34 protein-coding genes and 1 pseudogene are annotated in these 42,924 nt (G+C 63.3%); 22 read left to right on the top strand and 13 right to left on the bottom strand.

Annotated elements, in window-relative coordinates; translation table 11 throughout:
- Positions 1–380: 380 nt before the first annotated feature.
- From CCR95_RS03220 to CCR95_RS03170, 11 genes are all read left to right on the top strand, one after another.
- Positions 381–2,156, top strand: a complete 1,776-nt coding sequence (locus CCR95_RS03220) for a hypothetical protein (RefSeq protein ID WP_201091789.1) — start codon at positions 381–383, stop codon at positions 2,154–2,156.
- A gap of 100 nt (positions 2,157–2,256) precedes the next feature.
- Positions 2,257–3,051: a DUF2272 domain-containing protein gene (locus tag CCR95_RS03215; protein WP_201091788.1), complete on the top strand. Its 795-nt coding sequence runs from the start codon at positions 2,257–2,259 to the stop codon at positions 3,049–3,051.
- Positions 3,052–3,103: 52 nt separating this feature from the next.
- The gene (locus CCR95_RS03210; RefSeq protein ID WP_201091787.1) at positions 3,104–3,736 is read left to right on the top strand and encodes an SHOCT domain-containing protein; all 633 of its coding nucleotides are present in this window, start codon (positions 3,104–3,106) and stop codon (positions 3,734–3,736) included.
- Between the two features lie 181 nt (positions 3,737–3,917).
- The gene (gene aceE, locus CCR95_RS03205) at positions 3,918–6,572 is read left to right on the top strand and encodes a pyruvate dehydrogenase (acetyl-transferring), homodimeric type (RefSeq protein WP_201091786.1); all 2,655 of its coding nucleotides are present in this window, start codon (positions 3,918–3,920) and stop codon (positions 6,570–6,572) included.
- Between the two features lie 34 nt (positions 6,573–6,606).
- Complete coding sequence (gene aceF, locus CCR95_RS03200; RefSeq protein WP_201091781.1) at positions 6,607–8,346, top strand: dihydrolipoyllysine-residue acetyltransferase; 1,740 nt, start codon at positions 6,607–6,609, stop codon at positions 8,344–8,346.
- 167 nt (positions 8,347–8,513) lie between these two features.
- The gene (locus tag CCR95_RS03195) at positions 8,514–8,654 is read left to right on the top strand and encodes a hypothetical protein (protein WP_201091779.1); all 141 of its coding nucleotides are present in this window, start codon (positions 8,514–8,516) and stop codon (positions 8,652–8,654) included.
- 33 nt (positions 8,655–8,687) lie between these two features.
- Positions 8,688–9,668: an ATP-dependent 6-phosphofructokinase gene (locus tag CCR95_RS03190; protein WP_201091777.1), complete on the top strand. Its 981-nt coding sequence runs from the start codon at positions 8,688–8,690 to the stop codon at positions 9,666–9,668.
- A gap of 145 nt (positions 9,669–9,813) precedes the next feature.
- Positions 9,814–11,526 (top strand): dihydrolipoyl dehydrogenase, encoded by a 1,713-nt coding sequence (gene lpdA, locus CCR95_RS03185; RefSeq protein WP_201091775.1) that lies wholly within the window; start codon positions 9,814–9,816, stop codon positions 11,524–11,526.
- A 282-nt stretch (positions 11,527–11,808) separates the two neighbouring features.
- On the top strand, positions 11,809–11,973 hold the full coding sequence (locus CCR95_RS03180; protein WP_338115336.1) for a BsuBI/PstI family type II restriction endonuclease: 165 nt from the start codon (positions 11,809–11,811) through the stop codon (positions 11,971–11,973).
- Between the two features lie 331 nt (positions 11,974–12,304).
- Complete coding sequence (locus tag CCR95_RS03175; RefSeq protein ID WP_201091773.1) at positions 12,305–14,692, top strand: phosphoketolase family protein; 2,388 nt, start codon at positions 12,305–12,307, stop codon at positions 14,690–14,692.
- 107 nt (positions 14,693–14,799) lie between these two features.
- The gene (locus tag CCR95_RS03170; RefSeq protein ID WP_201091772.1) at positions 14,800–17,295 is read left to right on the top strand and encodes a glycogen/starch/alpha-glucan phosphorylase; all 2,496 of its coding nucleotides are present in this window, start codon (positions 14,800–14,802) and stop codon (positions 17,293–17,295) included.
- Between the two features lie 38 nt (positions 17,296–17,333).
- Here CCR95_RS03170 and vapC read toward each other — a convergent pair whose 3' ends face one another.
- The 3 genes from vapC to CCR95_RS03155 all read right to left on the bottom strand — a co-directional run bounded on the left by vapC (position 17,334) and on the right by CCR95_RS03155 (position 18,569).
- On the bottom strand, positions 17,334–17,732 hold the full coding sequence (gene vapC / locus CCR95_RS03165) for a type II toxin-antitoxin system tRNA(fMet)-specific endonuclease VapC (protein ID WP_201091770.1): 399 nt from the start codon (positions 17,730–17,732) through the stop codon (positions 17,334–17,336).
- A complete protein-coding gene (locus CCR95_RS03160) occupies positions 17,729–17,962 on the bottom strand; it encodes an antitoxin (protein WP_201091768.1) in 234 nt (77 codons plus the stop codon). Before CCR95_RS03160 ends, vapC begins: the two co-directional genes overlap by 4 nt.
- Before the next feature lie 304 nt (positions 17,963–18,266).
- Positions 18,267–18,569: an ATP-binding protein gene (locus tag CCR95_RS03155; protein ID WP_201091766.1), complete on the bottom strand. Its 303-nt coding sequence runs from the start codon at positions 18,567–18,569 to the stop codon at positions 18,267–18,269.
- Between the two features lie 224 nt (positions 18,570–18,793).
- On the opposite strand from CCR95_RS03155, the gene CCR95_RS03150 reads away from it, so the two are divergent.
- The 6 genes from CCR95_RS03150 to CCR95_RS03125 all read left to right on the top strand — a co-directional run bounded on the left by CCR95_RS03150 (position 18,794) and on the right by CCR95_RS03125 (position 24,897).
- Positions 18,794–18,994 carry a hypothetical protein gene (locus CCR95_RS03150; RefSeq protein ID WP_201091765.1) on the top strand — a complete coding sequence of 67 codons (201 nt, stop codon included), beginning with the start codon at positions 18,794–18,796 and terminating at the stop codon, positions 18,992–18,994.
- A gap of 10 nt (positions 18,995–19,004) precedes the next feature.
- Positions 19,005–21,788 carry an ATP-binding protein gene (locus CCR95_RS03145; protein ID WP_242523030.1) on the top strand — a complete coding sequence of 928 codons (2,784 nt, stop codon included), beginning with the start codon at positions 19,005–19,007 and terminating at the stop codon, positions 21,786–21,788.
- Positions 21,785–22,159 (top strand): response regulator transcription factor, encoded by a 375-nt coding sequence (locus CCR95_RS03140; RefSeq protein WP_201091761.1) that lies wholly within the window; start codon positions 21,785–21,787, stop codon positions 22,157–22,159. The genes CCR95_RS03145 and CCR95_RS03140 overlap by 4 nt, the downstream gene beginning before the upstream one ends.
- Positions 22,160–22,210: 51 nt before the next feature.
- Positions 22,211–23,665 (top strand): DUF294 nucleotidyltransferase-like domain-containing protein, encoded by a 1,455-nt coding sequence (locus tag CCR95_RS03135; RefSeq protein ID WP_201091759.1) that lies wholly within the window; start codon positions 22,211–22,213, stop codon positions 23,663–23,665.
- A gap of 72 nt (positions 23,666–23,737) precedes the next feature.
- Positions 23,738–24,346 (top strand): hypothetical protein, encoded by a 609-nt coding sequence (locus CCR95_RS03130; RefSeq protein ID WP_201091758.1) that lies wholly within the window; start codon positions 23,738–23,740, stop codon positions 24,344–24,346.
- A 35-nt stretch (positions 24,347–24,381) separates the two neighbouring features.
- Positions 24,382–24,897: a hypothetical protein gene (locus CCR95_RS03125; RefSeq protein ID WP_201091757.1), complete on the top strand. Its 516-nt coding sequence runs from the start codon at positions 24,382–24,384 to the stop codon at positions 24,895–24,897.
- 91 nt (positions 24,898–24,988) lie between these two features.
- Here the strand turns inward: CCR95_RS03125 and CCR95_RS03120 are convergent, their stop codons facing one another.
- Positions 24,989–25,579, bottom strand: coding sequence for a LamG-like jellyroll fold domain-containing protein (locus CCR95_RS03120; protein WP_201091756.1), 591 nt, complete (start codon positions 25,577–25,579; stop codon positions 24,989–24,991).
- 657 nt (positions 25,580–26,236) lie between these two features.
- Between CCR95_RS03120 and CCR95_RS03115 the strand changes: the two genes are divergently transcribed.
- Positions 26,237–26,815 (top strand): isochorismatase family protein, encoded by a 579-nt coding sequence (locus tag CCR95_RS03115; RefSeq protein ID WP_201091755.1) that lies wholly within the window; start codon positions 26,237–26,239, stop codon positions 26,813–26,815.
- On the opposite strand, the gene waaA is transcribed toward CCR95_RS03115, so the two are convergent.
- Complete coding sequence (gene waaA / locus CCR95_RS03110; protein ID WP_201091754.1) at positions 26,808–28,109, bottom strand: lipid IV(A) 3-deoxy-D-manno-octulosonic acid transferase; 1,302 nt, start codon at positions 28,107–28,109, stop codon at positions 26,808–26,810. The two genes, CCR95_RS03115 and waaA, sit on opposite strands and share 8 nt — an antisense overlap.
- Complete coding sequence (gene hldE, locus CCR95_RS03105) at positions 28,106–29,545, bottom strand: bifunctional D-glycero-beta-D-manno-heptose-7-phosphate kinase/D-glycero-beta-D-manno-heptose 1-phosphate adenylyltransferase HldE (RefSeq protein WP_201091753.1); 1,440 nt, start codon at positions 29,543–29,545, stop codon at positions 28,106–28,108. Before hldE ends, waaA begins: the two co-directional genes overlap by 4 nt.
- A 330-nt stretch (positions 29,546–29,875) precedes the next feature.
- On the opposite strand from hldE, the gene CCR95_RS03100 reads away from it, so the two are divergent.
- Positions 29,876–31,501, top strand: a complete 1,626-nt coding sequence (locus tag CCR95_RS03100; protein ID WP_201091752.1) for a methyl-accepting chemotaxis protein — start codon at positions 29,876–29,878, stop codon at positions 31,499–31,501.
- Here CCR95_RS03100 and CCR95_RS03095 read toward each other — a convergent pair.
- Positions 31,498–31,986: a peptidylprolyl isomerase gene (locus tag CCR95_RS03095; RefSeq protein WP_201091751.1), complete on the bottom strand. Its 489-nt coding sequence runs from the start codon at positions 31,984–31,986 to the stop codon at positions 31,498–31,500. The two genes, CCR95_RS03100 and CCR95_RS03095, sit on opposite strands and share 4 nt — an antisense overlap.
- 208 nt (positions 31,987–32,194) lie before the next feature.
- Complete coding sequence (locus CCR95_RS03090) at positions 32,195–36,505, bottom strand: PAS domain S-box protein (RefSeq protein WP_201091749.1); 4,311 nt, start codon at positions 36,503–36,505, stop codon at positions 32,195–32,197.
- 323 nt (positions 36,506–36,828) lie between these two features.
- On the opposite strand from CCR95_RS03090, the gene cysS reads away from it, so the two are divergent.
- Positions 36,829–38,217 (top strand): cysteine--tRNA ligase, encoded by a 1,389-nt coding sequence (gene cysS, locus CCR95_RS03085; protein ID WP_201091747.1) that lies wholly within the window; start codon positions 36,829–36,831, stop codon positions 38,215–38,217.
- Between the two features lie 4 nt (positions 38,218–38,221).
- On the opposite strand, the gene CCR95_RS03080 is transcribed toward cysS, so the two are convergent.
- Positions 38,222–38,620 (bottom strand): hypothetical protein, encoded by a 399-nt coding sequence (locus tag CCR95_RS03080; protein WP_201091746.1) that lies wholly within the window; start codon positions 38,618–38,620, stop codon positions 38,222–38,224.
- Positions 38,621–38,818: 198 nt separating this feature from the next.
- Here CCR95_RS03080 and CCR95_RS03075 point away from each other — a divergent pair, with 198 nt between their 5' ends.
- Both CCR95_RS03075 and CCR95_RS03070 read left to right on the top strand, forming a co-directional pair.
- The gene (locus CCR95_RS03075) at positions 38,819–39,358 is read left to right on the top strand and encodes a hypothetical protein (protein WP_201091745.1); all 540 of its coding nucleotides are present in this window, start codon (positions 38,819–38,821) and stop codon (positions 39,356–39,358) included.
- Between the two features lie 15 nt (positions 39,359–39,373).
- A complete protein-coding gene (locus CCR95_RS03070) occupies positions 39,374–39,754 on the top strand; it encodes a clan AA aspartic protease (RefSeq protein WP_201091744.1) in 381 nt (126 codons plus the stop codon).
- Positions 39,755–39,796: 42 nt separating this feature from the next.
- Here the strand turns inward: CCR95_RS03070 and CCR95_RS03065 are convergent, their stop codons facing one another.
- The 4 genes and pseudogenes from CCR95_RS03065 to CCR95_RS03050 form a co-directional block, all read right to left on the bottom strand.
- Positions 39,797–41,059, bottom strand: a complete 1,263-nt coding sequence (locus tag CCR95_RS03065) for a hypothetical protein (protein ID WP_201091743.1) — start codon at positions 41,057–41,059, stop codon at positions 39,797–39,799.
- Between the two features lie 214 nt (positions 41,060–41,273).
- Positions 41,274–41,711 carry a D-aminoacyl-tRNA deacylase gene (dtd, locus tag CCR95_RS03060; RefSeq protein WP_201091742.1) on the bottom strand — a complete coding sequence of 146 codons (438 nt, stop codon included), beginning with the start codon at positions 41,709–41,711 and terminating at the stop codon, positions 41,274–41,276.
- A gap of 31 nt (positions 41,712–41,742) precedes the next feature.
- A complete protein-coding gene (gene pip, locus CCR95_RS03055; protein ID WP_201091741.1) occupies positions 41,743–42,705 on the bottom strand; it encodes a prolyl aminopeptidase in 963 nt (320 codons plus the stop codon).
- Positions 42,706–42,712: 7 nt separating this feature from the next.
- Positions 42,713–42,924 (bottom strand): annotated as a pseudogene (locus CCR95_RS03050) (hypothetical protein); the annotation flags it as partial.

Raw genomic sequence — 42,924 nt, 5'->3', positions numbered from 1 at the left:
CCAGGGCGCCCAGGCCGCCCTGTTCCGACCGTCAAGGGTTCAATCCGCCCGCTTCGCCCGCGTCGGCCCCCCTCCTGGCGACTGAATCGCCTTTGAACCCCACCAAGATCGTCGGTTTCTGGACCTGCCCACAGGTCTATGAAATATCCGGGTTAAACCGCGCTCAGCGCAATCCGTTAAGTATAAGCCTTTCCAAAAATCGCCTGAAACCGCAGTTGAGCGCGCACACGCGACCCGGCATCGCGGCGCTTGCCCGCAAGCATCAACGACCGGGCAACCGGCATGAACGCCGACCGGAACCGTCATGGCCGCTGGCTCGCCCGCGGGCGGTCGGTCGGGGTACACTCGCACGCTACCGATTCCGATCACGGTGATAGACGATGCCATCGCGCCCCATCCTGCTGTCGTTGCTGACGGCGACCTTTTTGATCACCGGGTTCATCCTTCCTGTCTCCGCCGCAGCCGCGCCGGACTGCCAGCCGGGCGGGCAGGCCCGCGTCTGGACCGCGCCGCTGCGCCCCCGCCCCGGAGAACCGCTGGAGGTGCTGGCGGTCGCGACCGACGGCGCGCTGGATCGGCTGCTCGTCACCGATCCCGCGGGCGGTCAGACCGACCTGCGAAGCAGCCAGAACGGCGGGCCGCCCTGGTCGCTCTACGGCACGCTGTTTCGCCCCAGCGCGGGAACCTATCGCATCGAGGCGATCCGCAACGGTCGGGCGGTCGCCTGCGCCGAGGCCGAGGTCGGGGGTCCGGCGGGAGAGCGGAGCGGCGGCGAGTGGGATCTGGCGACCGAGGCGCTCTACTCGGCCTGGATCGAACATCTGTTCGACGCGCCGCCCGATCAATCCATGAGCTTCGATTCGCTGGCGCCCCTGCTGCGCGATCCCGAGCGAAATTTTTTGTTTAACTATCTCAGCGCGAGCGAGGACAACCGGCTCCCCGCCGAGCCGGACTGCGCCGACCTGCCCTATTTTCTGCGCGGCTATTTCGCCTGGAAGCTGGGCCTGCCCGTCGCCTACCGCGCCTGTAGCCGCGGCAGCCGCAACAGCCCGCCGCGCTGCGAACAGCCGATCGTCGAGGGACGTTTCGCCGCCGCCCCAGCGCCGCTCGCCACCTTCCGGGAGGCCAGTCGGCGGATCGTCGACACGGTCCACTCCGGCAGCGCCCGCACGGGCCTGGGGGACGAGGCCACGGACTTTTATCCGGTTCCGCTCACGCGCGCGAGCCTGTGGCCCGGCACGGTCTATGCCGACCCCTATGGTCACATTCTGGTGGTGGTCAAGTGGATCGCCCCGCGCGGCGGACAGAGCGGACTCCTGCTCGCGGTCGACGCCCAGCCGGACAACTCGGTGACCCGCAAGCGCTTCTGGGAGGGTACCTTCCTGTTCGCCCAGACCCCGAGCAGCGGTCCCGGTTTCAAGGCCTTCCGGCCGCTGGTGCGGAGCGCGTCGGGCGTGCGCGCACTGCCCAACGGCGCCTTGGATGGCGCATCCGGCCTGCCGCCCTACTCCACCGAACAGGCCGCGCTGGCGCCCGCGGACTTTTATGCGCGCCTGGAGCAACTCATCAACCCCGCCGGGCTCGCGCCCGAGAGCGCTTACGAGTCGACCCTGGCGGCGCTGATGGAGCAGCTTGAGACCCGCCTGACCTCGGTGGACAACGGCGAGACCTTCATGCGCGCCCATCCCGCCACCGTCCCCATGCCGAGCGGTCCGGCCATCTTCGAGACCACCGGCCCCTGGGAGGACTACGCGACCCCCTCGCGCGACATGCGTCTGCTGATCGCCATGAAGGTGCTGGAAGGTCTGCCCGAGCGCATCCGCCGCTATCCGCGACTCTACGTCCTGCGAGGCATGAGCCCGGAGAGCGCCGCCGCGCGGATCGAACAGATCCATGACCGGCGTCTCGACGAGCAGTTCATCACCTACAGGCGCAGCGACGGCAGCCCCTGGCGGCTCAGTCTCCGGGAGATTTATGCCCGCCGGTCGGGGCTGGAAGTGGGCTATAACCCCAACGATTGCATCGAGCGTCGTTGGGGCGCTTCAGCGGATTCCCCGGACGGCGCCACCTGCCGCCGGCGGGCGCCGGCGGATCAGCGGGCGCGCATGGAGGAATACCGCCCCTGGTTCCGCGACACCGTCAGACCGCCGCGATAGCGCGACGGTTCGCCGGAGTCCGATGATTGAAACCACCCGGATCGACGCCTCCCACACGGCGACCCCATCCCCCCGACAACCATCAGGAGTTCACCACGCCGTGCCGATCCAATCCACCGTTTGGAAATGGTCAAGACTGGCCCTGCTCATCCCGTTCTGTCTCGCGCTGGCGTCCTGCGGAACCACTCCCCAGACCCCCGAGGCCGACTCCAGGGACAAATCCGGAACCTGGGCGGGAGCCAGGATTGGATCGGCGCCCGCCTCCAACGCCAGACTCAAACAGGCGATGATTTCCCGTGCCACTCGCGAATGGGAGTTTTTCGACCGTCAGACCGTGGTGTTAAAAGGATCCGAGGAAAGCATCCCGCATGTCGGATCCTGGGAGGACGACGGCGGGCGCCACAGCGGCCGGGTCAATGCCTACTGGCGCGCGGTCGGCAAACCGCGATTGGACGGCATGGATTGTCAGCAGCCCTGGTCCGCCGCCTTCATGAGTTGGGTGATGCAGTCGGCCGGCGTCCCCGAGAGCCAGTTTCGCCGGTCGGATTCGCATTGGGTCTATCTCGCCAGCATGATCGACGAAGCCGGCTATCCGGGCCGCTGGTTCGTCCCCCGCCGGATCATGGATTACAGCCCCCAGCCAGGCGATCTGATCTGCGCCTCCCGCGGCACGTCCCGCCCGAGAACCATCAATGGCTATACCAGCGCCAGGGCACTCAATGGCGCCAGCACCCATTGCGACCTGGTGGTCGCCAAGACCCCCCGGACCCTGGAGGCGATCGGCGGCAACGTCCGCAACTCGGTGTCTCGCACGACCCTGGAGCTGGATAGCCAGGGACGCCTGCAGCCGGCGCCAAGGCGTCCCTGGTTCCTGATCATGGAAAATCGCTTGTAATCATCCGCGCGTGCTAGCCTGTATTCGACTCCAACCTCACCAGGCCATGCACATGCAGCAACTCACACCCGAAGGTCAAAATCTCGTCTCCGAGCTGGCCCAGCGTCACGGCTTCAGCACCGACGCCGTCACCCACATGCTGTTCGCCGTCCTGCACGGCAACGGCTCCATGGCCCAATTCGGCCATCCCGAATTCGGCGGCGGCGGCCAATGGATGCAGGGCGGCATGATCATGCTCGGCGACATGTTCAACCATGCGCTGAAGGGCCGTGTCGACTCGCTGTGCAACGATCTCGCGGGCGTCCTGGCGCGCCAGCCCGGATTGCTCCAGAGCGGCAGTTTTCAGTCTCAGAACCAGGGGGGCGCGGGCTACCAGAGCCAGACCGCGGGCGGTTTTCAGGGCCAGTCCAGCCTCTTCGTCCCGGACCCGTCAGTCAACTGGTGGCCCGCCGAACTCGGCTCGCCCAGCGCCACCGGCTCACAGAACAACGTCAAATATGCCTATTTCGCCAACGCCCGCCGCCTGGCCGTGGACACCGGCGGCAGTTGCTGGGTCTATGACACCCTCGACCATCAGATCGGCGGTTTCTCCCAGCAGCAGGGCGGCGGCTCGTCCATCACCTTCACCAGCCAGTACGGCACCGTGAATCTGGCGAGCCTGCCGGTGGTGATGCGCAATGGTTAGTCGGTGAGGTAAGCACCCTCCAGAAAAACCCGCGCACCCCCGTAGAGGCAGGGCAATGCCCTGTCTCTACAACCGTTCCCTCGGATTGTCCTACCGAATTCTTAGCATTGCAGAAAGACGGCTGCGATATAATCGCTGTATCGCTTGTACCGCCTGCTTTGAACGCTTTCCGGGAAATACCATGATCAACAAGCCCGACATCGATCCTCAAGAGACACAGGAATGGCTCGACTCGCTCGACGCCGTGCTGGAAAACGAAGGCGTCGAACGCGCCCATTTTCTGCTGGAGCGCCTGATCGACAAGGCGCGCCGTTCCGGGGCCTATCTGCCCTACAGCGCCAACACCGCCTATCTGAACACCATCCCCGTGCAGCGCCAGGAGCCCTTCCCCGGGGACCGGGCCATGGAGCGGCGCATCCGCTCCTTCGTGCGCTGGAACGCGATGGCGATGGTGGTCCAGGCCAATCGTCTGTCGACCGAACTGGGCGGACACATCTCCAGTTTCGCCTCCTCGGCGACCCTGTTCGATATCGCCTACACCCATTTTCTGCACGCCCGCGACAAGGATCACGGCGGCGATTTGGTGTTCTTCCAGGGTCATTCGGCGCCCGGCATCTATGCCCGCGCCTTCCTTGAGGGTCGTCTCAGCGAGGAGCAGCTCTACGGTTTCCGGCAGGAAGTGGATGGACAGGGGCTCTCCTCCTATCCGCATCCCTGGCTGATGCCCAATTTCTGGCAGTTCCCCACGGTTTCGATGGGGCTCGGCCCCCTGATGGCCATCTATCAGGCGCGCTTCATGCGCTATCTGCGCGACCGCGAAGTGGTCAATACCGCCGAGCGCAAGGTCTGGGCCTTCCTGGGGGACGGCGAGATGGACGAACCCGAGTCGCTCGGCGCCATCTCGCTGGCCGCCCGCGAGCGACTGGATAACCTGGTGTTCGTCGTCAACTGCAATCTCCAGCGGCTCGACGGTCCAGTACGCGGCAACGGCAAGATCATCCAGGAACTCGAAGCCGTCTTCCGCGGCGCCGGCTGGAACGTCATCAAGGTGATCTGGGGCAGCTATTGGGATCCGCTGCTGGCGCGCGACAAACAGGGCCTGCTGCTCAAGCGCATGGAAGAGTGCGTCGACGGCGACTATCAGACCTACAAGGCGCGGGGCGGCGCCTACACCCGCGAGCATTTCTTCGGCAAATACCCCGAACTCAAGGAAATGGTCGCCAACATGACCGACGAGGACATCTGGCGTCTCAATCGCGGCGGGCATGATCCGGTCAAGGTCTATGCCGCCTATGCTCAGGCGATGACGGCCAACGGCAAGCCCACCGTCATCCTGGCCAAGACGGTCAAGGGCTATGGCATGGGCGTGGCTGGCGAGGGGATGAACATCACCCATTCGCAGAAGAAGATGGGCGAGACCCACCTCAAGGCGTTCCGCGACCGCTTCAATATCCCGATCTCGGACGATCGGATCGGCGCGGCCCCTTTCTACAAGCCACCGGCCGATAGTGAAGAGATCCAGTATCTGCACAAGGTTCGCGAACGGCTCGGCGGTTTCCTGCCGGCCCGCCGCGACGAGGCCGCGCCGCTTGAGGTACCGGGGCTCGACGCCTTCGCGTCGCTGCTCGAAGGCAGCGGCGACAAGGAGATGTCGACCACCATGGCGCTGGTGCGCCTGATGACGATGATCATCCGCGATAAAGGGATCGGGAAGTATGTCGTCCCCATCGTGCCGGACGAGGCCCGCACCTTCGGCATGGAAGGCATGTTCCGCCAGCTCGGCATCTATGCCTCGCAGGGTCAGCTCTACGAGCCGGTGGACTCCGATCAGGTGATGTATTACCGCGAGGACAAGAAAGGACAGATTCTTCAGGAAGGGATCAACGAGGCCGGCGCCATGTCGTCCTGGATCGCGGCGGCCACGGCCTATGCCAATCATGGTCAGAGCATGATTCCCTTCTATATCTATTACTCCATGTTCGGTTTCCAGCGCATCGGCGATCTGGCGTGGGCGGCGGGCGACATGCGCGCGCGCGGTTTCCTGATTGGCGGCACCGCCGGGCGCACCACGCTCGCCGGCGAGGGTTTGCAACATCAGGACGGACACAGCCCGATCCTGGCCTCCACCATCCCCAACTGTGTCACTTACGATCCTGCCTACGCCTACGAGATGGCGGTCATCGTCCAGGACGGACTGCGACGGATGTACCAGGAGAAGGAAAACGTTTTCTATTACATCACGGCGATGAACGAGAACTATGTCCAGCCGGCCATGCCCGAGGGCAGCGAGGCGGACATTCTCAGGGGCATGTATCGCGTCCAGCGCGGCGAGGAGCGTAGCCATCGCGTCCAGTTGCTTGGCGCCGGCACCATTTTGCGCGAGGTGCTCGCCGCCGCCGACCTGCTGGAAAAGGATTTCGATGTCGGTTCGGCGGTTTGGAGCGTGACCAGCTTCAACGAGCTGCGGCGCGAGGGCATCGACGTGGAGCGCTGGAACATGCTGCATCCCGAGCAGGAACAGCGCACCACCTATGTCGAGGCCCAACTGGCCGGAACGCGCGGCCCCATCGTCGCGGCCACCGACTACATGCGCACCTATGCCGATCAGATCCGACCCTATGTTCCCCGCCGCTATCTGGTATTGGGAACCGACGGTTTCGGACGCAGCGACATGCGCAGTCAACTGCGCAAATTCTTCGAGGTCAATCGATATTACGTGGCGATCGCCGCGCTCAAGGCACTGGCGGACGAAGGGGAAATCCCCACGACGATGGTCTCAGAAGCCATCGCGAAGTACCGCATCGACCCGGATAAGCCCAACCCGGTCACGGTTTGAAGCACCCGGCAACACAGGCCCAGGAGGACACAGCGTGGCAACCGTCGAAGAAATTCTGCTGCCCGACATCGGGGATTTTTCCAATGTCGAGGTGATCGAGATCCTGGTCGCCCCCGGCGACCGGATTGAAGCCGAGCAATCCGTGCTCACACTGGAAAGCGAAAAGGCGACCATCGAGATTCCCTCGCCCAAGAGCGGCGTGGTGAAGGATGTTGCAACCAAGGTCGGAGACAAAATCAGCCAAGGCGCCCTGCTGATGACACTTGAGGTGTCGGAGACGGCGGAGGCAAGCGAGGCCACGACTCCGACAGCGGAGCCAACCGTCGCGACACCGGAAGTCCAACCGCATCGGCCATCGGCCGCCGCGCCCGCGACCCGGCCCGCACCCAAAGCGGCTGGAAAATCCGCCGACAGTGGCGAGACGGTTTCGGTCGTCCTGCCGGACGTGGGCGATTTCAGCGATGTCCCGGTGGTCGAGATTCTGATCGCCCCCGGCGACCGGATCGAGGTCAATCAATCCCTGCTGACGCTGGAGACCGACAAGGCGACCATGGAGATTCCCTCGCCCCAGGCGGGCGTGGTCGAGGAAGTGGTCGTGAAGCTGGGCGATACCCTGAACCCCGGCGATCTGATCCTGACCCTGCGCGCCGAACCCGGCGCCGAGACCAGTCCGCCAGCAGCCAGGGAAGCGGACACCGCCTCGCGGCCGTCGCCCCGACCGACGCCGAGTCAGACCGCTACATCGATCCCCGACACCGCCGCCGAACGCTCGACCGTCAGCGTGCGTGCACACGGCGAGGCCGAGCGCCGACAGGCGCCGGTGCTGCCGCGTCCGGAGGATATGACCGCCATCGCCAAAGGCCGTAAGCCACACGCCAGCCCCGGCGTGCGCCGCTTCGCGCGCCAGCTCGGCGTCGACCTGGCGCGAGTCAAGGGGTCAGGCCCCAAGGGTCGCGTGGTCAAGGACGACGTGCAGAACTTCGTCAAACAGGCGCTGACCCAGGGCGCGGGCGCCGCCTCCGCGACCGCCCTGCCCTTCCAGCTCACCTCGGCTCCCGAGATCGATTTCGCCCGTTTCGGCGAGGTCGAGCTGACCGAACTGCCGCGCATCAAGAAGATCAGCGGTCGACATTTGCATCGCAGTTGGATCACCGTCCCGCATGTCACCCAATTCGACGAGGCGGACATCACCGAACTGGAAGCCTTCCGCAAGGGCCAGCAGGAGGCGGCCGCCAAGGAAGGCGTCAAGCTCACCTTCCTGCCCTTCCTGCTCAAGGCCGTCGCCAGCGCGCTTCAACGAATGCCGATCCTCAAGGCATCCCTGAGCGGCGATGGCGAACACCTGATCCACAAACGTTTCACGCATATCGGCGTGGCGGTCGACACCCCCAAGGGACTGCTGGTGCCCGTGGTACGCGACGTGGACCGGAAAAGTCTTTACGCCCTGGCCCGCGAACTGGCCGACTTGAGCGCCAAGGCGCGCGATGGCAAATTGTTACCTGGCGACATGCAGGGCGGCTGCTTCTCCATCTCCAGTCTCGGCGGTATCGGCGGCACCGCCTTCACGCCCATCGTCAACGCTCCGGAGGTCGCCATCCTCGGCGTCTCCCGCTCCGCGATCAAACCGGTCTGGGACGGCGAGGCGTTCGCGCCGCGACTGCTGCTGCCGCTCTCGCTTTCCTACGATCACCGCGTCGTCGACGGGGCCGATGGGGCGCGTTTCACGGTCCTGCTGGGGCAGTTGCTGGGGGATATTCGCCGGTTATTGCTGTAAACCGCGTCCACGATGGCATGCGTCGTTTTGAGTGGACAGCTAATTTGGCACCCATCTGAGGCGTCGGCGTCGACGCGGTTTAGTAACGAGAAAAGCAAGTTAAACAACGACATCGAATACCATCGTTGTCGTTGTCGTTGTCGTTGTCGTTGTTTCGGATCGTTTCGATGCTGAAAAAGCTCGGACAGCAAATCCATGCGGGGCGGGAGAATCCGGGCCGCGATGATCACATCGATTACGACAACGACAACGACACAAAAGTATTCGCTAATGGACTTGTTGAGTTCATCAATGAACTGCTCCTTTAGCATTCCTATTCTGTGCCCAAAGAGGCCAACCACATGAGCACGCAGAGACCGCGACGCCTTGGCGTCCTGACCAGCGGGGGAGACGCTCCCGGCATGAACGCCTGCCTGCGCGCCATCGTGCGCACGGCCGTGTATCACAACCTGGAGGTCATCGGTTTCCAGCGCGGTTATTGCGGGGTGCTGCTTGGGGAATACCTGACCCTCGACGCACGCTCGGTCGCGAATATCATCCATCGCGGCGGAACCATCCTCGGCAGCGCGCGCTGTCCCGAGATGCATCATGTCGAGGGTCTGGAGCGCGCGGCGAGCACGCTGAAAGGACTCGGGATCGACGCACTGCTCGTGATCGGCGGCAATGGCTCCATGCAGGGCGCGCTATCGCTCTCCGAGCATTGGTCCGGGCAGATCATCGGACTGCCGGGCACCATCGACAACGACCTCGGCGGCACCGACTGGACCATCGGCTTCTTCACCGCGCTGGATACCGCGCTGGATGCCGCCGACCGTCTGCGCGACACCGCCGAGGCGTTCGACCGCATCTTTCTGCTGGAGGTCATGGGGCGGCATGCCGGCTGGATCGCCCTGTTCACCGGCATCGGGGGCGGCGCCGAGGAGATTCTGATTCCCGAACACGCCTACGACCCCGACACCATCGTCAAGCGCATCAAGGAATCCCGTTCCCGCGGCAAGCGCAGTCATATCGTGGTCGTGGCCGAGGGCGCCTGCGACGGTGGCGTGAGCCGGGTGGCGGCGGACATCGAGAGCCATGGCTTCGAGACGCGTACCTGCGTGCTGGGTCATGTCCAGCGCGGCGGATCGCCGGTGGCGCTGGACCGCTATCTGGCCACCGAGCTTGGCGTCTTCGCCGTCCAGGCGGCGCTCGACGGCCAGAGCCATGTCCTCGCGGGGAAGCAGGGGAAGACCAACCAACTGACCCCACTGAGCGAGGCCCTGGATGGAAACAACCAACCGCCCACGCATCTGTTGGAGATCAATCGCTTCCTGGTGACCTGAACCGCCCGCCCGGTTGTCTCTCGCGATCTCCCCTGCGCCGACCGTTGTTCGTTTCGCCTCGCGCGCCCGGATCGTTTAGCATTCCCTCCCAATCGAATTCATTGATCACCCAGCGCCGCTTCAGGCCATAGAGAAGTATTGCACCATGAGCGAAACGATCGAAATCAAGGTTCCGGACATCGGCGATTTCAAGGATGTGGAAGTCATCGAGATACTGGTGTCGCCCGGCGACCAGGTGACTGAAGAAGCCTCGCTGATCACCCTCGAAAGCGACAAGACGACCATGGAAATTCCCGCTCCCTGTGCCGGGATCGTCAAGTCCGTCAGCCTCAAGGTCGGCGACCGGGTTTCGCAAAACGATGCCATCCTCACGCTGGAGGTTGACAGCGAAGCCGCCGCGCGCGTCAGATCCGGCGCTGCGTCAATCGCCGCCGGCGATCAAGTCCCCGCCGACCTAGTCACCGAGGTCGTGGTGCTCGGCGCCGGTCCCGGCGGCTACACCGCCGCCTTCCGCGCCGCCGATCTGGGCAAGAAAGTGACCCTGATCGAGCGTTACGAGACGCTCGGCGGCGTCTGTCTCAACGTCGGCTGCATCCCCTCCAAGGCGCTGCTGCATACCGCCGTCATCATGGAAGAGGTCAAGACGCTGGGCGTCATGGGCGTGACCTACACCGCCCCCGAGGTCGATCTCGACCAGATGCGCGCGGGCAAGAATCAGGTGGTCGCCAAGCTCACCGGCGGTCTGGCCGCCATGGCCAAGCAGCGCAAGGTCCAGGTCATCCAGGGCAGCGGCCGCTTCGAGTCGCCCAATCGCATCGGCGTCGAGACCAAAGAGGGCCGGGTGCGCATCCAGTTCGACCAGGCCATCATCGCCTGCGGTTCGTCCTCGATCAAAATCCCCGGCTTTCCGCATGAAGACCCGCGCGTCATGGACTCCACCGACGCGCTCGCGCTGGCCGATGTGCCAGAACGGATGCTGATCGTTGGGGGCGGCATCATCGGCCTGGAAATGGCGAGCGTCTACAGCGCGTTGGGAACCAAGATCGACGTGGTGGAATTCAAGGACCAACTGATGCCCGGCTGCGACCCGGATCTGGTGCGCTGCGTCGAGAAGATCATCAAGAAACGCTACGACCGGATCATGCTGGACACCAAGGTCGCCAGCCTGAACGCGAGCGCCGAGGGCATCAAGGCCGTCTTCGAGGGCAAGCATCCTGGCGAGTCGACCTACGACAAGGTGCTGGTCGCCGTAGGCCGTCTGCCCAACGGCAAGCTGATCAATGCCGAGGCCGCCGGGGTCAAGGTCGATCAGCACGGCTTCATCAAGGTCGACCAGCACCTGCGTACCAACGTGCCCAACATTTTCGCCATCGGCGACGTGGTCGGCGGCCCGATGCTGGCACACAAGGCCACCCACGAGGCCAAGGTCGCCGCCGAGGTGATCGCCGGCCTGCCCGCGCTCTTCGATCCGCTCACTATCCCTTCAGTCGCCTACACCGACCCCGAGGTCGCCTGGATGGGTCTGACCGAAACCAAGGCCAAGGCCGACGGCATCCCCTACGAAAAGGGCGTCTTCCCCTGGGCCGCGAGCGGTCGCGCGCTCGGCATCCATCGCGACGAAGGCATGACCAAGCTGCTGTTCGACCCCGAGACCAAGCGCATCCTGGGCGCAGGAATCGCCGGTCCCAATGCCGGAGAACTCATCGGCGAGGCGGTGCTGGCCCTGGAGATGGGCGCGGACATGGAGGACATCGGGCTGACCATCCACCCGCATCCGACCCTGTGCGAGACCATCGGGCTGGCGGCGGAGATGGCGCATGGGTCGATTACGGATTTGATTGCGCCGAAGAAGCGTTAGGGTGCAAAGAAGAGGCGCGCCATTGCCTTCGACCATCGAATGCGACAGATTGCGGGTTTCCAGGGCGACCGATGCGAGGAGAAAGTCTCAGCTCGGTCAGTTTTTGACACCCGCCAGCACAGCAATCTTCATGGCGCGGCTCTTTCCGACGAGTCGCGGGGTCTGCCGCTTGCTCGACGCCGGTGCCGGTATCGGTTCACTGTCAAGTGCGTTTCTCGACCGATGCGCGGAGCAGGATTTCCATTTTGAGCGTATCCATGTGACGGCCGATGAGATGGACGAATCCAACTGGTCTACGTGACCGCGTTCCCGATCCGCGCCGTCATGGCCCGCTATCTGGGCGAGATCACCTGGGAAACCGAGGTGTGGGTCGCCGACGCGCCGTCGCACCTGATTCAATTCAACGGCGAACGTTTTCTTGGTCCATACAACAACCACTCGCACTGACGCGGTTCGTTCTGGACACGGTTTAATTCTACTTTGTTACCTTCAAAAAATCTTTAAGTGTTTAAATTTTATGATAATAAACAAAAATACACATAAACAATAGGGTTCTAGTGGCGCGTTGAGCGCCTATAATCACCCATAAACCGCCAACATCTATCTTCAATAGGGGCATAGTAAATGAAGATTTATTGCGCCTAATAAAAAATAACTTAAAATTCATTAATTTATGCGACAGTCAAAGTTAACAAAGTAGAATTAAGCATCACATGAACGTCACTTGACGGATTTACTATCCTTTTTCGATTGCACCGCCAACGACGAGGAGACCGCCATGACCGCCACTGCAACGCAACCGACCGCGACCCCGCTGTCCCCCGACCAGCTCGCCAAACTCGACGCCTACTGGCGCGCCTGCTGCTATCTGGCGGTGGGCATGATTTATCTGCGCGACAACCCGCTGCTCAAGGAGCCGTTGCAAGAGGCGCATCTGAAGAGCCGGCTGCTCGGTCATTGGGGCGCGAGCCCTGGGCTCTCCTTCATGTACGTGCATCTCAACCGGATCATCAACCAGCACCAACAGTCGGCGATCTTCCTCGCCGGCCCCGGTCACGGCGCACCCGGCGTGCTCGCCCCGGTCTATCTGGAAGGCACCTATTCCGAGATCTATCCCAACAAGAGCGAGGACGAGGAAGGCATGAAAGCCTTCTTCAAACAGTTCTCCTTCCCCGGCGGCATCGGCTCGCATTGCACGCCCGAAACCCCCGGCTCCATCCACGAGGGCGGCGAGCTGGGTTATTCCATCTCCCATGCCTTCGGTGCCGCCTTCGATAATCCGGATCTGCTGGTCGCGGTCGCGGTCGGCGATGGCGAGGCCGAAACCGGTCCGCTCGCCACCTCCTGGCATTCGAGCAAGTTCCTCAATCCCATCCGCGATGGCGCCGTGCTGCCGATCCTGCATCTCAATGGCTACAAAATCAACAACCCGACCCTGCTCTCGCGCATCCCCAACGCCGAGCTAGCCGATCTCCTGCGCGGCTACGGCTGGACACCGCACTTCGTCGAGGGCGACGACCCCATGGTCATGCACCAAACCATGGCCGCGACCCTGGATACCTGCTATGCCGAGATCCGCGCCTTCCAGCAACAGGCCCGCGCCAGCGGACAGGCGACCCGCTGTCATTGGCCGATGATCGTGCTGCGCACCCCCAAGGGCTGGACCGGACCGGCCGAGGTCGACGGCCACAAGGTCGAAGGCTTCTGGCGCGCCCATCAGGTGCCGCTCTCGGGGATGCACAACAACCCGACGCATCTCCAGCAGCTCGAAGACTGGATGCGGAGCTATCGACCGGAGGAACTCTTCGACGAGACGGGCCGGCTGATCCCGGAACTCAGGGAACTGGCTCCGCAAGGCACCCGGCGCATGAGCGCCAGTCCGCACGCCAACGGCGGACTGCTGCGCCGGGCGCTGCGCCTGCCGGACTTCCGCGACTATGCCCTGACGCTGGAGCAACCGGGCCGAATCCGCGCCTTCAACACCAAGCCGACCGGCGAGTTGCTGCGCGACATCATGGCGAAAAACATGGACAACTTCCGGGTCTTCGGTCCGGACGAGAACAGCTCGAACAAGCTGGACGCGGTCTATGAGGTCAGCAAGAAACTCTGGCTGTGCGATTACCTGCCCGAGGACGCTGACGGCGGCGAGTTGTCGCCGGACGGTCGCGTCCTGGAAATGCTTTCAGAGCACACGCTCGAAGGCTGGTACGAGGGCTATGTGCTGACCGGCCGTCACGGCTTCTTCGCCACTTATGAAGCCTTCGTGCATGTGATCGACAGCATGTACAACCAGCACGCCAAATGGCTGGCGATCTGCGAGGACATCCCCTGGCGGGCGCGCATCTCCTCGCTGAACCTGCTGATCACCTCCACCGTCTGGCGGCAGGACCATAACGGCTTTACCCATCAGGATCCCGGCTTTCTGGATGTCGTGGTCAACAAGAACCCCGAGGTCACGCGCATCTATCTGCCGCCGGACGTCAACACCCTGCTCTCGACCGTCAACCACTGTCTGAATAGCCGCGACGATATCAACGTCATCGTCTGCGACAAGCAGAATCATCTCCAGTACCTGGACATGGACGCCGCCATCAAGCACTGCACCAAGGGCATCGGCATCTGGGAGTGGGCGAGCAACGACCAGGGCGGCGAGCCGGACGCGGTGCTGGTCGGCTGCGGCGACATCCCGACCAAGGAGGCGCTGGCCGCCACTGCCCTGCTGCGCGAACATTTCGAGGACATCAAAATCCGCTTCATCAACGTGGTCGATCTGTTCAAGCTCCAGCCCGCCGGCGAGCATCCGCATGGACTGACCGATGCCGATTTCGACAGCCTCTTCACCAAGGACAAACCGGTCATCTTCAACTTCCACGGCTATCCCTGGCTGATCCATCGCCTCGCCTACCGCCGCACCAATCACAAGAATCTGCATGTGCGCGGTTATAAGGAAAAGGGCAATATCAACACCCCGCTGGAGTTGGCGATCAGCAACGAGATCGACCGCTTCAGCCTGGCGATCGACGTGATCAATCGCGTTCCACGCTTGCAGGTCGCCGGCGCACACGCCAAGGAGAAACTGCGCGATCGTCAGATCGAGTGCCGCCAGTACGCCTATGAGCACGGGATCGACAAGCCGGATGTCGATGACTGGATCTGGCCTTTCTAAATCGCGTCTAGCGTGACATGAGTCGTTTCGAGCGATCGGCCGGGTTGGTAAAATCCCCTGCCACTAGATGTAGACGCAATTCAAGCGATTCATTACGAGACGTCACCATGACCAAGGCGCAGCCCTCCGAACCCCTGTCTCCGGCCCGCGAACATACCCGCACAGGCATGTCCAAAACGGCCTTAAAACAGGCGTATATCGATAACCTCTTCTATATCCAGGGCCGTTTCCAGGAGGTGGCGACGCCGCACGACCTGTACATGGCCGCGGCCTTCACCGTGCGCGACCGCCTGCTGGCGCGCTGGGTCAAGTCCGCGCAGTTTTATAAGACCAGCCATGCGCGCACGGTTTGTTATCTGTCCGCCGAGTTTCTGTTGGGGCCGCATCTGGCCAACAATCTGGTCAATCTCGGAATCGCCCAGGTCTCGCGCGAGGCGGGCGAGGAGCTGGATCTGGACTTCGCCGCCATCCTGGAGGAAGAAGAGGAGCCGGGCCTGGGCAATGGCGGGCTCGGACGACTCGCGGCCTGTTTCATGGACTCGCTATCCACCCTTGGCATCCCCGCCATCGGCTATGGCATCCGGTACGAATTCGGCATCTTCGATCAGGTCATCGAGAACGGCTGGCAGGTGGAGAAGAGCGACACCTGGCTGCGCAACGGCAATCCCTGGGAGATCCCGCGTCCGAAGATCTGTTTCCCGGTACGGTACGGCGGTCATACCGAGCAATACCGCAATCACGATGGACAGACCCGCACGCGCTGGGTGCCGAACATTGAAATCAGTGGGATGGCCTATGACACGCCGATCCTCGGGTACGGGGTCGGCAACGTCAATCTGCTGCGGCTCTGGAAGGCCGAGGCATCGCAGTCCTTCGATTTCCAGGCGTTCAACGTCGGCGACTATTACGGCGCGGTGCATGCCAAGATCGAGGCGGAGACCATCTCCAAGGTGCTCTATCCGAACGACGAACCCGAGATCGGCAAGGAGTTGCGCCTAAAGCAGCAGTATTTTTTCGTCTCCTGCTCAATGCAGGACATGATCCGGCTGCATCTGAACACGGTTGGACCGCTGGAGACCTTTGCCGAGAAATTTGCCGCCCAGCTCAACGACACCCATCCGGCGCTCGCCGTGGCCGAACTCATGCGACTGTTCATGGACGACCATGACATGTCTTGGGAGCAGGCATGGGACATCACCCGTCGCACCTTCTGCTATACCAACCATACCCTGCTGCCCGAGGCGCTGGAGACCTGGTCGGTCAGTCTGTTCGAGCGGCTCCTGCCCCGTCACCTGGAGATCGTCTACGAGATCAATCGGCGCTTCCTCGACGAGGTGCGCGTGCATTTTCTCTGTGACGAGGAACGGGTCGCGCGCATGTCGCTGATCGCCGAAGGCGACCATCGCCGCATTCGCATGGCCAACCTGGCGGTGGTCGGCAGCCACGCGGTCAACGGCGTGGCGGCGCTGCATTCGGAGCTGCTCAAGACGACCGTCCTCAAGGATTTCCACGACCTCTGGCCGGAAAAATTTCACAATGTCACCAATGGGGTCACGCAGCGGCGCTTCGTGGTGGTCAGCAACCCGCGGCTGTCCGACCTGATCACCGAGATGTGCGGCAGCGATCGCTGGATCCGGGATCTGAGTTGCCTACGCGAACTCGAACACCATGCCGACGACCCCGACCTGCAGGCGCGCTGGCGCCGGGTCAAGACCGCCGCCAAGCAGGATCTGGTCGCCTGGCTGGAACGCAACGACGGGGGCGTGCTGGACCCCCAGGCCCTGTTCGACGTGCAGGCCAAGCGGCTGCACGAGTACAAACGTCAGCACCTCAATCTTCTGCACATCGTCCGCTTCTATCAGCGCATCAAACAGAATCCGAGCCAGGATTTTGTCCCGCGCGTCTTCATCTTTGGCGGCAAGGCCGCGCCAGGCTATTACCTGGCCAAGCTCATCATCAAGCTCATCAACTCGGTCGCCGAGGTCGTCAACTACGACCCCCAGGTCAACGGCTTCATCCGAGTCGCCTTCCTCGCCGATTTCAACGTCAAGAACGGGCAGCGTCTCTATCCGGCCGCCGACCTCTCCGAGCAGATCTCGCTCGCGGGCAAGGAGGCATCGGGCACCGGCAACATGAAATTCTCGATGAATGGCGCGCTCACCATCGGCACCCTGGACGGAGCCAATGTCGAGATTCGCGAGGAAGTCGGAGCAGAGAATTTTTTTCTCTTCGGCATGACCGCCGAGGAGGTTCGACAGAAGCAGAGCGAGGGTTATCGGCCATGGGACTACTACCACGGCGATCATGAACTCAAGTCGGATATCGACCTGATCAATTCCGGACTTTTCTCCCACGGCGACACCAATCTCTTTCGTCCGCTCACCGACCATCTGATCAACCATGACCCCTTCATGGTCCTGGCCGATTATCGTGCCTATCTGGAGTGTCAGGACCGAGTCAGCGAGGCTTGGCGCAATCCGTCGAATTGGGACCGGATGTCGATCCTGAATGTCGCGCGGATGGGTAAATTTTCATCGGATCGGGCCATCTCGGAATACGCCGACAACATCTGGAACATCAAGCCGGAACCGGTCGATCTTTGACCCCTGTTGAACGGCTCGGCACACGATCAGGTCGGTGGTCATCCATTCACCCAGTTTTCCAGCAAGAGTCCAGGAACCCTGGAAAACTCGCCGAGGTTGTTGGTGACCAGACATGCATTCAAACTGAGCGCATGCGCGGCAATCATCGTGTCCAGCGCGCCGATCGGCTGGCCACGGCGTTCGAGAGCGGCGCGTACCTCGCCATAAACCCACACAGCTTTGTCGTCGAACGGCAGGATCTCCAGAGGCGCCAGAAACATTTCCAGCGCCTGACGATTCCGCGCAGAACCGCTCTTGGCGACACCGTAGGCAAGTTCTGCGGCCGCGACACTGGACAGCCCGATTTCACCGAGGCGAAACCGCCGAAAGCGTGCCAGCACTTCCGGCGGCCGGGCGTTGATGAGATAGATGCAAATGTTGGTGTCCAGCAGGATCATGTCGCGATCTCGGCGCGCTCCTGACTTTCCGGCTGATCCCGCGTCAGGACAAATCCCGGCTCGAAGGACGACAACGCCGCTTCGAGCGTGTCCCATGGGTTCTCGAGCGGGAGTAGTAAAACGCCGCTGCCAAAATGTCTCACACCGACTTCAGTGCCGGTCAAGCGAAACTCCTTCGGGAGTCGAACGGCCTGACTGCGTCCGGATTGGAAAATGCGTGCGGTATCCATTTCGATGTTCCTCGGGCGACGATAATCATCAATGGTAGTTATCATTTGGAAGAAAGCAACCTTCCCATGTCGCGAGCGAGTACAACCGCGCCGACGCTTCGGTCACTCGCGCTTCGCTGCACAAGTTCCGAGACCGGAGCCTCCTCGTTGTCGTTGTCGTTGTCGTTGTCGTTGTCGAATATTCGCTATGTCGAGACCGCGATCACGACTAACGACGTTCCAAACCGCCGTGCATTGGTTTGATTCGCGCTCCCTTGCTGGTCGTTATTGGAAGACATTGACTGGTTATTTGCGGGGAGTTGCCTTAATTGTACGGATCCTCCACGCACGCGGGGAGGCTGACGGTGAAACGGCTCCCCTGGCCGGGGGCGGATTCCAAACCGATCTCGCCGCCCATCCGATGCGCCGCCTTGGCCACGATCGCCAGCCCGATGCCCGTGCCGGGATCATCCTCCTGACTATGTGGACGCTGAAAAACCTGAAAGATTTTTTCGGCATCGTCCGGATCGATGCCGATCCCATTATCGCTTACGCCGATCACTACCCGGGCGCCCGGGCGCCGAGCTTCCAGAACGATGTGGGGAACGCCATCCCGACACCGGTACAAGAGCGCGTTGTCGACGAGATTGTTCAGGATCAGCCCTGGCGCACCAGCAACTCGAACATCAGCACCATGGATAGCAGGAGTGCCGCGTTATGGATCAGCGCCAGCAGGTCCAGATCAGTCACGACGGTCTTCCGCCGGTGTCTCGCCAATCAAATAGCATCCTCAAGTCGCTCCTGCTACATTCTGAAAATCGCTCACAAACCGCTCGCCTGTCGCGCACCGCCATGACCCGCGCCACCCTGGTTCGACAACGTCTGCTGACCCTGTTTCTCGCCGGGCTGCTGCTGTTCTTTTCGCCACTGGTTCCGCGGTTCGAGACGCTGGGCCGGTGGCAGGGCCTGCCGCTGCTGCTGATCTATCTCTTCGCGGCCTGGGCCGCGATCATCGCCCTGGCCGCCTGGATCCTAGCGCGGCATCGGGACTGATCGACACGCCATGATCATGACCGGTCCGTTCATCGTCAGCGTCTCTTTCGTCTACCTCGGACTGCTGTTCGCGATCGCCTATTGGGCGGATCGCCGCGCCGATCAGGGGCACCCCGTCACTGGACACCCGACCGTCTACGCCCTCTCGCTCGCCGTCTATTGTACCGCCTGGACCTTCTACGGAAGCGTCGGACGCGCCGCCGACAGCGGCCTCGGCTTCCTGCCGATCTATCTTGGCCCGACCCTGATCGCCCTGCTCTGGGGTTCTTTGCTGCTGAAGATGGTCCGGGTCAGCAAGTCCGAGCGTATCACCTCGATCGCGGACTTCATCGCCTCGCGCTATGGCAAGAGCCAGGCGCTGGCCGGGTTGGTCACCGTCATCGCGGTGATCGGCGTGGTGCCCTATATCGCGTTGCAACTCAAGGCCATCGCCTGGAGTTTTACCATCCTGCAGCACTATCCCGAGGTGCGGATGCCGGATCATACCGCCTTGCCGCTCTGGCGCGACACCGCCTTCGTCGTCGCCCTGCTGCTCGCGGCCTTCACCATCCTCTTCGGCACCCGCCAACTGGACGCGAGCGAGCGGCACGAGGGAATGGTCGCCGCGATCGCCTTCGAGTCCATCGTCAAGCTCGTCGCCTTCCTGGCGGTCGGGCTGTTCGTGACCCTCGGCTTCCTGGGTCTGGGTGGCCCCGAACCGCCGAATCCCGTCGAGAACGCACGCCTTGCCACACTGCTCAAACCGCTTCTGGAGCCCAGTCTCGCACCTTTCCAGGACTGGTTCGCAATCTCGCTGCTGGCTGGTCTGGCGGTCATCTTGTTGCCCCGGCAATTTCAGGTCGCGGTGGTGGAAATCAGCGACGAGCGCCATCTGCGCCGCGCCATCTGGCTGTTTCCGCTCTATCTGCTGCTGATCAACCTGTTCGTGATCCCGATCGCCATCGCCGGTCTGACGACCTTCCCGGATGGCCGGGTCGACGCCGATACCTTCATGCTCACCCTGCCGATCGCCTTCGCCCAACCCTGGCTGGCCCTGCTGGTCTTTCTCGGCGGTCTGTCGGCCGCGACCGGGATGGTGATCGTGGAGACCATCGCGCTCTCGACCATGGTCAGCAACGACCTGATCCTGCCCGCCCTCATGCGCCACTGGCGCCGGCAGCCGCCCGCCGCCGACCTGGGCCGGTTGTTGCTCGACATCCGCCGCGGCGCCATCGTCCTGGTTCTGGTGCTCGGCTATCTCTACTATCGCTTTGCTGGCGAAGCCTACGCGCTGGTCAGCATCGGGCTGATCAGCTTCGTCGCCGTCGCCCAATTCGCGCCCGCCGTGATCGGCGGACTCTACTGGCGCGGCGGCACCCGCGAGGGCGCGCTGGCCGGACTCCTGGCCGGCTTCCTGGTCTGGATCTATACCCTGCTGCTGCCCTCGTTCGCCCGCTCCGGCTGGCTCCCGCCGGCCTTCATGGACTCCGGACCGGGCGGCATGGATCTGCTGGCACCGCTCGCCCTGTTCGGACTGGTCGGCTGGAACGAGATCACCCACGGCCTGTTCTGGAGTCTGACCGCCAATCTCGGCGCCTTCCTGCTGGTCTCCTCGCTGCGCGAACCGAACGCCGTCGAGGCCACCCAGGCGCGCCTCTTCGTCGACGCCCTGCGTCAACGCCATCCCACCAGCTTGCCGCTCTGGCGCGGCCGCGCCGAGATCGCCGAGTTGATGGCGCTAACCGAACGCTTCCTCGGGGTCGCGCGCACCCGCGAGGCCTTCGCCCGCCATGCCCGCGCGCGCGGGATCGCCGACCCCGCTCGACTGCCGGCGGACGCCGAAACGGTCGCGTTCGCCGAGACCCTGCTGTCCGGCGCCATCGGCGGCGCCTCCGCGCGGGTGATGGTCGCCTCGGTCACCGAGGAGGAGGCCCTGGGTCTGGACGAGGTGCTCGATATCCTCGACGAAGCCTCTCAGGTCCGCGCCTACAGCCACGAGCTGGAACAGAAGTCGCAGGCTCTGGAAGCGGCCACTGCCGATCTGCGGGCGGCCAATCTGAGTCTGACGGAACTGGACCGGATGAAGGACGATTTCATCTCGTCGGTCACCCATGAGCTGCGCACCCCGCTGGCCTCCATCCGCGCCTTTTCGGAGATCCTGTTCGACGATCCGAGGCTCGATCTCGCGCAGCGCAAGCGGTTTCTCGGCATCCTGGTCAGCGAGACCGAGCGTCTGTCGCGCCTGGTCAATCAGGTGCTGGATCTGGCCAAGATCGAATCCGGTCATGCCGACTGGCGCACCGAGGCGGTCACGCTCCAGGAGGTCATCGAACAGGCGGTCACGGCCACCGGGCAACTCGTCGAGGATCGCGGCATTCAGGTGCGACTCGACCTGCCCGCGCAACCGGCGCTCGTCTGGGGCGATCGCGACCGCCTGATCCAGGTGCTGGTGAACCTGCTGTCGAATGCCGCCAAATTTGCCCCTGCGGGAAGCGGGGAGCTGGGAGTCAAGCTGTCCCAGTCTATGGCGCGCGGCACCGATCCGGGCGATCCGCCGTGGCGGGTCTGCGTGAGCGACAATGGACCGGGGATCCCGCCGGCCGAACTGGAGCTGGTCTTCGAGAAATTCCGCCAGGCGACGATCGATGGCGCCAAACCCGCGGGCACCGGGCTGGGATTGCCCATCAGCCGCCAGATCGTCGAGAATCTGGGCGGACACATCTGGGCTGAAAACGCGCCCCAAAAAGGTGCTAACCTCTGTTTCGAGCTTCCCGCCCATCCCGTGGACCCTTTCGACCATAAGGCACCCTTATGAGCAAGCGCATTCTGATCGTCGACGACGAACCCAACATCGTCATTTCACTCGAATTCCTGATGATGCGCGAGGGCCACGAGGTGCGCGTGGCGCGCGATGGCGAGGCCGGTCTGGCGGCGGTGCGCACCCATCGACCGGACCTGGTCGTGCTCGATGTCATGATGCCCAAGCTCGACGGTTTCGCGGTGCTGGAGGCGGTACGGGCGGACCCGACCCTCGCCGGCACCCGCATCCTGATGCTGACCGCCAAGGGACGCGAGGCCGAGCAGAACAAGGGCCTCGCGCTGGGCGCCGATGCCTACATGCCGAAACCCTTTTCGACCAAGGCGCTGGTGGAGAAGGTCAAGGAACTGCTCGCGAGTACCGATTAACCCCCCGTTTTCATGTCGATTCGCGGCAAGCAAGTGACGAGCGGAGTGCCCATGATGACCGAGAGCGAGAGCCAACCCAACGTCAGCGGACCCGATGACGCCTCCCTGCGTTCGCTGGCGCACGGACAACCGCTGGTGGTCACGCCCGCGACCACCCTGCGCGAGACCCTCTATCGCATCAGTCAGGGCCGGGAGGACGCGGCTGTCATCGCCGATGAGGCGACCGGACTGCCGCTGGGGCTCGTCACCCTGCGCGAAATGCTGCATGTCATCAGCTTCGAGGGCGGCGGCCTGGAGGATCCCGTCGCGGTGCACATGGTCGGCGCGCCGCTGACCCTGGCCGCCGATGCGCCCAGCCATCGCGCCAAGGTCATGATGGCGAAGCAGGGCGTCGGTCATCTGCTGCTGACCGAGCCGGATGGCCGTCTGTTCGGCCTGATCAGCCCGGCGGACCTGCTGGGTCTGCGTGCCGGCGGCGCGGAGGCGTTGATCGCCGACATCGGCGCCGCCCGCGATCTGGACGCCATGACGGTCGCGGCGGATCGGGTGCGCCGGCGCGGCGCCGAACTCTTCCACGCGGGGATGGGTGTCGAGTCGCTCTGTCAGTGGATGTCGGGGCTCAACGATCTGATCGGTATGCGAATCGTCGAACTCATCGAGGATGAGTTCGAGCTGCCGCCCGTCCCCTGGTGCTGGCTGATCTTCGGCTCCGAAGGGCGTCTGGAGCAGACCTTCGCCACCGATCAGGACAACGGTCTGCTGTTCGTCCCGCCGGATCCGGAGAGCACGGAAGCGCTGCGCGAAGCCTTCCTGCCCTTTGCTCAGGCGGTCAATCGGGCCTTGCATCATTGCGGTTTCGAGCGCTGTCGGGGCGACATCATGGCCGGCAACCCCAACTGGTGCCTGAGCGCGGCACAATGGCAGCAACGCTTCACCGACTGGCTGTGGACGCCGGACCCCGAGGCATTGCTGCACAGCACCATCTTCTTCGATTTTCGCCCGCTCTACGGCAGCAGCGAGCCCGTGGACCGGTTGCGCGCCTGGCTGATCGCCGAGGCACCGAGTCACGGCCGCTTCTTTCACGCGCTCGCCGAGCTGGCGCTCGGCGCCGCGCCGCCGCTCGGCTGGGCCGGTCAGTTCACCTTCGACCGCAATCGCGACTTCCCGCACACCATCGACCTCAAACTTCAGGGCGCCCGTTATTTCATGGATGCCGCCCGACTCTGGTCGCTCAAGCAAGGCATCTGGGCCACCAGCACCGCCGAGCGGCTGCGCGCGTCGGGCGACACGCGCGGGCGCCGCCGCGAAGACACCGCGGCCGAGGTCGAGGCCTTCCACCTGATCCAGCGCTTTCGCATCAACCAGCAGCTCCAGAGCAAGGATCCCGACGCGGTCAATCGCGTCGATCCGGACGATCTCAACGAACTGCATCGGCTGATGCTCAAGGAAGCCTTCCGGCAGGCGCGCAAGCTCCAGATCCGGTTGCGTCAGGAGTTCGGACTCTAATCATGATGGCCGGCTCCATTGGCCGATCACCGAATTCACGTTTTTTTTCAAATAACCCAAGGTAGCAAAACCATGATGACACGCAGATACACCATTCTCGCCCTGGCCACCGCGCTGAGTCTGAGCGGCGCGGTCAATGCCGATGACGTCACCGACCAGTTGGAGAGCGCGAAAAAGGCCTATGAATCCGGCGAACTGCGCACGGCGGTGGAGACGCTCAATTTCGCGATCGCCAAGATTCAGGAACAGATGACGGCCGGTCTTCTGAAGCTGCTGCCCGAGCCGCTGGCCGGCTGGCAGGCCGATACCGGCGAATCCCAGTCCGGCGGGATGGCGGCGATGATTACCGGAACCACCCTGAGCCGGCGCTATTTCCGGGAGGATGGCGCGGAGGTCACCCTGAGTCTGATGGCGGACTCGCCCATGATGCCGATGCTGACCATGGCGATGTCCATGCCCTTCGTGATGCAGTCGAATCAGGACATGAAAACCTATTCGCTCAAGGGCAATCGCGGCATGCTCGAACATGCCGCCGACAGCGACGCCTACGAGATCACCCTCATGGTCGGCAACCGTCTCGTGATTCAGGGCAAGGGCAGCAAGCTTCAGGATTCCAAGGCGGTCGAGCAATATCTGGAGGCGCTGGATCTGGACGCTATCCAGAAGGCGCTCACCAACTAAAGGCATCGTTTCGACTCCCCGGTCGAAACCTGAGCTTGCCTCACGAAGCGATCTTTCTTGCATCAAGACCGTATAGCCAACTCGAAAAGGTGCTCTTTGCAATGAAAAAATGGCTTGGATACATCTTCGTGCTTATCGCCGCGCTGGGACTTCCATCCTCTTTAGTCGCGCAAACTCAAGGCTCTTCGACGCCCGAACTCTTGCTGGTGTATTGGAGTGCCATGGATTGTCCCTATTGCAAGCACTGGGAAAGCGAAGCGTCCGGAATGGAGAGCAGCCTAAAAAATTCGGAAGAATTCAAAAAGTTGACCTACCGCGTCGTCAAGAACAAATCGTTAACCGATCCCTATGTCGAGGAAGATTTTCCGCCGGATATACGGTGGATCAAGGAGCGGATTGACCGTGGCGAGGAAAAACCGCTTGGCAAGCCGGGATGGGGCTTCTATGTGGATCGGGTTCGGATCGCCAAATTCTATGGCACCAAGAAATGGTACGAAAAAAATCTCCCTGAAATCAAACGGCTCGTTGCAAAATACTCAGGCGGTCACTAAGGCCTCCGCCTGAGGGGATGGACAGGGACCACATCGCGCGTCCCTCCATCTCAACGTCAGCATCGAAGGCCAAGCGCCACTGCGCCGGTCGTCACTGCTTGGCCAGCGCCTTGATCTCCGCTCCCGTCAACGCGCGTCGATAAAGACGAAAGTCATCCATCGCACCAGTCATCCAGTTGTGAAATGGATCCTCGGGGAACTCGAAGGGCTTGTTGTTGGCCCCGACCGCCAGAGGATAATCGTTTTTGGTCACTTGGCCAGCCACGGCTAAGGAGCCGCGTCGAGCGCCGTTGATATAAACGCGCAGAAAAGACCCGTTGAATGTCCCGGCGACATGCACCCAGGTTCCGTCGTGGGGTACTTGAAGATCGCTATCGACCGAACGCTGCACGCCATTGATGATCGCCCCACAACGAAGTCGATATGCGGTGCGTGGCGAATCATGACCGTTGCGGACATTGAGCCAGTAGGCGTAGTCCTTCTCCGCGATCTCCCAGTTTCTTTCCTCTGTATCGGATTCGGTAATCCTGATCCAGGCGGCAATGGTGAAACGGGTCAAGTCGAGAGAGGGCTGGGCGCCAGTGCCGACATCGATCCGCTGTTGTCGTGCGCGATCGAAGATCAATGCGAGACCAGTCCCATTGTGGCCCACTTCCAGCACGGGAGGCACATCGAAATACACCAGGGTTCCGTGATTCCGTTGTCCCGAGAGATCCAGCACAATCCGATTGAATCGATACGAGTCGAAAGAGTAATGCACAACGCGGCCGGCATTCAGATCGATGGCGACAGCCGGCCCAGGACACGCTGCAAAAGCCGCCAAACAAAGAAACAATGCCGAGCAAACATGACGCCAGACGGAATTTGCCTGAGCCGCGATTCCAGCGGATCGGCCGCCCCGGAAGTCAGTTCGCCGATACCGCAGAGAGGTCAGGGAAAAGGTATTGCGCGGATCTGTTGACCGAATCATGGAACACACTCCTCATTGCGTCCGCCTCAAGGGGGCATTCGATTCAGGGCAGCCAGGCCGGTCACTCGCAATGACGCCATTCATGATGAACGCGGCTCACTTGCTTATAACCTCAGCTTACTCGCGAGTTTAGACGATCAGAAAGCATAGCGTTCCGGAGCATGCGCAAAACGCCAGCGGGGCAAATGTTCGACCGGCTTAATCCTTGATCCAAGCGGGGCGAATAGCGCAAACTCCAACCGCCCTTCTATCCGCTGCCGGCTCCGACGGTCCTGTTCGAGCGAACCCAGTCGATCAGGAGCCACGACGATTTCCATGGCCGATGCGGGTTGGGCGACATCTAAAAATAATCGATCCGAGGACTTTCCAATGAGCACCCATCAGGCTCCGATGCCGCTTTGCCAGCGGGCATTCTCGCAACTCCTGATCATCGACGCCCAGGAGCGTCTCGCCGCCGCCATGCCCCAGGATGAGCTGGATCTGGTCGTCGGCAATATCAACCGGCTGATGACCGCGGCCAAGACCCTTGGGATCCCGGTCATCGCCACCCAGCACAACTCGAAGGGGCTCGGTCCCATCATCGAGGCGATTGGCGCCAACATGCCAGAGGCGGCCATACCGACCGAGAAAACCGCCTTCTCCTGCTGCACCGCGCCCGGTTTCGAGCGCAACATCTCCGCACATCCGGAGCGCCGGCAGTTAATTGTCGTCGGCATGGAGGCCCATATCTGCATCGCGCAGACCGTCTCCGGACTGCAGCGCTGGGGCTATCAGGTCTTCGTGCCCGCCGATGGCATCATCTCGCGCAAGCCTTCTTATAAGGCAAACGTGCTCGAACGCATGCGCGCTTGCGGCATTCAGGTCGTTTGCACCGAGTCGGTCGGGTTCGAGTGGATCGGCGATTCGACCGACGCACAGTTCCGCGAGGTCTGGTCGCTCTTCAAATAATCTTTCGAGGGGAATCGCCAGCGTCTTGCGATTCCCCGATCAGCCCCTCGATCAGGTCGATCAGTCGCTCCAGCGCACCCCGGTTGCGCGCCACCACCCGCCGGCCCCGCGCGCCGATACCCGCCCGCCGTTCCGCGTCCGTCAGCCAGTCGATCATGAGCTCGGCCAGGGCATCGGCGCCCTCAATCCGCGCGGCCGCACCCTCGCTCACCAGCATGTCCATGATCGCCGCGAAGTTAAAGGTGTGTGGCCCAGTCGCCACCGGCACGCCCGCGGCGGCGGCTTCCAGCGGATTGTGACCGCCGGTCGGCACCAGACTGCCGCCAATAAAGGCCGCATCCCCGGCGGCCAGAAAGACCGGCAACTCGCCCATGGTGTCGCCGAGAAAGACCGCCGTCTCATCCCGACAGGCGTCATGACGGCTGCGACGTGCCAGGGACAGTCCATACCGCTCGACCAGCGCGGCAACGCGCTCGAAACGCTCGGGGTGACGCGGCACCAGCACCAGCAGCGCGCGCGGAATCCGCTCCAGCACGCGCCGATGCGCTTCCAGCAACGGCCCTTCCTCGCCGTCGTGGGTGCTGGCCGCGACCCAGATCGGACGGCGTTCGCCCCACCGCCGACGCATCTCCCGCGCCCGCGCGGGCAGGTCGTCAGGCGGGCGCAGATCGAACTTGAGACTGCCCGTGACGCGCACCCGTCGCGGATCGGCTCCGAGTGCGATGAAGCGTTGCGCGTCCGCGTCCGCCTGGGCGGCGATCAGCGCGAAGCGCTCCAGGGTCGCACGGGTCAGACCGGCGATCCGGGCGTAGCCGCGCGCCGAACGCTCCGACAGACGGGCGTTCGCCAGAACCACCGGAATCCCCCGGTGCGCGCAGAGGTTCAGGGTGTTGGGCCAGATTTCGGTCTCCATGACGATCGCCAGTCGTGGCCGTGTCCGATCGAGAAAGCGCTCCAGAATCGCGGGCAGATCGAAGGGCGTATAGCGATGCGAGACGGCGTCCCCGAACAGCGCGCGCAGACGTGCCGCACCGGTCGGGGTGGTGGTGGTGACCAGAATCCGGCGGGAGGGGGTGCGTTCAAGCAGCGACCGGATCAGCGGTTCGGCGGCCTGGACCTCGCCGACCGACACGGCATGAATCCAGATCCCGACGCGCGGCGCGGGCGCGCCCCAGGCCAGTCGCTCGCCGATGCGATGCCGATAGGCCGGGATTGTCAGACCGCGCCAGTAGAGCCGCGCCAGCGCGAGCGGCAGCGCCAACCGCAGCAACAGGGTATAGACGGCGAGCGTCATCGGGTCTGGCGCAGCGCGTCAAGGATCAGGCTAGTGGAGCGCCCCGGCAGAAAATCGAGAACCCGCACCTCGCCCCCGTTGGCGCGCACGCAATCCGCGCCAGCGATGTCGTCGGGCCGATAATCGCCGCCCTTGACCAACAGATCCGGCTTGACGCGGCAGATAAGATCTTCCGGAGTCGCCCCGCAGAAGGCGCAGACCCAATCCACCGAGGCCAACCCGGCCAGCACCGCCATGCGCTGTTCGACGCCATTGATGGGTCGACCGTCACCCTTGAGTCGACGCACCGAGTCATCGTCGTTCACGGCGACGACGAGCCGGTCGCCGAGCCGCCGAGCCTGCTGAAGATAGGCGACATGGCCCTCGTGCAGGATGTCGAAACAGCCGTTGGTCATCACCACCCGTTCGCCGCGTGCGCGGGCGGTCTCGACCGCCGCGACCAGCGCGTCCTGGAGCAGGACGGTCTGCCATTCGGTCCCGCGATAGGCCCGCTCCAGTTCCGGGGCGCTCACGGTGGCGGTCCCTAGCTTGCCGACCGCGAGACCCGCCGCGCAATTGGCCAGGGCGCAAGCCTCGGCGAGTTCCACCCCGGCGCCCAGCGCGGCGGCCAGGGTCGCGATCACGGTATCGCCGGCGCCGGTCACGTCGAAGACCTCGCGCGCCTGGGTCGGCAGATGCAGCGCCTCCGCCGACGGACGCAGCAACAGCATGCCGCGTTCGCCCAGCGTCACCAGCAGGGCATCCAGATCGAGTTCGACACGCAGCCGCTGACCTTTTTCGATCAGCGCCACGTCGTCTCCACAGACCCCGACGATCTCCTCCAGTTCGCCCCGGTTGGGGGTCAGGAGTGTCGCGCCCCGATACCGGGCGAAATCCCGCCCCTTGGGGTCGACCAGGACCGGGATCCCCGCGGTCCGGGCCAGCGCGATCAGGGCTTGCGGATTCGCCAGCGTCCCCTTGGCATAGTCCGAGAGCAGCAGCAGATCGACGTCGGCGAGCCGTTCCGCGAGCAGCGCCGGCAGCGGATCCGCGTCCCCGTCGCGGGGCGCGAGCGATTGCTCGAAGTCGAGCCGGATCAACTGCTGATGGTGGCTCAGAACCCGCAGCTTGGTGACGGTCGGCACATCGGCGCGCCGGTGCAGCCGGGTCGCAATCCCCACGCCGGCGAGCCGCTCGGCCAGGAGATCCGCCGCCTCGTCCGCGCCCGTGATGCCGACGAGCGCGGTACGCACCCCGAGCGCGGCCAGATTGAGCGCGACATTGGCCGCGCCGCCCGGTCGCTCCTCAACCCGCTCCACCTGCACCACGGGCACCGGCGCCTCGGGCGAAATGCGCCGGGTCGCGCCGCTCCAGTAGCGGTCGAGCATGAGGTCGCCCGCCACCAGAACGCGCGCGCGGGTAAAGTCGGGAAAGGCTGGCGATTGGATGAGGCTCAAGGTCGGCTCCAGGGACGGCAAGAACCCGAGTCTAGCCGGAACCGCCGCCGCCTGGCGACCTTTGCGGTCAGGACGACCAGCGGTCCACGGGGATGGGCTTCCGGCATGACACGCGTGAAGCCCGTCCCCGGCGTTTCGCTGGCGTGCGCGGCCACGGCCGATTCAGGCAAACCCAAGTCGGACTCGAAAACAGCGCATGTCATACCGGGAGGCGGTTTAGAATGCACGCATTGCTGTCAATCCTGTTCGCGCAATCCGTTTTTTCTCTACACCCATCTCTGTTGCTGGATGCAGTTACTCCTGCTTTCATTGTAAAACCCTGGAGAAGCCATGTTTTTTAAGCAGTTAAAAGTTGCAACCCGCATCAGGCTGCTGGCCGCCCTGATGCTGCTGGGCATGCTTGCGATCAGTCTCGTCTCCCTGTTTCAATTGAAGGAAAACATGCTGGAAGACCGCAAGGACAAGACCCACAACCTGGTCGAGGTCGGCATGGGCATCCTCGCCCACCATCATCGACTCGCACAGGAAGGCAAGCTGTCCGAGCCGGAGGCGCAACAGGCCGCGCGGGAGAGCCTGCGCGAGATTCGCTATGCCGAGAACGACTATTATTTTATTTTCGATACCAATCACGTCTATGTGCTGTATCCGTCCAAACCTGAATTCGAAGGACAGAACAAGAAAGACCTGCAAGACTCCGACGGCAAATACCTGATCCAGGAACTGGTCACGACCGCCCGCCAGGGCGGCGGCTTCGTCGACTACCGGTTTCCCCGCGCCGGACAACAGCAGGCCGAGCCCAAGCTGTCTTATAGCGCACTCTTCGCTCCCTGGAACTGGGTGATCGGCACCGGCATCTATATCGACGACATCGACAGACAGTATCGCGCCATCGCCATCCTCCTCGGCGGTCTCTCGGGCGTGCTGCTGATCGGGCTGGGTCTGTTGGGATGGCTGATCGGCAACAGCGTGCTGGCTCAGCTCGGCGGGGAACCGACCGCGGCGCAATCGACCATGCGGCAGGTCGCGCAGGGCGATCTCGCCGTCTCGGTGGGCGACCCTCCGCCGGACAGCCTGCTGGACTCCCTGGGCACCATGATTGCCTCGCTGCGCGGCTTGGTTATCGAGATCGACGGCGAAGCCGATTCGCTCGTCAAAGATGCCGCCGAAATCAAACGGGCCTCCAACGAAGTGTCCACCGCCGCCAGCCAGCAGTCGGAGGCAACCTCGTCGATGGCCGCCGCCATCGAACAGCTCACCGTCAGTTCCTCGCATATCTCCGCGAATGCCCGCGAAACCGAGAGCGATTCAAGCGACGCCATGGAACTGGCCAGCCAGGGACGCGAACGCGCCGACCAGGCGAGCCATGCCATTCAGACCATCGCGATGACCATGACGGACACTTCGGATCGGATCCGCGCTTTGGAAGAACGCGCCAACCAGATCTCCTCCATCGCGGGCGTCATCAAGGGGATCGCGGGCCAGACCAATCTGCTCGCGCTCAACGCTGCCATCGAGGCGGCACGCGCGGGAGAACAGGGACGCGGCTTCGCGGTGGTGGCCGACGAAGTCCGAAAACTGGCCGAACGCACCTCCACGGCGACCATGGAGATCGAGCAAATGATCGTGGGCATTCAAAGCGACACCACAGGCGCGGTCGAGGCGATGAACAAAGCCCTGCCGGAACTGGATGTCGGCGTGACACTGGCCAATTCCGCGTCCGAATCGCTGCGGATGATCGAGGACGGCGCCAGCCACACCCTGAAGCGGATCCACGAGGTGGCCGACACCACCCGCGAGCAGGCCGCCGCGTCGAACTCCATTGCCCGGCATGTGGATCAGATCGCGCGGATGGTCGAGGATACGACGGTCACGATCCGAGGCACGGCGGACACCGCGAATCGGCTCGAAGCCATAGCCATGAATCTCAAGCGGCAGATTTCCCGCTTCCGGGTTTAATCGACGATCTCGGCCTTTTCGATGACGACATCCGCGACCGGCACGTCCTGATGGCCATTGCGGGTGCCGGTGCTCACGCCCTTGATGGCCTCGACATGCTCCATCCCTTCGACCACGCGCCCGAAGACGCAGTAGCCCCAGCCGTCCTGACCGGGATAGTCCAGAAAACCATTGTCGGCCACATTGATGAAAAACTGCGAGGTGGCCGAATGGGGATCCATGGTGCGCGCCATCGCGAGCGTTCCGATCAGGTTCTTGAGACCGTTTTTCGCCTCGTTCTCGACCGGCACGCGGGTCGGCTTGGGGCTGAAATCCGGGGTCATGCCCCCGCCCTGAACCATGAAGCCATCGATGACGCGGTGGAAAATGGTTCCGTCATAATGACCGTCGCGGACATACTGCTCGAAGTTGGCACAGGTCTTGGGCGCTTTTTCGGCGTCCAGTTCGACGAGGATGTCGCCATGGCTGGTGGTGAATTTGATCATGGTGTGTCGGATTCTCTGTGAAGTGGAACTGAATGAATGATGCGTCACATGGTAAGGGCTTTATGGCATCCGGGAAAGCCACAAGGAAGCCACCGGCGGCTCGTCGCAACCCGCCAGTCAATCCCGCAGACGCGCCCGCCCACCCGGCAAGCCAGTCCGGCAGATCCTCGTCTTGAGCTGAAGCGGATCGTCGTCGATCAATAGAATATTAGGCACGGGGCTCCCCCTTGTTCTCGATCTCGGCCAGCACGGCGGCCAGGCGCTCTTCAAATGGACGCATTCCTTCGACGATGGCGGCACCATCGCCAGCCTTGCCCGCCTGCTCGAGGCGCTGGCAACAGTCGCCCAGGGGCAGTGCGCCGATGGAACGGGCGGCGGATTTGAGCCCATGCGCCACCGCGCGGACCGTCTCCCAGTCGGCGACGGCCACCGCGTCCCGCATCCGGGTCGCGCCCTGCTCCGCCGAACTCCAAAAATCCGAAAACAGTTCGACCATCAAGGCGGGGTCGTCGCCGATCAACCGAATCAAAACCCTCTCGTCCAGCGTGAGCGCATCCACTGGAAGCCCTGGCGATTTGCGTTGGATCACGGCCTGGACCGCGGCCAAACGCTGATCGAACCTGCCCATCCAGTCCGCGATGGCGTCGCGGTCGCCGTCCCTGACCGCCTGCCCGATGCACCGGCAACAGCCGCCCAGGGGCAAGGCGCCGACGGTGAAGGACGCGGATTCGAGTTCATAGGCCACCGCGCCAACCCTTTCCCAGTCGGCGGCGGACGCCGCGGCCCGCATCCGGTCCGCGCACTGCTCAGCCGTCCGGCTGAAGTCCGACCACAACTCGGCGATCAGGTCGGGATCCTCGCCGACCAGTTGCGCCAGCACGCGCTCGTCCAGGGGCGGCGCCTCCGCGAGGACGCCCGGCGACGCGGGGATAGCCGGCGCGGGCGCGGGCGCGGACAGTGGCGGCAGCCATTTTTCCAGCGTGGCCATGAGTTGCTCAAGGACGACCGGCTTGGTGAGGAAGTCATCCATGCCGATGTCGCGGCAGAGTTTAGCGGTCTCACTGAAGGCGTTCGCTGTCAGTGCGACGATTGGCAGATGGCGACTGTCGCCTTCTTCCGCTCGGATCGTGCGTGCCAGTTCGTAGCCATCCATTTCCGGCATGTGCAGATCGGTCAGCAGCGCGCCATAGTCGTTTTGTCGCCACTCCAGCAACGCCTTCTGTCCATTGTCGGCCAGGTCGCAGACAAACCCCAACAAGTTCAATTGGCGGCGGATCACCTTCTGATTGACCTCGTTGTCCTCGGCCACCAGGATCAGACGCCCCTGCGCGATGGCGTCCGCGCGATCCGGCGGAGAACAGGCCATGTTCATGGCGTCGACGTTCGGCGCCGGCAGCTCCGCGGTAAGGCGTCCGGCCGCGATGCCAACCGCGGTCAAGAGGGCCTCCTGGGTCAAAGCCGTGAGATCCACCTGCACCACGCCGGGTCCGAGCAGGCACCGCCCGCGATCGACGATCACGAGCGCCGGCAAGGGAGTGACGGGCAGCTCCGAGCGCCAGTGTTCGGCCACCTTCGGCTCGGCTTCCAACACCAGAACCTGGCGCCCGGCGGCGTCCGGGGTCAGCCTCCGCGCGGCGGCTTCCCAATCCTGGAACGACTCCGCGCACGCGCCGGCATGCTCCAGATAGCGGCACCAGTCGTCCGCCTGGCCCGCCTCGCGCGCGATCGCCAGACACTCCAGGCCGGCGAGATCGGGGCGGCATTGTGGCATGGGGTCGGGGGCCGGCTCAAACGGCAGGATGACTCGAAAGGTCGTCCCCTGCCCCGACGCGCTCTCGACCTCGATGCGTCCTCCCAGCAGTTCGAGCAGGCTCTGCACGATCGAGAGTCCCAAGCCTGTGCCGCCAAAGCGGCGCGTGGTCGAGGTCTCGGCCTGCACGAAGGGGCTGAAGAGTTTGGCCTGAACCTCGGGTGTCATGCCGATGCCGTCGTCGCTCACCGTGAACCGCAACCAGGCTCCACCGACCGGCTCGACGCGGATCGCCACCTCTCCCCGCCGACCCTCCGCGCTCGAGAATTTGATGGCGTTGGAAAGCAGGTTATTGAGGATCTGGCGCAGCCGCAGGCTGTCGCCGAGAATGCCCGCGGGCAACCGGGGATCGGTGAACATCCGCAGCCTCACCCCGCGCCGCGCCGCCAGTGCCTGAAGCGCGCCACAGACCGTTTCCACCACCTGCCGCGGCGAGATGGGCTCGCGCTCCAGTGCCATCCGGCCCGCCTCAATCTTGGAGAAATCGAGGATGTCGTTGATCACCCCGAGCAGGCCGATTGCCGACTCGCGGATCGTGTCCGTCAGTTCCCGCTGCGCCGGATCGAGGTTCGACCTGGCGAGCAGATCCACGCTCCCGATGATGCCGTTGAGCGGCGTGCGGATCTCGTGACTCATGATCGCGAGAAAGGCCGATTTGGCGAGGCTTGCCTGTTCCGCCACCAGACGCGCCGCGCGGTCGGCCTCCTGTTCCTGACGCGCGGTGAGATCGCGCACCGCCGCCGCCACCATCGGACCCTCCTCGGTCTCCATGGGGTTGAGGCTGATCTCGGCCGGAAACTCGCTGCCATCCTTGCGCAGCCCCCGCAGGCTGTCGCGGTGCGTCCCGGCGAGGGGTCGCAGGGCGGGCGATTCCTGAAAGCGTTTGCGCAGGGCAGGATGGCGCGTGCGGGCGCTGTCCGGGATGAGAACCTCGATAGGCTGACCGACCAACTCCGTGCGTGACCAGCCAAAGAGGCACTCCGCCTGGCGGTTCGCCAACCGGATTGTCCCCTCTCGATCAGTCATGACGATGGCGTCGGGGGCAAAGTCGAACAAATCGTGGAAGAGGTGTTGCGCGCGTTCGGCGGCCTGCTGCGCCGTCTTCAAGGCGGAGACATCGGTGATCGCGATCAGCAGGTACAGCGAGGCGTTGACATGGAAAGATCTGATGCGAGCATGAAACCAGCATTCCCCCCGCGCGGTTTGACAGCGATATTCCTGAAACCAGTCCACGCGCGTCCCCCCGGCGACGGCGCGCACCGCGTCTGCCATCCAGGCCGCGGGCTGGCGACCCGCCGCCGCGCTCCGTTCGCAGGCCGCCAGGTAATTCATGCCTTCGCTCGCATGCCCGCACTCCGGGCCATGCTCGGTCATGAACAGGCGCCAGGCGCGATTCGCGGCGATGACATCGCCATCCATATTGAGGACCGCGACGTGAGTCTCCAGCGCATCGAGCGTCACCCGCTTGAAATGCTCGCTGGCGGTCAGCGCCTTGCTGACCCGCTTGCGTGCCGTGATGTCCTGGATCTGTCCGATAAAGTAGTCGGGATTGCCTGCCGCGTCCCGCACCAGCGAGGCGCTAAGGAGCCCCCACACGATGTGTCCATTTTTGTGTAGATAGCGCTTCTCCAGTTCCTGGCGCTCGACGCCATCCTCAAGCGTCGCGCGGAACAACTCCGCCGAGGTTTCCCGGTCTTCCGGATGGGTCACCGATTGAGACGTCATCGCCAGCAATGCGTCCCGGTCATAGCCGAGGAAGCGGCAGAACGCCGGATTGATATCGAGCCAGCCGCCATCGAGCGTCATCAGGGTCATGCCGACCGGCGAATGCTCGAGGGTAGCGCGCAGCCGTTCCCGACTCTCCCGCAGTTCCGCCGTGCGCGCGGCGACCCGCCGTTCCAACTCCTCCTCGGTTTGCTTGCGCGCCGTAATATCCCGATGGGTGCCCACCATCGTCAGCGGCTGGCCATCCGCGGTCCAGACGATGACCTTGCCGGTATCCTGCACCCACACCCAATGCCCATCGCGGTGGCGCATCCGGATCTCGCATTCGTAATTGTCCGTGGCGCCGGCAAAATGGCGTTGCAACCGTACCTGGGCTTCCGCCACATCCTCCGGATGCGTCAGTTGCATCCAGGTTTCGATGGAGATCGGTGCCAGTTCGTCGAGCCGATAGCCGAGCATCCCGGCCCAGCGAGGATTGAAGACGGTGGCCCCGGTCTGGACACACCATTCCCAGGTGCCGAGTCGCGTGCCGTCGATGATGCTGGTCAGGGTCGTCTGCGTCGTCCGCAGGGCGTCTTCCGCGTTTCGGCGATCCGTGACATCGTGCGCAGTGGCGTAGACCAGATCCCCCGCGGCAATGAGCTGGGCACGCCAGCACAACCATTTCCAGGCGCCATCCCGGCAACGGTAGCGGTTCTCGAAGTGTACGGTCGGGTGTCCCCGGCGCAGTTGCTCCAGCTCGGCGCGCGTGCGCTCATGGTCATCGGGATGGAGTAAATCGAAGTAGGAGTGCGCCAGCAGTTCTTCGGTGGAGTAACCGAGCGTCTCGCTGAAGGCGGAATTGAGTCGCCTGAACCGCCCGTCGAGATCCGCGATGCAGAGCATGTCGAGCGAGAGCGAGAACAGCGTATCGCCGTCGATCGGTGGGTAAGGTTCGTCCTGATCCGAGAGTTCCTGGAGGGGCGCGGTGGGTGGCTGCGACATAAGCTGAGCGCCTATGGCGCGCGTTTCTTGGCTTTATGATCATAATATGCACGAACGGCTAGCGGATGACCATCTCCGGGAGAGTGTTCAACGCCGCCTGGCGGAGCGCCGGTCGCGAGCAGGCCGGGCGCGACCAACAGTGATGCGTCATTGCCAATCTGCTGGGGTAGTAGAGACAAGGCAATGCCTTGTCTCCACTCTTGTTTAGCCCAGCCAGACATCCGTTGCGGTCGCACCCGAGCAGACCAATTTCGCCAAACAATCCTGACGTCTTTGCTACCATTAGAGCTTCGTTTCGGTCACCATCGAACCAGATCCTCCCAATGCTACAGATCTACAACAGCCTGACCCGTCAGAAAGAGACTTTCCAACCCATCGCGCCCGGTCGGGTCAGCATGTATGTCTGCGGCATGACGGTCTACGACTACTGTCACCTCGGCCACGCGCGGGTGCTGGTGGCATTCGATGTCGTGTACCGCTACCTCAAGACGCTGGGCTATGCGGTCACCTACATTCGCAACATCACGGATATCGACGACAAGATCATCCGCCGCGCGGCCGAGAACGGCGAGCCCTTCCCGGCGCTGACCGAGCGTTTCATCCAGGCCATGCACGAGGATGCGGAGGCGCTTGGGATCCTTCCGCCCACCGACGAGCCGCGGGCGACCGGGCACATGGATCAGATCCTGTCGATGGTTCAGACCCTGATCGAAAAAGAACTCGCCTATGTCGCCGACAATGGCGATGTCTATTATGCGGTCAGCCGCTTTCCGGACTATGGCAAGCTCTCGGGCAAGGATCCGCAGGATCTGCGTTCAGGCGCGCGGGTCGAGATTGGCGAGGCCAAGCGCGACCCGCTCGATTTCGCACTCTGGAAGGCCGCGAAACCGGACGAGCCGGCGTGGGATTCGCCGTGGGGAGCGGGACGGCCGGGCTGGCATATCGAGTGCTCGGCGATGAGCACTTGTGCCCTGGGCAACCATTTCGACATCCATGGCGGCGGCGCCGATCTCCAGTTCCCGCACCATGAAAACGAGATCGCGCAGTCCGAGGGCGCGACCGGCGAGCCTTTCGTGAATGTCTGGATGCACAACGGGTTCGTGCGCGTGAACGAGGAAAAAATGTCCAAATCGCTGGGCAACTTTTTCACCGTGCGCGAGATTCTGCAACGCTATCGGCCCGAGGAAATCCGCTATTTCATCCTGACCAGCCAATATCGCAGCCCGCTGAATTACGATGACGAGCATCTCCAGAATGCCCGCGCCGCACTGACCCGGTTCTACACGGCGCTGCGCGGTCTGCCCACGACCGAGCCGGCCGGTGGCGAGACCTTCCGCGAACGCTTCAACGCGGCCATGGACGATGATTTCAATACCCCGGAAGCCCTGGCCGTCCTGTTCGATCTGGCGCGGGAGATCAATCGGGTACGCGCCGACGAGCTTGATCGCGCCGCCGCCCTCGGCGCCGAATTGCGGCGAATGGGCGAAGTACTTGGCCTGCTCCAGGACGACGCGGAGCGCTATCTGCGCGGCGATGCGACGGCTGGCGGGCTTGCGGCTCGCGACATCGACGACTTGATCGCACAGCGCATCGCCGCCCGCGCCGCGAAGAATTGGGCCGAGGCCGACCGGATCCGCGCCGTTCTGACCGAGGCCGGGATCGTGCTGGAGGACAATCCACAGGGCACGATCTGGCGCCGGGCGTCCATGTAGCCCGTCAGAAGCGGCTCGGAGGCCGACAGGCGCTCTCGCATTCGCGATAACGATTCGTGCAGTAACCAAAGCGATTCTCGGCGCAGGACCACCAGGGGTAACCGCACTCGCCCTGTTCGCTCGCGGATGCGAGACACCAGCGGTACACGCGAAACGACGAGCCGTAGCCTGCCTGGCATTGGCGGTACTCGTCACGGGCATCCGCATTGCACGCTTCCCGCGTCGCGCGACACTCGCCGATACAACCGAGTTCGGCGATCTGCTGGGGCAAGGTCGCGTCGAGCACCAGCGGCCTGGCGCAGGAGACCAGCAGCAACAGGGACAGCAGACCGATACCCGCGCGAATGCCGGTCTTCTGGACGGATCGGCGGCGAGAGAGTAAAAAGCGGAAATCGAACCTCATCTGGATCACTCCGTGTCATGAAAGACATAAGGGTCGCGTCCCATGACGCGCCACCCTGAACTGTAGCCGGAAATCGTTGTATTGTGCGTGATCCAGCGTCACGCCCAAAGCCGCGATCAGGCTAAACTTTAACCCTGGTCATGCTTGATACACCAACAACACTTGCCACGCCGGGCGCGGTTTCAGCGGAGAAAGTCGATGTTTCGATCGGTCGCCATCGTCGGTTTATCCATTCTGTGCGGGGGCTGCGGGCTCTTTCCGCCCAGCCATTTGGGCGGTATCGCCACCACGGTCACGCCCGAGGATTATGGTCAGCGACTGTGCGGGCATCTGGATCTGGAGGACTATCCGTCCTGTCTGAGTCAGGTGCTCGACTCTTTCGAGCAACCGCGGGCCAATACGCTGCCGCCGGGCCACTCCACCTCCGGCCCCTTCGCGGTCATGATGGAGAAGGATGTCTATCTGGGCCATTACCAGTCCGATATTTCTCAGGCAAGTTTCCGCGTATCCAATGGTCGCAATGGTTGCCGCGGCAGCTATAACGCCTTCGCGGGATCGCCGGACGCGATCTACGATGTCTATTGCGACGATGGCCGCAGCGGCTGGGCCGACATCATTCGCGACAGCGACGGTCGCAACGGGATCGGCAAGCTCGCGCTCGACGATGGCACCCAGGGCGAGATCGTCTTCGGGTATGTCCCGCTGGGGCAGGCCGATCCTTATCCGTATGCGCCATAAGTCGGAGCAAATGTTATGGGGCACTTGTTCGCTGATATCACGTTGAGCAATCCACGCAAGCCGGAGTTGAATCCCATCACGCTTCAGGCGCTCGTGGATACAGGGGCGCTCATGCTCTGTATCCCCGAGCACGTTGCCTTGCAGCTCGATTTGCCAACCGAATCCTTGCGGGAGGTGACGGTCGCCGATGGCCGCTCCATGCGCGTGCCTTATGTTGGCCCATTGAAAGTCGCTTTTGAAAATCGCCTGTGCTTCGTGGGGGCGCTAGTGATGGGAGATGAAGTGCTGCTGGGCGCCGTTCCCATGGAGGACATGGATCTCGTTTTGTCTCCGAGTCGACAAACGATCATGGTCAATCCGGACAGTCCGAATATTCCTCATGCGCGCGTCAAGTAACGGCAATGAACCTTTCATGACCGCCTTACAAAAGCGGGGATTCTAACGCCCTTCTTCTCCGCGCAACTGCTGGGTCAACTTCTGAAACTCGCGCTGCATTTCCAGATTCTCGAAGGGACGCAGCGTCGGGATCTGGCGATTCATCAAGCTCTCCAGCAACTGTTGACTGGATTTGACCAGACCGACCAACTCCCCGGAGACCCGAACCGTCTCGTAGGTGTTCCAGGCGGCGTCGATGTCCCGATCCAGTTCCTGCCGCGCCTTGCGCACCTGTCGGGCCTGCTCGTCGAGATATTGACGATAGACGCCGGCGGCCTCGATAGTGAGTTGCTGCGCCTCCAGATTGGAGGTCAGCAGCGCCTGCTTGTCGGGCGAGACATGCAGCAGACGCCGAGTCTCGCCGGAGAGTGCCTGCGCCTGGGCGACGATGCCGTCGATCTGGGGCAGATATTGCTCGCCGATCGCCTCCTCGATCTGAAGATGCATGCGCTGGAGCGCCCGCAGCAGCACAACGTAAAGACCGTAATAGCGCCGCGCGCTCTGGAGATCCTCGCCGCTCTCGGCCACCAGCCGTTCGAGCTGCTGCGTGATGGACTTGACGTTGTCGAACAGGATGCCGAGGTCGACCAGATTGTCGCCGACCACGGTGGAGAGCAGGAATTCGACCTGCTCGTCGCCCAGTTCGAGCCCCATGGCGCGAAGCTCTTGCGCGAACTCCCGCTTGACGCTGTCCGCCTCTCGACTCAAGCGTTCGATGTCGTCCTCGCGGATCTCGATCAGGCGGTCGTAATCCGCGACCGTCTTGCCGATCGTCGACTCGCTCGGCGCCGACACCCGTTTCTGGCGGTACTCGGCAATCTCCGCGCGCGCCTTTTCGATCTCGGTCTGCACCGCCTGGATGCGGTCGCGATGGCGGAGCGCGGGCGACACCGAGAGGATGTCCACCGCCTGATCGAGCAGTTTGTCGATCTCGGCGCGATTGGACGCCTGATCGGCGCCGAACCAGGCCGATTCGGGCAGTTCCGATTGACGCTCCTCCAGGGTCAGCGCACCTTCCAGCTTCGGGATGGCCGCATCCCAGACACGCCCGAAATCCCGGTCGTCGGAGAGCAGACGGCGGGCATCCTCAAGCGCCTGCCCCGCGTAGTCGCGGGACTGCTCCCACCATCCAGTCGCCGTCTCGCGGGTCAGGCTCCAGACATCCCCAGTCGGCGGGGCCGCCGCGTCTTCCGCCCACAGCGGACCGATGCCACCAATCAGCAGGGAAGCGATGAAGATCGGAACCAGGAAGGAATGTAGGCGCATGAGAGACCGCTTCAGGATGAACGTTTAAACCGCGCCCAGAGCGAGAAACGTCGTTTCGTGGCTCTTCAACTCGCTTTGCGTCACCATGGACGGTCGGCGGGGCGCGGTTTAAATATTTAAAAATTAATGAATTAAACCGCGTCGACTCGGATTTCACAGGTGAGCGCAAACACGGCGGACGACTCAAAACGACGCAGACCGTCATGGACGCGGTTTAAGCCTCCAGCCAGAACGTCACCGGCCCCTCGTTGACCAGCGTCACCCGCATCTCCGCGCCGAACCGCCCGGTCGCAAGGAGCGGATGGGCGATCCGCGCCTGTCCGACCAGATACGCGAAGAGTCGTTCCCCTTCGGCGGGCGGAGCGGCCGAGGTAAAACTCGCGCGCGTCCCCTTGCGGGTGTCGGCGGCGAGGGTGAATTGCGGCACCAGCAGCAGCCCGCCGCCAATGTCGCGAAGACTCAGATTCATGCGGTCATCGGCATCGGGAAAGACGCGATAGCCTAACAGACGCTCCAGCAGGCGGTCGGCACGCGCCTCGGTATCGCCTGGCTGTACGCCAACGAGCACCAGCAGACCGCGCTCGATGGCACCGATCAACTCGCCCGCCACCTCGACTTGCGCCTGACTCACCCGTTGCAGAAGACCGATCACCGCCCGCTCCCCGTGCCTTTGCGATGCCGGCTCATCCGAGTTCGCGCGCGAAACGGTCGGTCGCCGCAACCAATGCCTGACGGATGCCCGGCTCGAAGGCCGAATGCCCCGCGTCCGCGATCACCTGAAAATCGGCCGTCGGCCAGGCCTGGTGAAGATCCCAGGCCGAGCGCATGGGACAAATGGCATCGTAGCGGCCCTGCACGATGACGCCGGGAATCGGCGCCAGGCGGTGGGCGTTGCGCAGCAACTGATCGGGTTCGAGAAAGGCACGATGGACGAAGTAGTGGCACTCGATCCGCGCCAGACTGAGCGCGACATGCGGATCGGCGAAATGCGCCTGAATGCCGGGGTTGCCCAACAGGGTCGCGGTGCGCCCCTCCCAGACCGACCACGCCTTGGCCGCCGCCATCCGCGCCACCTCGTCCGCGCCGGCGAGCCGCCGGTGATAGGCCGCCAGCAGATCGCCCCGTTCGTCCGCCGGAATGGGCGCCAGATAATCCTCCCAGTCATCGGGAAAGATCCAGTTCGCGCCATCCTGATAAAACCAGCGAATCTCCACGTCCCGGCAGAGAAAGATCCCCCGCACCACCAGCGCGGCGACCCGCTCGGGATGGGTTTCGGCATAGGCCAGAGCCAGGGTCGAGCCCCAGGAACCGCCGAAGACCAGCCAGCGCTCGATGCCGAGTCGCTCGCGGATGCGTTCGAGATCGGCGACCAGATCCCAGGTGGTATTGGCCGTCAGCGACGCATGGGGCGTGGAGCGTCCGCAGCCGCGCTGATCGAACAGCACCGCCCGATAGCGCTCGGGATCGAAGAAACCGCGATGCGCCGCCTCGCATCCGGCACCGGGACCGCCATGTAGGAAGATGGCCGGGATACCGTCGGGGCGACCGCATTCCTCGACATAAAGACGGTGACCGTTGTCCACGACCAGTTCATGGGTCGCGAAGGGTTCGGCGATCGGATAAAGGTCTTGTCTGTTGGTGTCCATTCGGTTGTCAGTCGTCAGATGCGCGATGGCGAAAAAAGGTTGGCCCCTCGTCCAGGATTTTGTCTTTGAGGCGCTCATTGGACAAACGATCCCAATGCAGCAGGTCGATCTTGAACACGATGGGCAAGTCATCGATGTCATTCCACAAACGGCTAAACTGCCGATCGCTCATCCTGGGCGCGAAAACCGCCAGATCGATGTCCATGGCGATCCCCGCCT

This window comes from Thiocystis minor (assembly GCF_016653465.1).
In the GTDB taxonomy this organism is placed as follows: Bacteria; Pseudomonadota; Gammaproteobacteria; order Chromatiales; family Chromatiaceae; genus Chromatium; species Chromatium minus.
Note: the sequence above shows the minus strand (reverse complement) of the source record. Positions and strands in the feature narration are given on the sequence as shown.

Coding starts and splice junctions, on each gene's coding strand:
- CCR95_RS03220 (WP_201091789.1), top strand. CDS start 381: ATGCCATCGCGCCCCATCCTGCTGTCGTTGCTGACGGCGACCTTTTTG.
- CCR95_RS03210 (WP_201091787.1), top strand. CDS start 3,104: ATGCAGCAACTCACACCCGAAGGTCAAAATCTCGTCTCCGAGCTGGCC.
- aceE (WP_201091786.1), top strand. CDS start 3,918: ATGATCAACAAGCCCGACATCGATCCTCAAGAGACACAGGAATGGCTC.
- CCR95_RS03195 (WP_201091779.1), top strand. CDS start 8,514: ATGCTGAAAAAGCTCGGACAGCAAATCCATGCGGGGCGGGAGAATCCG.
- CCR95_RS03190 (WP_201091777.1), top strand. CDS start 8,688: ATGAGCACGCAGAGACCGCGACGCCTTGGCGTCCTGACCAGCGGGGGA.
- lpdA (WP_201091775.1), top strand. CDS start 9,814: ATGAGCGAAACGATCGAAATCAAGGTTCCGGACATCGGCGATTTCAAG.
- CCR95_RS03175 (WP_201091773.1), top strand. CDS start 12,305: ATGACCGCCACTGCAACGCAACCGACCGCGACCCCGCTGTCCCCCGAC.
- CCR95_RS03170 (WP_201091772.1), top strand. CDS start 14,800: ATGACCAAGGCGCAGCCCTCCGAACCCCTGTCTCCGGCCCGCGAACAT.
- vapC (WP_201091770.1), bottom strand. CDS start 17,732: ATGATCCTGCTGGACACCAACATTTGCATCTATCTCATCAACGCCCGG.
- CCR95_RS03160 (WP_201091768.1), bottom strand. CDS start 17,962: ATGGATACCGCACGCATTTTCCAATCCGGACGCAGTCAGGCCGTTCGA.
- CCR95_RS03150 (WP_201091765.1), top strand. CDS start 18,794: ATGACCCGCGCCACCCTGGTTCGACAACGTCTGCTGACCCTGTTTCTC.
- CCR95_RS03145 (WP_242523030.1), top strand. CDS start 19,005: ATGATCATGACCGGTCCGTTCATCGTCAGCGTCTCTTTCGTCTACCTC.
- CCR95_RS03140 (WP_201091761.1), top strand. CDS start 21,785: ATGAGCAAGCGCATTCTGATCGTCGACGACGAACCCAACATCGTCATT.
- CCR95_RS03135 (WP_201091759.1), top strand. CDS start 22,211: ATGATGACCGAGAGCGAGAGCCAACCCAACGTCAGCGGACCCGATGAC.
- CCR95_RS03130 (WP_201091758.1), top strand. CDS start 23,738: ATGATGACACGCAGATACACCATTCTCGCCCTGGCCACCGCGCTGAGT.
- CCR95_RS03115 (WP_201091755.1), top strand. CDS start 26,237: ATGAGCACCCATCAGGCTCCGATGCCGCTTTGCCAGCGGGCATTCTCG.
- waaA (WP_201091754.1), bottom strand. CDS start 28,109: ATGACGCTCGCCGTCTATACCCTGTTGCTGCGGTTGGCGCTGCCGCTC.
- CCR95_RS03100 (WP_201091752.1), top strand. CDS start 29,876: ATGTTTTTTAAGCAGTTAAAAGTTGCAACCCGCATCAGGCTGCTGGCC.
- CCR95_RS03095 (WP_201091751.1), bottom strand. CDS start 31,986: ATGATCAAATTCACCACCAGCCATGGCGACATCCTCGTCGAACTGGAC.
- CCR95_RS03090 (WP_201091749.1), bottom strand. CDS start 36,505: ATGTCGCAGCCACCCACCGCGCCCCTCCAGGAACTCTCGGATCAGGAC.
- cysS (WP_201091747.1), top strand. CDS start 36,829: ATGCTACAGATCTACAACAGCCTGACCCGTCAGAAAGAGACTTTCCAA.
- CCR95_RS03080 (WP_201091746.1), bottom strand. CDS start 38,620: ATGAGGTTCGATTTCCGCTTTTTACTCTCTCGCCGCCGATCCGTCCAG.
- CCR95_RS03075 (WP_201091745.1), top strand. CDS start 38,819: ATGTTTCGATCGGTCGCCATCGTCGGTTTATCCATTCTGTGCGGGGGC.
- CCR95_RS03070 (WP_201091744.1), top strand. CDS start 39,374: ATGGGGCACTTGTTCGCTGATATCACGTTGAGCAATCCACGCAAGCCG.
- CCR95_RS03065 (WP_201091743.1), bottom strand. CDS start 41,059: ATGCGCCTACATTCCTTCCTGGTTCCGATCTTCATCGCTTCCCTGCTG.
- pip (WP_201091741.1), bottom strand. CDS start 42,705: ATGGACACCAACAGACAAGACCTTTATCCGATCGCCGAACCCTTCGCG.